The following is a 57,671-nucleotide window of genomic DNA, read 5'->3' on the forward strand; positions in this document are numbered from 1 at the left end:
CACTGCCGTTGTATCGTGTTGATCCTCGCTATCCAAGTAAGGCGCTAAAACGTAGAGTTGAAGGCTATGTCATTATGCGTTTCACCATTGACGCAACCGGACGACCAAAAGATATTGAAGTGATCGAGGCGAAGCCAAAGCGTATGTTCGAGAGAGAAGCGATTCGTGCGCTTAAAAAATGGAAGTATCAACCAAAAGTTGAGGATGGGGTGTCCATTGAGCAGTTCGGACAAACCGTAAAACTGGAGTTCAAGTTAGCCAAATGATGAAAAAATTATTAATTGGTACGGTACTGAGCCTGAGTGCATTTTCCACTATTGCCAGCGAGCTAAGCCAATACACCGCCGCGAGAGTTCAGCGAGCACATAACTTGGCTCAAGAGGAGAAGCTAAAAGAAGCGATTTCATCTCTTGAAACTATGGATCTTTCGCATGGGTATGACCAAGCTTATGTGGATCGAATGTTGGGTATTTTTTACTGGCAGAATGAGCAAACTCAAGCGGCCATTAAGCAACTTGAGTTGGCAGTCAATAGTGGTTTGCTGCAAGATGAGCAAGCATGGCAAACTCGAAAGATGCTGGCCGATATCTTGCTGAATGAGCAACGTTTTTCTAACGCTTTACCTCATTACTACGCCCTAAGCCAAAACGTGCCTAAGGACCAAAAAGCGCATCAACTTTGGCTACGTATTTCTCAGTCGCACTATCAGCTGAGCCAGTGGCAAAAAGTGCTGTCAGCAATCGCTCGCTATGAGAAATTTGGTCAGCCTGACAAACTTGGCGCATTGTCGATAAAGCTTTCTGCTGAGTTAGAGCTGAAAAAGTGGAAGCCCGCCATCTCAACGATCAAACGCTTGATCGTGATTGACCCCGAGCGGATTGAATGGTGGCGTCAGTTAGTGAGTCTTTACCTACGAGTTGAGGATAACAAACCTGCGTTAGACGCTTTGGCTTTGGCAAAACTGAAAGGGCTAAAGCTCAGTCAAGATGATTTAAAACTGCTGGCACAACTGTATGCGAAACGAGGCATCCCAGAGAGAGCCGCGTTGGTGATGAACGAGCTAGAGGATGTAAACTCGAATAGTAAGCTAAAAGCTCAGCAAGCGACGTATTGGCAAATGGCAAAAGAGTGGGAAGAGTCTATTGATAGCTGGCGTATTGCTGCTCAGTTAGATAGAAAGTATTACTGGAACTATTCTCAACTGCTGGTTCAAGAAGGCCACTACAAGCAAGCACTTGCGGCGCTGGATAAGGTCAGCGGTCGTAAAGCGGATGTCGCACTTATCAAAACACGCGCTTACTACAAGCTGCAACGTTTTGACGATGCATTGGCGAACGCGAAACGAGCCGATGAAATTAAGCCGTCGAATCAAGCGAAAAGTTGGGTGAAGTACTTATCTCAGCGGCGCAAAGTGGAGTTGACCCAAAACTCGTAAACCTACAGTTATTGATAAAAAGACCCGAGCTTAGCCTCGGGTTTTCAAGTTTAGTGGAACAAGATAAGCCACACACATTATGGCGAGTGGCAGAAAAGACTTTGAAAAACGTTAACAACCGTTTATTGAACGAGATCGCATACTACACATTATATTATTGACCGTAGGGGCAGTAAGAATGCCAAAAGTGAGAAGCCACTCGCGCGCAGGGAATGTAACACGTAAAAAGTCCGTAGAATTTATGTTGGAAAATGAAAAGTTCCCTGCTTTTTCGTGACTTAGTTCAAAAAATGACCGCGAATACCATTGATTGCATAATAAAGTGTTTGTTTTATTTCGATTTCGTCATTACTTTGTTACGTGTTCGTTGTGATTAATTCAAGTTTAATCTGATTCTGAGCGAACTGGTACAAACAACTATACGGATGTTAACAATGAAAATGAAAACTCTAGCCGTTGCAGTGGCGGCACTAGCATGTGGTACACAAGCCTTCGCAGCAGAAGTTTATAACAGCGATGGCACATCTCTTTCTATCGGCGGTCACGTTTCTGTTGGCGTCGGTGAGTATTTCGAAGACGAAGTGAAAGTTCACCAAGTGTCTCCACGTATTAACGTGGCGGGTAAGAAAGACATTGGCAACGGCATCACTATCGACGCTAAAGGCGAATGGGCACTTAACTACCTAAATGGTGGTGAACAGTCATTCTCAACGCGTCTAGGCTACATCGGAGCGACTCATGATCAGTTTGGTCGTCTAGTCGCAGGTACACAGTGGTCACCGTACTACGACATCGCGGGCGTAGCGGACTTACCAATCCCGTTTGCGAACGATTTCTTGTACGACAACCACAACAACCTAGGGACTGGTCGCGCAGAAAAAATGCTCAGTTACCGCAAAGGGTATGATTTTGGCAACGGCTTTGCTTTCAACCTAGGCCTAGGTTGGCAGGGCGAGAATGATGATACAAGTGTATCAATCGTGAAATCCGAAGCTACAGGTCTGCCTGTATATGCAACTTCTGGTAACAAATATGATCAACGCGGTCAAATCGCACTTAGCGGCTCTGTAGCTGGCTTTGGTATTGGTTACGTATACAGCGGTGGTGACGTTAAAAACGGGAATAATACAGAAAATGCTGAATCACACCTAGTCTCTGTAAACTATGGTGAGTATGCTTCAGGCTTATACGCAGCAGTAGTATACGGCATGAACGAATACTTCTACGATATGCGTGAAGACACATCTCAGCTTGAAGCTTTGTTGGCGTACGGCGTAAACGATTGGACATTCAGTGTTAACTACGAAGGTGTAGAAGACGACAAAGACAATAAGACAATTACAAGTGAAACAGCATTACAAGCTGAGTATGCTGTAACACCAGCGTTCTATACTTTTGCAGGTTACCAGTTTGACTTAGGTAACGACTATAATAATGAAGAGAACGATTACTGGACTTTAGGTGCTCGTTACTACTTCTAATCAATAGGCCTGTTTCTACTGCCTAAACACATCTATTGTGTTAGCGCCTACTCAGTGTGAGTAGGCGTTTTTCTTAGTTGGCCAGTTAAATGCGTATATTGCTAATTGATCGTACTGATGGTTTGTAATGAGTACGCATACAGCCTTCACAAGAGGCGAGGAAATATCGTGGCTAGGAGCGATAGGAAAGTAATAGGGGCATCTCTTCCCTTTGTGTTAGCCTCAGCTTTTCAAGCTCAGATGAAAAAGGTGAGTAATATAATGAAAGTATTCAGCAACTTCGATAGCGGCAGCATTCACGTAGTGAAAGCAGACGACAAAAACGACATTCAACTCAAAATTCCTAATGACAACCTGTCAGAATTCTACCAATGGTTTCACTTTCGTCTAGAAACAGAAGCAGAACAGTCACACATCATCAAACTGCTTGATTTGGCCAAGTCTGCATACCCAGAAGGTTGGCAGGGTTACGATGTTGTGGCGTCTTACGACCGCGAAGAATGGTTCCGTATTCCTGCTGAATTCGATGGCGATACGCTGACCTTTAAAGTCATTCCAGAACGCAGTTCTATCTACTTCGCTTACTTTGCGCCTTACACGTACGATCGCCATTTAGACTTATTACACATGGCACAGAGTGCGCATCATTGTCAGTTGGAAATTTTAGGTCAGACGCTGGACGGCAATGACATGAGCCTACTGACGTTTGGTGAACCAGAAGCAGGTAAAAAGAGAATTTGGATGATTGCCCGTCAGCATCCAGGTGAAACCATGGCGGAATGGTTCATGGAAGGCATGATCCAACGTTTGTTGGATGAAAACGACACGGTTGCACGTGCGTTACTAGAAAAGGCCGTGCTTTACGTAGTGCCAAACATGAACCCTGATGGTGGTATTCGTGGTCATTTACGCACCAACGCGGTAGGCGTGAACTTAAACCGCGAATGGCAAACGCCGTCAATGGAAAAAAGCCCAGAAGTTAGCCTCGTGCGTCAACGAATGTTGGAAACTGGAGTCGACATGTTTTTAGACATTCATGGTGATGAGGCGATTCCATACAACTTCGTTGCAGGATCAGAAGGAATTCCTTCCTATGATGAAAACCTTGCTGCTTTAGAAGCGTCATTTAAGCAAGCATTACTTACTATTACGCCTGAGTTCCAAGATGCGATGGGTTACGACAAAGATGAACCAGGGAAGGCGAACTTAACGGTGGGTTCAAATTGGGTTGCAGAACAATTTAAATGCTTGTCTTATACCATTGAGATGCCATTTAAAGATAACAACAACCATCCAGACCCACTTTACGGTTGGTCGCCAGAGCGCAGCGTATTATTTGGACAAGATGTGCTAGCTGCGACGCTAACGGTAACAGATAAAATTTAGGGCAATGAAGGCATTACCCTGAAAACAGCTCATTTTTGATGAGCTGTTTTTTCTCTCAATCATTTTACACTCTATAAAACGTTGTTAGCGGCATTACTCGCACGGTGGTGCCATGTGGATCACGGCTAAACCGCCTAAAGATGTTTCACGGTATTTTTTGTTCATGTCTTTACCTGTCTGGTACATGGTTTCGATAACTTTATCTAGTGAGATAAGACACTTACTATTGCGCTTTAACGCCATACGTGACGCATTAATCGCTTTCATTGCACCCATCGCATTTCTTTCGATACACGGCACTTGAACCAAGCCCCCAATTGGGTCGCAGGTCATACCCAGGGAATGCTCCATCGCGATTTCTGCCGCAATACAGATCTGCTCGTTACTGCCGCCTCTTAGCGCCGTCAGGCCCGCTGCTGCCATGGATGAAGAAACGCCGACTTCTCCCTGGCAACCCACCTCTGCACCTGAAATTGATGCGTTAGTTTTATATAAAATGCCGATCGCCCCAGCGACGGCAAGAAAGTCCTTTAACTGCTTGATATCGAGTTCTTTAATGAATCGATGGTAATACATCAACACCGCAGGTATGACTCCCGCCGCGCCGTTCGTTGGAGAGGTGACGACTTGTCCACCAGCTGCGTTTTCTTCACTGACTGCAAAAGCAAATAAGTTAATCCAATCCATGATCTCCATGGGATCATTTTCAATCGCAGCATTGGCCTCCAGCTTTTTCAACAGGTTTGGCGCGCGGCGAGTGACGTTTAAACCGCCTTCTAAAATACCTTCAGTATTAAACCCACGATCCATGCAGAGTGACATCACTTTCCAGATCTGCTCTGCTTTTTGGTCGATCTCTGCCTCAGGGCGGAATGAAAGCTCATTCTGCAAAATCATGCCACCTAAGCTAAAACCGTTCGCTTCGGCCTTTGCAAGCATCTCATCAGCGGAAGTGAATGGGAATGGCACTTCTACTTGAGCTTGTTGTGTGCCGTACTCTAGTTCATCTGCTGTTGCGATAAAACCGCCACCAATAGAGTAATAAGTCTCGAATGCGACCTGATCGCCAGCGGCATCAAGTGCAGTGATCATCATGCCGTTCTCATGCAAAGGAAGGTAATCGCTATGGAAGACGATATCATGGTCATAACTAAACTCAATGTGGTGAGTTCCCGCTAACGGTAAGGTTTTGTTTTCTATGGTATGTTGTAATGCACTTTTAGCACTGGTCATTTTTATGTTATCTGGGCGGTTACCCATCAAACCGAGGACGGTGGCGCGATCCGTATGGTGTCCTCTGCCAGTAAGTGATAATGAGCCGTAGAGGTCTACTTGCACACGATGCACTTTCGCCATAGAGTCTTTAAGGCGTTGAGTGAAATGAAATCCGGCGAGCATAGGGCCATTAGTGTGGGAACTTGAAGGTCCGACACCAATCTTAAATATATCGAAAATCGACAGCATAATTGACTTCCTTTAACAGTGAACCTTTATAAAGGTCTCTAGAACAGTGTTGTTAACTAGATGTTAGAGTTTGTAAGCTAATTGGGAAAGAAGAATTTTGTAACTCTGCTAAATAACCTCGAGATTTTGATATGAAGTTAGACAATGTAGTCATCATTCTAGGTAAACGCCTAGTCAATAGTCGATTAACGGCTGAAGGTATTTCGAGAGTCGCTGCGTTATCTGACTCTCTCTCTTCTTTACCAATTGATAATACGCTGCTAATTTTTTGTGGCGGAAGAGTTTCAGATCAAACCGTCTCTGAGGCGAACGCGATGTACGCTTATTTTAAAAGACTGAGTGCGTCATCATTGGTCTCGTTTCCTCAACATCAGGTTCTGATTGAAAACCGTTCGTTGAACACATTTCAAAATATGCGTAATGCCGCACAAGTGTTATGTGATAGTGGTCTGGTTCCGTTGCCGTCACAGCACCTGATTAATGTGACATTATTGTCCAATGATTACCATCTTGAACGAATCATAGAAATCCAAACGCTGATGGATGAGCAGGGGTTGCTGAGAGTTCTTAAGACAAATTGTGCCTCAAAGGGCGTTCAGCTCAATATTCCATTAGACATCACCCAACATATTAGTGTGCCATATCCGCACAAAGGAATTTTGGCAGAGGCATTTTTACACCTTGATAAACTGACAACTTACCGAGTTTATTTAGAAGGCGTAAAGAAGGGGTCGTTTCAACGAGATTTGTCGGTTGTGAGAGCTCAGCCGCTATCCATTGCAAGAAAAGCGATTGAGCAACTGCAAGTATTACCGCTAGACCAAGACACGTTACAGTTGGTTGAAGTAATTAAAAAGGCCGTCGAGATGACAGCCTTAAATGAATCTTTCGATGCGACGGAGCAAGCCTTGAGCGTACTTCATCCGACCCTTACCAGATTAAACCGCCGCTTAGATCCCGAATCTATTCAGTAAGTTCGCGTCGCGTACGTACTGCGCTTAATGCAATTAGACAGTAGCAAAGTAGCTCTATGCCTTCTTCTGAAATATTTTTAACATCGCGAATGTAGCTCTCATCCATAACTTGTTGCCAAAAGTTACCCATACCGTACAAACGTGAGAACACCAGCAATAGCATGACAGCGCCAATCAATAACTTCATATCTGGCACTTTTAAGATGTTTGCCATTTCATTCACCGTACCTTTACCCCCTCGGTAAGCTTTTGCACAGGCAAGTGCCGTTATCGTTAGTGCAGGGAAAATCCAAGAGCCATGATGAATCATGTCCGTCCAATAGTCCGTCTCACGGATAATTAGAACGGCGAAAAAGCCTGAGATCAGAATGGCCGCGTGTTTAAGCTGAGTCTGCTGCTTTGAAAGGCTAAAAAACGACCACGAAGCAATAGCGAGCATCACAAGCTGAAGTGTTTCAGTGATCGAGACTTCTCCAAGGCTTGAACCCAATACGACATAATCAAGACGAATGCTTAGGTTAACGAGAATACTGATAGCCACAATCATTAACGCGCTCAAACTTAATTTGTAGATAATCCGCTTAGCTTCTTCAGTAACAACGTTGTTTTGTGCCGACTCGGCTTTTTTCATTATTTGCGTTTTCATCTGGCCCACCTGCTCCACATAGTGTGGAAGAAACGTGAATTTATGTGATCTGTGTGCGAGATTTTATTGTCCGAGTGGAAAGTTTTGTCAGGGAAATGTCAAGAATAGAACACTGTTCGATATTATTGTGCGCACTAAGCTGAGTATATTGGGCGTTTTGGTCGGAAGATATAAGTCAATGAAAAAAGGAGCCATTTGGCTCCTTAATTGCTGATTGGGTAATTAGTATGCATCATTCTCTTTATGATGGTCGCGGTAATACTCCCATTGCTCAACACGATTGTCTTCAGAAAGAACGCAGTAAGTCACTCGTTCACCGTTTTCTGATATGGTCTCAAGCTCACCACCTTGTTGAACGCAGTAAACCGCGGCAGGATTCGCCGCTGATGTGTATTCGGTAGATCGAGTCGCACCGTCGTAGGTTGCACAGCCAGCCAGCATCATTGTCGCAGCCATAGCCATTATTAAACTTGTCTTTTTCATTCTTTATCTCCGCATGGGATGGGCGAGTATTGTGCTGATTATAGGAAAATTTTAGTGGTTATTGTGTTATACCTGTAAAAAGTATGAGGGGCGTAGCGATATTTGTATTCAAGTATATTCCTAGCTCTTGAGTGGACCATCTTCCATGCGCTTTTATCAAAGTGGTTAGAGGGTGTGTGCGGTTAAGATGAAACGATGCGCTTTCCTAGATAAATAGCAACTTGGGAAAGACGAGGAATTTCGGTAGTATGCGCGTAAAACCTTCACAGCGGAACGCTTAATGAGACATTTAAAATCGATAATCCACCCAGACATTGATCATTTGGACGACAAGATCATCTTTCAACGTAATGCTGCGCGTGCCATTGTGCTTGATGGCGAAGATGTTCTGTTGCTCTATACTGAGCGCTACCATGATTATACTTTACCTGGTGGGGGCATTGACGATGGTGAAGATGTGATTGCCGGACTGGTTCGTGAGTTAGAAGAAGAAACAGGTGCACAAAATATTCATGGCATTAAACCCTACGGTATTTTTGAAGAGTTTCGACCTTGGCACAAAGATGATGCGGATGTGATGCACATGGTCTCGTATTGTTACATATGCCGAATCGATCGTGAGCTTGGTGAGACGGCCTATGAGGATTACGAAGTGAAGAATGGCATGCGGCCTGTATGGATAAATATCCACGATGCGATTGCGCACAATGAAGAAACGATAGCGGATAGCCCGAAGAAAGGGATGAGTATTGAGCGAGAAACTTTCTTATTACAGCTCATTGCTAAGGAGTTAGTTTGATTTTCCCGCCTTATTTTTGGGTGGCAAGTTGAAAGTAATAAAAAAGTCCGAGATCCCCCCGGAACCCGGACTTATTCCAGACGCGCAAGCGAAGCGTCATCTCAATATTTTAAATCTGTTTTAAATTATAGAAACAATAGCCGCTTTTCATTGAGTGTGTAAATAAATAACAGGTCCAACCTTTAGTTTTCATGCGTTTCGCAAACGCAATGTGACGCATATCTATCAATCAAAGAGTGCAACTGAGTGTCTATGAGCAAACCACTGCTCTTTCTTATCTTTGAGATACCCTAGCTTAACGTTTTTACACACGTTGGTAGCAAGATCACGAGTTTTCAAATCAGTCGAATAGGAGGGCGCAGTTTTACGTTCCTCTGACATTGATGGCTTTGGCGTTTTTTTTTACAAACTGACCAGCGGGGGGAGTCGACTAAAGTCGATGAGTGGTTGAGAAAGCGGAATGGGTTCGGTGACAAATAAGAGTAACGGTTGGAAAGATGATGATTGTAACTGCTCTATATCTATTAACTGTTCCAGTGCGAAAAAGCGACTGACATATTGGTGAGTTTCTTGAGGTAACTTGAGTTGTTGGAAATGGCTGCTACCCGCTCGTTTAATCGCACGTGCGACTCGTCCTTCTCCTGCGTTATACGCGGCCAAAGTAAGTGCGATGTCTTGGTTGAACTTGTTGTATAAGAATGTCAGATATTTAAGCGCCGCGATTGTGCTCGCTTGGGTATCAAAACGCTCGTCCTGTTTTGAGTCCACGTTTAATCCGAATCGTTGCGCTGTCGCAGGGATGAGCTGCCAAAGCCCTGCTGCATTTGCGTGAGAAACGGCTTTTGGGTTGTAAGAGGATTCCAGCATCGGGATCAAGGCTAGCTTCGTTGGTAACGAATGGTTCTGTAATTGCTTGAAAATATGATCCAACACTGGGCTCACTGAATTGAGACGTTTGGTGATTTGTGGTTTATATGGGGCTAAAACTTGATATTGCTGCTGAATATCAGCGGAACGTGGCTGTGCTTGACAGATTGCTGACAGGCAAGAAAATAAGGTGATAAAAATATAAAGACCTACAGTATTCAATCGGGATGGCGACGGAATCTGTAGGTTAGACGAATATCGTTTAGAACGATTTATCTTCATAAGTGTGTTGCACTGGTTGTTTGAGTTGACTGATCAACTCATGGAACGCCGCAGAGCTTTGACCATTGCTCTGATTGTATTGTTGGCACTGACTGACCAACGTTTCTAACAGCGCCCATTGTTCTCTAGCTTGCTTGGCTATTTGGGCAGGCAAAGCGTTGAAAATTCGTTTCACGCTAGTGTCATTAGGTGTTAACCCCAACTCTCGCATACACTGGCTTCTCTCAGTGGCTGAGCGACTGAGTTTATTGAGTATCGGCGTTTGTTGCTGAATATTATTATTCAGTGTTTCACCATCAAACATTAGGTACAAAGACTTCTGCTGTTGAAGTAAAGGGAGCAGTTGTCGATAGAGTTTAATATCTTCTGGTATTGAGCGAACAAAATGTTGGATTCGCTGCGATACTGCGCTTGCCATGATGCCTTCCTAGTGTATTTTTACTCGTGACCGGTGTGGAATTGCATGATCGCCTTTGATAGTACTTGGGTATCTAGGCTCAGTTCGCCACGTGCTAATGCATTGCGTACCTGTTCTACTTTTTCCATGTCAACATCGGGTAGTGATGCCATTTCAGCTTGAGCGCGATCAATCGCAGCCGTATTCGCCTGAAATGCGGGCTCGCTTACTTTGTTTTGTTCGACGGTGTCGACCAGTTGTTTGCTCGCTTGCTGTAATTTTGTTTGTGGGACATGACCGCCCGCGACTTTGTCTATTTTCATGCTGTGGTCCTCATCATCATGTTCTAATTAAAGTAGGCGGCTAGGGTGTAAAAAACATTAAATATTTATTTTGTACTCGAAGTTCACTATGGCTGACGAGCGCCAAAATCAAAAAATGTTACTCTCAGTCCAAAATCAGAATTGAGTGTGGACTTGATTGAGCCCTGTCACCACGGCCCGTATGACCTTTCCTGAGCTTAGGTTTTCCACTTCAATCTGTTGGCCTTTCGCACCATCTTCAAAGGCGACACCTTTCGTACTGGCACTAAATCCATTTTTTGTGGCAATCACGATGACTTCGTTGCCCTTTTCTATCAACGGTGGGGCAGATAAGTTCGATGGATCTACCACTTGACCTGCACGCAGCCGGCGGGAGGTTTCTAACCCAATCGCTTGCTTCGGATGAGTATAAAAATCGTCCTGACGAGTGATGGTGCGTATTTCCAGTTTGACGTGTTTCGCTGTCACGACTTCATCTCGGCCCACGGTGGTGGTGGCAACCAAGACGGGCAATGTCAGTTTTGATTTTATCGTCACGTTAATTCGCCAAGATGAAGACATATCATCGCAACTTACCGATCGTTTAAGGTTTCCGACTGGTAGAGGTTGGTTATCTCGACCAGTGATGATCAGAGGCGAATCACATTCTGGTAAGTGGTTGGCCGACCCCGGCACCCACATGTCGAAATTCAACTGGTAGTTCTCCCACCGGTTGGAAAGTGCAAAGCGTTTTACTTCTTGCTCGAAGTGCTCTGTCACGGCGCTTTTTAGCTTCTCGACACTGAGGGTGTTGTTGTCAGTGCTGGCAAAACTTTGGCCTGATGTGAGAGCGAGTAGCATGAGCATCAGTAGTGAGGAAGAGCGCAGCTTCCCCTTATTTTTAATGCCTTCCGCGACCCGGAAGTTTGATTTCCATGATTGTTTGTAAGTCATTGATATGAATTGCTATTTTTTATGGCACGTATTTTGTTTATATATTGGCGTATTCGAGCCGACTGTAAGGAAGATGCATGGCGATCACATTTGAAAATGCTTTAGGTGTACATCCAGAGGCACTCAATTTTCGTGTTCAGCGTACCAAAGTCCTCGCCAGTAACCTAGCAAATGTTGACACTCCTGGGTATTTGGCGAAAGACCTAAGTTTCACCACTGTTATGAAGAAAATGTCGACAAACGGTGTGAGTAATTCTGTACCTAAACTTCAGGTTGAGGCCCAGTACTCGGTGCCTTACCAGAATAGTAAAGATGGCAACACTGTAGAACTTGGTGTTGAACAAGCAAAATTCACCCAAAATAACATGGACTTTCAAACCAGCCTGACGTTTCTCAATATGAAACTTAGTGGTTTAGCGAAAGCGATTGAGGGACGTTAATTATGTCATTCACTGATATTTACTCGATCACTGGCTCAGCGATGACGGCACAAACCGTACGTCTTAATACGGTAGCCAGTAACTTGGCAAACGCAGACGCGGTATCGGCAAATCCCAATGATGCCTATAAAGCTTTAAAGCCAGTGTTCGCCACGGTGTATCAAAAAACGCAAATGACAACGGAAAATGGTGTGTATCCCAATGCTGAAGTTCGCATTGCTGACGTTGTGAAAAGTGCAGGAGAAGCTGAAAAACGCTTTGAGCCAAATAACCCATTGGCGAATGGTGAAGGCTATGTGTATTACCCCGATATTGATGTCGTCGCTGAAATGGCAGACATGATGTCGGCAACACGTAGCTTCGAAACCAATGTTGAGGTGTTGTCAAATGTGAAAAGCATGCAACAAGGTTTGTTGCGTTTAGGGCAGGGTAGCTAATGAGTCTCGCACAATACAACGCACTATCGTCTGATGCACCCGTTCAAGCATCGGCTAGCAATGGCAGCGGTATTTCTGCAAACCCAAATGATATGAACAGTGCCTCTTCGTTAGAGAACGAGTTTATTTCTTTAATGGTGGCACAAATTCAAAACCAAGATCCGCTTAACCCCTTGGATGGTACGGAATATGTCAGCCAGTTAGCACAGTTTTCTCAAGTTCAAAGTACAGAGAATATGTCGACGATCATGCAAAACAGCATGGTTCTGCTCGATAACATGCAAGTACTTTCTACCGCTGGCTTAGTGGGTCAAACCGTTTACGTTAATTCAAATGAATTTGAACTCGGCGAAGGCGTTCAAAGCGGAAAAATCGAGCTAGATCATGGCTCAAACCAAGTGACGCTAGAGGTGAAAGATGAATTCGGCCAGTCAACCAAAGTGCCTTTAGGTGCTCATGGGGCTGGGGATGTCGATTTTTCAATTGATCCTGAAGCGCTGGGTCTTAAACCTGGTAAATATACGGTGTCGGTTGAGGTACAAGACGGACAAGCAAGTCCGAACATCCTCATGGCTGGTACTGTCGAGCAAGTGCGTATTCCGAATACCGGTGGCGCTGCATTAGTCAACGTACAAGGCGTTGGTAATGTTCCTTTTTATCAAATCACTCAGTTTGGTGCTTAACCAAATAAGAAAATCAGAGGTCTTTTTATGAGTTTTAACATCGCACTAAGTGGTCTGGACGCGACCAATACGGAACTAAACACGATCAGTAACAACATTGCCAACGCTTCTACATATGGTTTTAAAGGGGCGCGTGCTGAGTTTTCTGCGGTATATAACGGCATGCAACCTGGCGGCGTAGAAGTTGCTTCTATCTCACAGAACTTCGATAAAGACGGCTCTATAACAGGAACCGGTCGTGCAATGGATTTGGCTATCAACGGTGGTGGTTTTTTTGTCACTCAAGATAGTGCGGGTCAAATGCTTTACACTCGTTCTGGCGTGTTTGGCACAGACAAAAACAATTTTGTCGTTTCAAACAATGGCGCAAAATTGCAAGGTTATGGCGTTGATGGTGACAATAATCTGATGGAAGGCGCGGTGGGCAACATCCAAATTGCTACCTCTTCACTGAAGGCTGAAGCAACAGACAAACTGGATTTTGTGGCCAACTTTGATGCAAGTGCGTCGAAAATTGATCAAGCAGTGACACCATTTGACCCAACGGACCCAGATTCATTCAACTCCTCTTACACTACCAAAGTGTATGACTCGCTGGGTAATGCACATACAGTCACTCAATACTTTACTAAGACGGATGCGAATGAGTGGGAAGCGAATGTTCACGTTGACGGTAGTCCAACCACTCCTGAAACAAAGCAAACCGTCACATTCAACAATGACGGTACGTTAGCTTCTCCAACAACCGCGTTTCCAGTAAATTTCCCTGCGGCTGGTGCTGAAGCAATGAGTGTTGATATTAGCTTAGCTGGCAGTACCCAGTTCGGCGCCGCATTTGGTGTGAGCACTAATAACCCGAACGGTCATACCTCTGGTGAACTGGCTGGTGTGCGTGTCGAAGACAACGGTATGGTTTACGCCACCTACACTAACGGTCAGTCTCAGCTGCAAGGTCAAGTTGTACTGGCCGATTTTGCTAATACTCAAGGTCTTGCTAAAGCAAACGGTACCTCATGGACGCAAAGCTTTAGCTCAGGCGCGCCAATTATTGGTGCACCGGGGTCAGGCACGCTAGGTGATTTAACCCCAGGTGCACTAGAAGGCTCTAACGTTGACTTAACCAGTGAGCTTGTGGCGCTGATGACGGCACAACGTAACTATCAAGCGAACGCAAAAACCATTTCGACCAACGATAAGCTCACTCAAGCTTTATTTAACGCGGTGTAATGGGAGAGTTGCATGGATAACTTGTTATTTACCGCAACCTCGGGTGCGAGCCGTGTTCTTAAAGCTCAACACGTGCGTTCAAATAACTTATCAAACGCGGATACTGCCGGCTTTCGAGCTGATATGGAGCGGGTAAGTAGTCTTGAAATGCAAGGCCCAGGCTTTGATGGCCGCACTATGGTCGTAACGAATTCAGCGTCAACACGTTTTGATTCGGGCGACATCATGAAAACGGGACGCCCACTAGACATCGCCATTATGGGCGAAGGTTATCTAGCGGTTGAAACGCCTGCTGGTAACGAAGCTTACACCCGTGCGGGCAATATTCAGGTAGATACCTTTGGCGCAATGACCATTAATGGTTTCGCGGTACTGGGTGAAAATGGACCTTTGGTCGTGCCTGATTATCAAAAGATTGAAATTAGCGAACGCGGACAAGTGTCGGTTATCCCACCGGGTGGCGGCGCGGAAATCGCTGTAGGCACGTTAAAGTTGGTTAAACCAGAAATGAATCAACTACAAAAAGAGAGTGACAGCCTACTGCACAGTGTTGATGGCGTGCCATTCGCAGCGGATGAGACCGTGCAGGTGTCGGCAGAGCACCTTGAAGGCAGTAACGTGTCTGCCATTGATGAATTGATTAACGTGATGTCGCTAACGCGCAACTTCGAGATGCAAGTTCGCATGATGAAAACGGCTGAAACCTTAGCACAAGCTGGTAATAAATTAATGGCGGCGAGATAGTCGGTCTCGCACCACAAGGAGTAACCAATGCATTCAGCATTATGGGTAAGTAAAACGGGCATGGCAGCGCAGGACACTAAGATGACTGCCATTTCCAACAACCTAGCAAACGTAAACACGGTTGGTTTTAAGCGCGACCGAGTGGTCTTTGAAGACTTGTTCTACAACATTCAGCGTCAACCCGGCGCTCAAGTGGATCAGGTGAATGAGCTGCCAAGTGGTGTTCAGCTGGGCAGTGGTGTTCGCGTGGTGGGCACACAAAAAGTGTTCACCCAAGGCAACACGCAAAACACGAGACAAGATCTAGATTTAGCGGTCATGGGGAAAGGTTTTTTCCAAATTGAAAACTCAGATGGCCAGATCATGTACTCGCGTAATGGTCAGTTCCACATCAACTCTGAGGGCTTGATGGTCAACAGCCAAGGTCTACCGTTAGAACCACAAATCCAAATCCCGGACAATGCGAATTCGTTTTCTGTTGGTGTTGATGGCACGGTAACCACGACCACGGCAGACGATCCAACGCCTCAGCAGCTGGGTCAAATCACGCTGGCAAAATTCATTAACCCAGCCGGTTTAGAAGCCGTGGGCGGCAACATGTTCCGTGAAACCGAAGCAAGTGGCCCAGCAGATGAGCTTATTGCGGGTGAAGATGGCGCAGGTAGCATCAAGCAAGGCGCACTGGAAGGATCAAACGTACAGGTAGTGGAAGAGATGGTCGATATGATCACCACTCAACGTGCGTACGAGATGAACGCGAAAGTCGTCTCTGCTGCAGATGACATGTTGAAGTTTGTTTCACAATCAATGTAAGTATGAAATTGGTGATGATGAAGGAAAAAGCAATGAAATGGCTTTCTAAGAGTTGGGCTGTAGCCGCCGTGTTGCTGGTGGGGTGTGCTGGCCGTCAGGAATTTATTCCGCCTGAGCCAAATGCCGAGGAATATGCGCCACCAACACTTGATTACACGTTACCGGAAACGCAGTCTGGTAGCCTTTATCGTCACCAATACACGATGACCCTCTTTCAGGATCGTCGTGCTTACCGAGTCGGTGATGTGTTAACGGTTGAACTTTCAGAAGAAACGTCATCAAGTAAAAAGGCGGGTACTCAGTTTGGTAAAAGTTCTGCGGTGAACTTCGCAGCACCGACCATTGGCACAAGAACATTTGATGAGTTTGGTGTGGGTATCGATGGCAACCGTAGCTTTGATGGCAGTTCTTCCAGCTCTCAAGGTAACAAGCTGCAAGGTGCAATCACGGTAACCGTGCATGAAGTTTTGCCTAATGGTGTACTGCGAATCAGCGGCGAAAAATGGCTTCGTTTGAACCAAGGTGACGAGTTTATCCGTTTAACGGGCATCGTTCGTGTCGATGATATTAATCGCGGTAACCAAGTTTCTTCTCAACGAATTGCGGATGCGCGTATTACCTACGCAGGACGCGGTGCATTGGCAGATAGCAATGCAGCCGGGTGGCTGACTCAGTTCTTCAACAGCCCATGGATACCTTTCTAATGAAGTCAATGCAGTCTTTTTTTACGTCTTTCCTATTGGCGTTGATCTTAGGATTCCCAGCCACTTCACAAGCTAAAGGGGAAATTCCGCTCATGGACTTGGTGGATGTGCGAGGCATCCGAGAAAACCAACTAGTCGGTTATGGCTTGGTGGTGGGTTTAGCCGGACAAGGTGACCGAAACCAAGTGAAATTCACCGCACAATCGATCACTAATATGTTGCGTCAGTTTGGGGTTCAAATTGATGACAGCATGAACCCAAAATTGCGTAACGTGGCCTCCGTCAGTGTCACGGCCTCTGTCGACCCAATGGCCGGGGCAGGACAAAACTTGGACGTAGTCGTGTCTTCGATTGGTGATGCGAAAAGTCTTCGTGGCGGTACGCTATTACTGACGCCTTTGCGTGGTGTTGATGGCGAAGTGTACGCCATTGCACAAGGTAATGTCGTGGTTGGCGGTTTGTCAGCAGAAGGACGCAGCGGCTCAAAAATTGAAATAAACACACCGACAGTGGGTCGTGTCCCTAATGGCGGAACGCTAGAGCGCGAGATTAAAACAGACTTTAATCAGCGAGATGAAGTGACTTTGAATTTGCGTAAACCAAGTTTTACGACCGCAAAAAATGTTGCCCGTGAAATCAACAATACTTTCGGTCCCAATGTGGCGGTGGCAATCAATAAAGCGCGAGTGGATATGCGTGCGCCAAAAGACACACAGCAACGTGTTGTGATGATGTCGATGCTCGAAGAGATGAGTGTTAAGGAAGGGCGTAAACCTGCACGTATTGTCTTTAACTCTCGCACCGGAACCGTCGTGATAGGGAAGAGCGTTAAAGTGAGTGAAGCCGCTGTGAGTCACGGCAACTTGACCGTGCGGATTTCTGAATCGCAGCAAGTGAGTCAGCCGAATGCATTTGCAAATGGCGACACGACAGCGGTTAACCAAACTGACCTTGATGTTAATGAGGATTTGGCTCAAATGGTGATTTGGCCACCAGGAACCGAACTTAACACTATTGTGAGTGCCGTAAACAGTTTAGGTGCAACACCCACCGACTTAATGTCGATTTTACAAGCATTGAACGAAGCTGGTGCGCTGAATGCTGAACTGGTAGTGATTTAAGGAGTTAAGGATGAAACTAGACAGTACCCATGATCAAACTCAGCTCAACTCGATGCTGTATCACGACCAGAGCACCCTTGCCAATATCAAACAAAGTCGTGATCAGGAAGGGGCTCTTGAAGTCGTTGCTGGTCAATTTGAGGCGATGTTTCTACAAATGGTACTGCGTCAAATGCGCAGCAGCAGTGATGTGTTAGCAGATAAGGACAGCCCGTTCTCAAGTCAACAACAAGGCGTTTTTCGTGATATGCACGATGGCCAATTGGCGATGGAATTGGCTAAAAAGCAGGGCTCTGGAATCGCGAACATGCTCATCCAGCAACTCAGTCCATCAATGCAAGAAGTCGCGTTTGATACCTCGCGTAATGTATCGCCAGCCAACGACGGTAAGCAAGATGATTCCGAATCGCTTTCTCTGAAGGTACAAGAGGAAAATACGGGCCTATTTAACGCTAAGCCTGAAACCGTCGCCTCTGTTAAACAAGTCCTGGGTGAGGCCGGTTTAAGCACCGCGTTTTCTCAGCCGCTGATCAGGAAAATGGAGCTGTAAATGAACCTTGTAAATATCGCCCTTTCAGGTTTAAACGCGAATCGTGTTGCACTTGACGTAACGGCGCAGAATGTGGCCAATGTCAATACACCTGGATACAGTCGTCAGCAAGCGTTGATGGCATCGGTTGGCGATGGAAAAGCCAACAGACTCAGCCCGGGTATGGGGGTGGAAGTAACCAGTATTCGCCGTGTTACCGATCAGTTTCTTGTTAAGCAAACGTGGTCGACGAATAGTCTAGCGGCATATGCGTCTGCTTATAACAGCAATATGGGCCAGTTAGAAAATACGTTAGGCGCGGATGGGTTTAATATCTCATCAGGCTTAGACTCGCTGAACGCGGCGCTTAACGACGCTACGGTTAAGCCGGAGTCGATCCCTTACCGTCAGCAAATTATCAATGAATCTGAAGCTTTGGCGCGCCGTTTTAATACATTGACAGAATCGCTGCATAATCAGCAGAAGGACATGAGTGATCAGCGTAATGCGGCGGTTGAACAGGGCAATAGTCTGATGGCTAATATTGCTCAGGTGAATAAGCAGATCGTCGAAATGCAAGGCACGGGTGGTAATCCAGCGCAATTGATGGACACGCGCGACTCGCTTATTGGCGAACTTTCGCAAATCGTAGAAATTAAAACAAACGATCAACCAGACGGTAGTACCCAAGTAACGCTTACCTCTGGTCAACCGCTTGTGATGGGATCGGATTACGGTCAATTGAAAGCGAAACCAGATCCTAATGACCCTTACCTTGCGGATTTAAGTGTTGATTTTGCCACACAAAGCTTTGCGATCAACAAGTCAGTTGGCGGTAAGCTTGGCGCTGTTTCTGATTACCAAACGAACGTTCTTAAGCCGAACCAAGTGGCTCTGGACGATATGGCAAAAGCACTGGCAGATGAATATAACGCCGTGCTAGCGACCGGAACCGACTTAAACGGAAATCCGGGTAAGCCGCTGTTTAGCTATGATCCAGCCAACCCGGCTGCCAGCCTTACAATCACCGATATCGAGGCGAGAGACTTAGCGTTTTCAAGTGATGGCACTCCAGGCAATGCAGATATGCTAAATGAGCTGATTCAGCTTAGTAATAAACCCATTGCAGTGACTGGCTACGGCTCGTTGAGTTTGAACGATGCCTACACCGCGATGGTCGGTGAAACGGCGATCAAGGCACGTCAAGCTGGTGCGGATTTTGAAGCAAAATTAGCGATGAATACGCAAGCGCATGCCGCGCGCGACAATGTAAGCGCGGTAAACAGTGATGAAGAAGCAGCGAATCTGATGACATTCGCCAACGCGCACAATGCCAACATGAAAGTGATCAGTACAGCGAATCAATTGTTTGACTCGGTACTGCAGTTATTCTAAAGGAAACCCGACATGCGAATCAGTGACAGTCAATTTAGTCAAATGATGCTGCAAAGCTTGCAAACCAACAATGCAGGCTTAGGGCAGGTACTTCAACAGATGGCAACGGGTGATCGGCTCACCAAGCTGTCCGATGATCCAATGGCGTCCATCAAGCTACTTAATCTTGACCGTGAAAACAGTGCAATCAGTCAGTATCAAAGTAACATCGCCAACCTTAAAACCACGCTTTCTTCTCAAGAAACGCATTTGGATACGGTTAATGAAAGCCTGAAAAGTATGCGTGATCTCGTGCTTTGGGGCGCGAATGGCTCACTCAACGATCAAGACCGCGCAGGTATGATTACTGAGCTTAAGAGTTACCGAGACTCGATAGAGTCGTCGTTCAATGCTCAGGATGAAGAAGGGCATTATTTGTTTTCTGGCACCAAGACAGACACTGCTGCGGTAAATAATACAGCTGGCGGTTATGTGGTGGATGGCAATAATGACAAACGTGTTGTAACCGTGGCGAAAGGCGTGACCATGGAAGCGAATATGACGGCAAAAGATCTGCTTGAGCTTGGTGGCGGTGATAACGTTCTTAACCAAATGGATGCTTTAATTGCAGAGTTTGAGAACCCAAGTGCAAATTTTCAAGCAGAGGTAGACGCGAGCCTGACCGCAATTGATGATACGTTAGCCAATGTTTTAGGTGCGATGACCGAAATTGGTGGTCGGCATAACAACCTTGATCAAATGGATGGCGCACACGGCGAAAACAAGCTGTTTGTTGACAAGGTCACGAGTGACTTATCAGCGCTCGATTACGGCGAAGCATCGGTACGCTTGAGCAATTACATGGCCGCGTTACAGGCAACGCAAGCAAGCTATGTTAAGATCAACGATCTGTCGTTGTTTGATCGCATTTAAGGTTAGGAAATTCATTTATGGTAATGAGCACAGTAGAGGTTAGGCCACACAGCATACGACTGGGTGGACAAGAACAAGCCTCTATCATGCCGACGCGCTCCGCTGACTCAAGCGCAGCCATTAAACCGCGTCCGACTCAGGTTCAAGCTGACACAGCGTCGGCTTATTCCGTTTCTGGCATTCAATTGACGCAAGGTCAGCAGCAAGCAACGGCTGTACAAATTGCCTCTAAATCGTTACAAGTTATTGGTAAAGAGCTTACACAAATAAAACGTGGCTTGACGCAAGCAGTGACCCAAGGGGCGCAAAATGTGCCTGGCTTGCAAGAGACGCTAGTGGGCTCGAAAGCGACGATTCAGCAGGTTGTGGATCAGGCGCGGTTTGATGGGCAGAAGGTGTTAAATAACGAACTGCATCTAGAGCTAGATAAAGCAGACATTCGCCGTTTTTCTATTCCAGGCTTGAACGTACATCGTTTAAGCGACAAAGCTGAGCAAATTCGTTTGGACTTTCCTCAAGGTCAAGCGGTGATGATTCAGTTTGATGGGCAGGCGGATGGTGCACGTACGGTCAAAATGCTTGATCGTAGTTTGATTGCTTTAGGAATGCGCGCGTCATTAGCAGAAGATGGCAGCATTTTTTTTGAAGCACGAGATCATGCTTATCAGCAAATGCAACAGAAAGTAATGGTGACTGGCGAAGGACACCGCTTCCCTGCTGGTCAACCCAATGTGCTTAATTTGAAGTCAGAGCCTGATGGTATTGCAGAGCTGAGTTTTAACTTAGGATCGCGTGATGGCATTAAACAAACTATTGCCAAAGTGAACCAGCATCTAAGGCAAGTGCAAACCAGTTTACAAGAAGCCAAAGCATTTCATGGTGAACTGAATACTCAAATGCGTTCGGTTCAAAATAAAACGACCCCACTTTCTATTGATGATGTGAATAAAAAACTCGATGGTTTTATGCATGCGTCAGGAGAGTTTACGTCGACTTTCCAAGCGTTGAATGCACAAGCAAACGTGCGTCGCCACACCGTGGTTGCGTTGCTGAAATAACCAGTCCCTCAAAGATTTCCGACGTTGCATTGTTGCCGCCCCCCAATAACGACAACAACGCATCCTCGGGAATCTTCCTTTCCATTTTATTTATGGTTCTAAAGCTCTTGCTACGGAGCGGTGTAATTTTTGGAACAACCAACCGAGTGCAATTAAAGACGCCCCCAACCCTAAGAAACTGATCGCGCGCCAGAAACCATCGAGAGAACTGACATCCCATAAAAATACCTTTAGTGCCACACACGCGAGTACAATTAAGCCGATGCGCTGCATCATTAACCCTTTATGGGTAACGCCTCGCCAAGTCAGTAGCCCGCCCACGAGTAAACCTGCAACCGAATAGCTAAATAGCTCGGCCATACTCGTTGGCTGAAACAGCATCATTGATGTCGTTTGCCAGAACTGGCGAATCGACATGCCTAACCAGATAGCTACCAGTGTGAACCCAAGGCTAGCAACCGCAAAGCGATGAATTTGTAATGTATTCCAGCCTTTGAACACTGCTGTAAGCAAGACACATGCAGGAAGTAACCAGCCAACACTCAACATATTAAATATCGGTATTGCCTGCGCTGAGACATTGTCAGCCGCGAGTGGAGACTCTACCGTATTGAGTAAAATGAGCAACAATGCGAACACACACCACAGTAAGTAGCTGTAGGCCTCATAGACACGACTTAACTGCTGAGCAAATTGACTTCGGTAGCTATAGATTAAGCCCATCACCAAGGCTTGGTTCGCAAAAACGATGGCGCTAGTGAAATCAATCTGTCCCAAGTAGCCATATTGCCCCGTTAACCAGTAGTTGGTTTGGGTGAACAATGCCATTAAGAAAACGTGTAAAAATGCACCTTCAAACCAGTTAGCGAGTTCGAAATCCATTCGAATTAACACCGCGCGAGCGTACAGTAAGATAACCAGAGACGGCACATAACTTAAAATCACCCAGGCCCAATGTTCTGTTTCAATCGGTTGCCATTCGGGGATAAATGGCAAAAGCGTGAGGCGAATGGTCAGTATGCTCATGACCACTTTCACCGCCCAATTGGCCGGAGGAAATCGCTGTGATTGAGCTTGTAACGCCATCATGGCCACTTGCACTGAAATCGCCGTGGTTAACCACGTGTCACTTAACCAAACAAAAGCGACGCCCGCAATCAAGGCATGAACGATTGCAGAGCACTCAGACATCAGCACGGTCAGGCGTTGACCTAAAAGAACGTAATAAAGGGCGATGAGGGCACAAAAGAGGGTCCAGTGCCATGCGTAGTTTGGGATAAACTTGTCGATATAAAACAAGCTGATTAAGCTCATCACCGGAGCGAGCACCAATAAAAGCACACCACTTAATTGAGAGCGGTCACAGAGTGACTGGGCGTACGTTCTGCCGCAAATGAGCGCAATACTGACCGCGAGAGCGAACAAGATGCTCGCTTTATGCTCAGGCAGATAGAGTGTGTCAAAAGCGATAGAGAGAACCATTATCGCCGTAGCGAATACCACGATAGACGGCAAGAAGACTCGTAATGACCAGCCTTTACGTAGCGCGGGCAGCCATACCGCGGCAACGAGTAAAGTAAAGCAATACGTCATTTGCAAAATATTTATCGCTGGCATTCTGGTCACGGCAGAAAACGTCAATAACGCAATCGCAATAGACGTTACGGTTGGTGGGTTTGTCCATTTTTTTTGGTGATGGTGATAACGAGGGTTAAGTGCCCAACCCATTCTGGGTACGGCGAAAATAAGATACAGTGTCAGTGAGAGGTAGATGGCTAACCAAGAGAACAAAATCTCGGTCGGAATGCTCTCAATTAACAGCAGCATCCACAACACATGAGCAAGCGCAATGCTAGGGGAAATCCAGCTCTGGCGGACGATTTGCATCAGTAATGTGGCGGCGATTGAGATGGCGCTGATGTAACCTGCCAGTACGTAATAGTTTGGCTCTGCACTGCCAATCCACAGTGGCGCAGTGTATCCGCCAATCAAACCGAGCACGGCCATTAGTGGTCCTTGTCGCAGTGACAGCGCCAAGCTGAACAAAGCGGTTACTGCCAAAATGATCAGCGAGACACTCGGTGTCAGCATTTGATAGATAACAAAGGCAAAAATGACCGTACAATAAATGCCTGTTAATCCAGTCCCCGTCACGGCGGCAGGGACATAAGTGAAGCCTTGAGCGCGTTTGGCTCGATCGGGACTGTGTTGTTCTTTACGGTGAAATACCTCGCCGGCAAGCACCATCGCTAAAGACAGAGTCAATGCAAAGGAGACACGCATCAGTGGTGAAAACTCAATATGGCTACCAATCACTTGCACGAGATACCCGCCACCAATCAGCATGGCAAGTGCGCCGACCCAAACCAACCAGTTTTCTTGGATATTAGCTAGCAGATCCTGGAGTTTGTTGAGGAAGAATGGTTCGTTTTTTTGCTCAAATACGTCTAAGACTATGCGGCTTGGTTGGTGTTGCGCTTGAGGTGTGACATCAGGTGATGGCACTGAATCGACAAGCGTGTTATCGATAGTTGAATCGGGTGAGTTTATGTGTTCAGTCTTTGCCGCGACATGGGAAGGCATCTGGCGGGACTCTGCCGCCATGTGTGATTGCTGAGCGGGCTTCTCGTTTGCATCACGGCGTAGATGGTTCTGCAGTGAGTTGAGCTCCTGCCGAAGCTTGTCTAATTCTTTTTCCTGACGTGATACTCGACCAGTCGCTTTCACTCCGATAAGGAGAGCAAGCAGCGCCATGATCAGTGCTAATGTTGTGTACAATCCATTTCTCCTTGCCCTCTACCGATTTTATCTCACGGTACAGGATGATTAACCTGAAGCACTTATGCTAAAGCTTAGCGCATGCCTTATGCTTGAAAAGCATTATATAGCCTGAGGCTGATGCCCTTCTTAAGGTAGTCTTGTTTTCTATATTAACCCAGCAATAAAGCCACCAATGCGTGTTGATTCAGGTTTCTATTTCTTCAAAATACTAAAACATTAATCATGCAGATAAAAATACTATACAATGAGCCGTTTACTGATACAGAAGTTTAATATTTGTACAGTTGACCACTAGCAAAGTGGTTTATCAGTCGCTGAGTTATTGAATGAACGATTTAAAAGACGTATTAGCAGGCATTAGAAGTGTGCGAGGGAGCTTGACAGCTTCTCTTCAAAGAATTGCCGATTTTGTGCTAGAGCATCCGGAAAACATTGCAACTCTGTCGACTTCTGAGTTGGCAAATGCTTGTGGTGTGGGAGAAGCGAGCCTGATTCGATTCTGTAAGAAGCTTGGATATAGCGGCTACCACGAATTCAAGATGTTGCTGGCCGTTTCTTTGGCCAAGAACCACGCCCATGAGCCTGGCCTGCTTTCGAGTGAAATCGACCTCAATGATGAAATGCCATTAGTGGCAGACAAGCTTCAGATGATCATCCAGCAGGTCTTGTCCGAGACTCGCGCTTTACTTGACTTCCGTACTTTGCGTACGGTGTCTGAACGTATATCCAATGCTGAGTCAATCATCTTTGTTGGCGTAGGCTCTTCTGGGATCACAGCAGAAGAAGCCAAAAATAAACTTATGCGCATTGGCTTAAATGTGGATGCGATATCCAATAATCATTTTATGTACATGAAAGCTTCGCTACTCAGCGAACAAGATGTCGTAGTCGCCATTTCCCATTCTGGTGAGTCTCCAGAAACGATCAAAACTTTAGCTATCGCCAAAGAATCTGGTGCGTTTACTGTTGCGCTTACCCACAATTCGCAGTCTGGCATCTGTGGTTATGCAGATGAAGTTTTGCTCAATGGCAATCGTGAAAACTGGTTGCAAGGAGATTCTTTGGGAACAAAAATTGCGCAAATGTTTGTTTTGGATCTTCTTTACACCGAATTAGTGCGTTCTGACATGGATCAAGCGAAGCGTAATAAACTGAAAACAACTCAATCCATAATGTAAAACGTCATTCATACCCCATACTTTTTGTGTGATTGTTCTCACAGATGTTGTGTCGGTGAGTAGTATGTCGCGCCAATATGTGGAGTAATACTCCGCAACAACAAATGTTATGGAGTTTTGTTTTATGCCTAGTTCTTCATTTTTTGAAACGGCACAAAAATTTGGTAAGTCGTTCATGCTGCCAATAGCCGTGCTTCCAGCCGCCGGCTTACTGTTGGGGATCGGTGGTGCCTTGTCGAACCCGAACACGCTGATAGCCTACCCCTTTCTTGATATTCCTTTTCTGCAAGCGATTTTTACAATCATGACAGCGGCTGGTGCGGTCGTATTCGGCAATTTACCCGTTTTGTTTGCTGTGGGCGTTGCTGTCGGATTAGCAAAGAGTGACAAGGGAACCGCTGGCTTGGCGGCTTTGCTCGCTTATCTTGTCATGAATGCGACGATAGGCTCAATGCTCTCTTTGCAAGGTGCTCTAGCCACTGACAATCTCGGTGCGGTTGGACAAGGATTAATCCTAGGCATTCAAACTCTTGATACAGGCGTGTTTGGTGGCGTAGTCGTGGGGATTATGGCGAGCATTCTCCATACTCGTTATAGCAATATAGAGCTACCAAAATTCTTAGGTTTCTTTGGTGGTTCTCGATTCGTGCCCATCGTTTCGGCGTTTTCCGCAATCGTATTGGGTGCGTTGATGTACCTAGTTTGGCCAAAAATCCAATCGGGTATTTTTGGTATGGGCGGACTGATTGAAAGCACGGGTTATGTTGGAACTCTGCTATACGGGTTTATTCTTCGTATGCTTGGGTTATTTGGCCTGCACCATATCTTCTATTTACCATTCTGGACGACCGCATTAGGTGGCGCAGAGACGGTGAATGGGGTGATGGTCGAAGGTACACAACGAATTTTCTTTGCACAATTGGCCGACCCTTCGGTTCAGCAATACTTTATCGGAACGTCACGCTTTATGTCCGGTCGTTTTATCACCATGATGTTTGGTCTCATGGGGGCGGCATTGGCTATCTATCACTGTGCTAAGCCAGAGCATAAAGCACGTGTTAGTGGATTATTGCTTTCAGCTGCGCTGACTTCTTTCTTGACCGGTATCACAGAACCATTAGAATTCTCGTTCTTGTTTGTTGCTCCAGTACTTTATTTTATTCACGCAGTATTTGATGGCTTTGCGTTCATGCTCGCGCACATGTTTGAAATCACCATCGGTCAAACCTTCTCTGGTGGTTTCATTGACTTTATCTTATTTGGTGTGCTGCAAGGGCAAGCAAAAACGAACTGGATGATGGTGCCAGTGATTGGTTCAGCTTGGTTCTTCCTTTACTACTTCACATTCCGTTTTGTTATTTCTAAATTTGATTTGAAAACGATGGGGCGTGAAGACGAGGCTCAGGAAGCGGCATCCAACGCGACAGGAACGGAGCGAGCAAGTGCGATTGTGAAGCATCTGGGTGAGGCAGGCAATATTAAAGAAGTAGATTGCTGTGCGACTCGACTAAGGTTGACTCTGCAAGATGCGTCAAAAATCAGTGAGCAAGGATTGAAGGCGACAGGGGCGGTTGCCGTCGTGGCCAAAGGGAATGGCGTTCAAGTGATCTATGGTCCACACGTTACGATCGTTAAAAACGAACTAGAAGAGTACTTAAATCTATGAATCCATTTTTCCAAACCATTCAGCATCGTCTCATCGTCTCTTGTCAGGCCTTGGAAAATGAGCCGCTTCACAGTGATTTCATTATGTCCAGAATGGCGCTGGCAGCCAAACAAGGTGGTGCTGCTGGGATCCGAGCGAACTCTGTCGCGGACATAAAAGCCATCAAGTCGACGGTTGATCTTCCGGTGATTGGGATTATCAAGCGTGATTTTGATGACTCTGACGTGTTTATTACCGCGACAATGGCCGAAGTTGACGAGCTGATGCAAGCCGAGCCTGAAATGATCGCCTTAGACGCGACTTTTCGTAAGCGACCGAATGATTTGAAGTTGGATACTTTAGTGAACACGATTCGTGAGAAGTACCCACTGGTTTTGTTGATGGCAGACATCTCGAGTGTTGATGAGGCCGTGAATGCCGAGAAATTGGGCTTTGACTGTGTTTCTACAACATTATTTGGTTATACCAGCGAAACAAACGGCAGCAAATTGTTTAACGATGACTTCCAATTTTTAAAAGAAGTTTTGCAGCAAGTGGCTTTGCCTGTGATAGCGGAAGGGAACGTGGCGACACCAGAAATGGCGAAGCGCTGTTTAGAGTTAGGTTGCCATGCTGTTGTGGTGGGAGGCGCCATTACAAGACCTCAACAAATTACTGAGCGATTTGTCACCGCTCTCAAGTAATCCATCCTTAAAAAATACCTTAGTTCCCCCAAGGTATGGATGGTAAACAAATTAGGGAGGCTATTTTTATAGCCTCCCTAATTTTTATCCTCGAACGACAGGCTTCCTCGCGACGCTTCGTTATACCTTGAAATCACTATCGTGGTACTTCAGCGTCACTTTGCGACAAAGGGCATTATTGTATCGTTGATCTTCCCCGAAGGGACGCAATAGGATATTACCGCCAATTGGAGTAAGCGATTAGGTTGGCATCTGAACCGTTTATTATCCAAGCTTAGATACTAAGGTCGGCCAAGAAGGATTTAAACCTTGGACGAATCATGCTACTTAAGCCTCGGGTTTGGCTTAATACATCGTTACCAGTAACCGATTTCGGAAAAGTAATAGATGGCATTCAGAAATTTCGCATTGACGTTACTAGTAAGGATCGCAATACTGCGCGACTGTTTTAATTTAGGGTGACATTATGGCTCCGCACACGAACCGAAAAGATTTACATCTAGACGCTGTTTTACATCATGATATGAACATGAAACAGAAAACAGCGGGCTTTGAGTCTATCGAGTTTGAGCACTGCGCGCTGCCAGAGTGTGACTTTAACGCTATCGATCTGTCGACAGAATTTCTTGGTCATCGGCTGGCCCTGCCATTTTTGATCAGCTCAATGACGGGCGGTGCGAAAGACGCAGAAGCGATCAACTGCCGTTTAGCGGAAGCGGCGAGTGAGTTGGGTATTGCAATGGGGGTTGGCTCACAACGCATCAGTTTAGAGGAAAATCAACATTCCGGTTTAGGCAGAACCATACGTGCTTTAGCCCAAGGTGTGCCTTTGTATTCCAACCTTGGCGCGGCGCAGCTGCGTGACAAAAACAAGTTGGAGAATGCACAACGAGTGGTTGAATTTATCCAAGCGGATGCTCTGTTTGTGCATGTGAACCCAATGCAGGAAGCGTTGCAGAAAAACGGCGATCATAATTGGATTGGCGTGTTGCATGCGATTGAAAAGCTTAAATCGCGTGTGAGTGTTCCTATTATTATCAAAGAAGTCGGTTTTGGTATGAGCGGCGCAGTAGCGAAGCGATTGGTCGATGCAGGTGTTGATGCCATCGATGTGGCTGGAGCTGGTGGCACCAGTTGGAGCGCAGTTGAAGGATATTGCCAAGATAACCCAAAGATGCGGCGTGCTGCCGAGTTGTTTCGTGATTGGGGCGTCCCAACTGCGACATGTTTACAACAAATTCGTTCTCAGTCGCCAAGGTTGCCTCTAATTGCATCTGGGGGCATAGGTCACGGATTAGACGCCGCGAAAGCGATTCACCTAGGCGCAAACCTAGTCGGGCAAGCTGGAGGCGTATTGAACGCTGCAACCATTAGTACCCAATCGGTGGTGGATCACTTTGAGCAAATGGCGCTAGAGTTGCGTTTAGCGTGCTTTGGTACGGGCGCGACTAACCTTGGGGCTTTAACGAAAGCTCGCCGCTTGTAGCCTAAGCTCTGTGCATAAACTGAATCATGAACGAGATATTGTCGAAGCCTTAACACCTAGACGAATAATTTCGTTATAGTTGATACAGTTATAGTTGATACAAAAGTCACCTCAACAAGCTCATACCCAAGAATATTGTTTAAAATTGGAACCTTATACTTATGAAAAAACGAGTCATGCTACTGTTGGCGACGGCAGCTTTAACTGCTTGTAGTGATGAAATTGGCACCGAGGCTTGGTGTAACGATATGCGCGATAAGCCCAAAACAGAGTGGACAGCCGATAATGCCGTGGATTTTGCAAAGTATTGTGTGCTGCAAGATGGTGTGGGCAGCGAGCAATGGTGTCAAAACCTAAAAGACAAACCAAAAGGTGACTGGACCGCAAATGAAGCGACCAGTTTTACTAAGCACTGCATTTTCTGATCAGGTGTGAAACCGTCTTGGCTAAGACGACATTCAGCGGGAAAAACACCAAGCAAAACGCTTGGTGTTTTTGTCTCTAGGGTTGCCGAATTTAGAGTGTTTATATTCAAAGGCTGATGCCTATGTGGCAACACCGCGTTGCACATTGAGAGATGAAATACCTGAGGGAGCCGCAACCAGTATGGTTTGTTACAGAGCGCATGCCGCTAACAAGCCACAATGCATTCTATTAGTTCATTGACTCGCAACGTTATTTCGCACTTTGCAGTTCTTCCAAGCCGCCAGCGTTATGTAGATTTGTGAATCCGTGCGATTGCAGGTATTGATACGCTTTATCAGAACGGTTGCCTGTGCGGCAATACAGCACAATCGATTGATCTTTTTTGATGCCTTTAACATGCTGGTCGAGCTCGGAGAGAGGGAAGTTAACGGCATTATCTAAGTGCCCAGCAGAGAACTCTTGCGGCGTGCGAACATCAACAATCATTGCGCCTTGTTCAATTAATTGCCAACCTTGTTCCGCGCGCTCTGAAGCAAATCCATTGAACGATACCAAACTCATGCTAAGGGTGGCGAGAAGTAGAGAAATTGCCTTTTTCATTATTCCATCTCCTTTCAATTCATGTAACCACAGTAGGCTTTGTCCGAAAACCTTGCCATCATAGAAGCATCACCGTCTAGATTTATTAAAATTTCAGATAGAAGATTTTGTTCGGAATCACAAAAAAATTTTATCGATTTTTCCCTTGAACTCGTTTTTTTCGACCTTATTATTCTCACCGAAGGCGAGCCGTCGACTCACAACCCTCTCTTTATGTTCAATATGGCTTTTATTTTGATTCTCAGTAGGAGGCACTTCAAACATGAAAATCCGTCCTTTAAATGACAAGCTTATTGTTGAAAGACAAGCGGTAGAAAATAAATCTGAAGGGGGAATCGTTCTAACTTCTCAGTCGGTGAAGAAATCAAACCGCGGGAAAGTGATTGCGGTTGGTTTAGGTCAGCGTTTAGACAATGGTGAGCGCGCTGCGATGGAAGTCAAAGTAGGCGATGAGATTATTTTTAATGACGGCTACGGCGTAAAAACTGAAAAAATTGACGGCGTAGAATACTTGATTCTGTCCGAATCGGATGTGTTAGCAATTGTTGAGTAATTTTTTTGTAGTAGTTTTTTGAGGAGATAATCATGGCTGCAAAAGACGTATTATTTGCTAGTGACGCACGTCAAAAAATGCTTAAAGGTGTGAACTTACTGGCAGACGCAGTAAAAGTCACGCTAGGTCCAAAAGGCCGCAATGTTGTATTAGACAAATCTTACGGTGCGCCAACCATCACCAAAGATGGTGTGTCTGTGGCGAAAGAAATCGAACTAAAAGATAAGTTCGAAAACATGGGCGCACAAATGGTGAAACAAGTGGCGTCCAAAGCGAATGATGAAGCGGGGGACGGCACCACCACTGCAACTGTGCTGGCGCAATCTTTCATCAATGAAGGTCTTAAAGCCGTTGCTTCCGGCATGAACCCAATGGACCTAAAGCGTGGTATCGATAAAGCAACCGAAGCCGCGGTTGAGAAGCTACGTGAACTGTCTAAACCATGCAGCGATAAAGAATCCATCATCCAAGTCGGCAGCATTTCAGCGAATAGCGACCGCGAGATTGGTGAAATCATTGCTGAAGCGATGGAAAAAGTTGGTCGCAATGGCGTGATTACGGTTGAAGAAGGCCAAGGTTTAGACAACGAATTGTCTGTGGTTGAAGGCATGCAATTTGACCGTGGCTACTTGTCGCCATACTTTATCACTAACCAAGAAAACGGCTGCGTAGAACTAGACAACCCATACATTCTGTTGGTGGATAAAAAAGTCAGCAGTATCCGTGAGCTGTTGCCAGTGCTAGAAGCGGTGGCGCAATCTTCTCGCTCACTATTGATCATTGCTGAAGACATCGAAGGCGAAGCGCTAGCGACATTGGTTGTAAACAACATGCGCGGTATTGTGCGAGCTACGGCGGTGAAAGCGCCAGGCTTTGGTGACAACCGTAAAGCGATGCTGGAAGACATTGCGGTCCTAACCGCAGGTACAGTCATTGCTGAAGAAATCGGGCTAGAGTTGGAAAAAACAACCCTAGAGCAACTAGGTAGCGCGAAGAAAGTCACCATCACCAAAGATACGACCACCATTGTAGGTGGTGCGGCGGAAGCCAATGCGATTGCTAACCGTGTGGCATCGATTGAAAAACAAATCGAAACCACGACATCTCAATACGATAAAGACAAGCTACAGCAACGTATTGCGAAGCTTTCTGGTGGTGTAGCGGTGATCAAGATCGGCGCTGCAACTGAAGTGGAAATGAAAGAGAAGAAAGACCGCGTAGACGATGCTCTACATGCAACTCGCGCCGCGGTTGAAGAAGGTATCGTTGCTGGTGGTGGTGTTGCCTTGACTAAGATCGCGAAAGAATTGGCGGATCTAAAAGGTGACAATGATGACCAAAATGTAGGTATTCGCGTAGCACTACGTGCAATGGAAGAGCCTCTTCGTCAGATCGCAACCAACGCCGGTGATGAAGCCTCCGTGGTCGCGAACGCTGTAAAAGCGGGTGATGCAGATTACGGTTACAACGCTGCAACAGGTGAATACGGCAATATGATCGAAATGGGTATCTTGGACCCTGCGAAAGTAACGCGTTCTGCGCTTCAATTCGCGGCGTCTGTGGCTGGTTTAATGATCACCACAGAGGCGATGATCACCAACCACGTAGAAGACAAAGAGCTTAATTTCTAGTTAGGAGGTTCGCTAGTGATTAAGTAAGCGTTAAGTAACGATAGCCTTGAACAAGCTAAGCGGGCTCACCCGAGCCCGCTCATCGGTCATTGAGGTAAGTGTTATGATCCGTTTACCCGCGTTTTCTTTTTCGATATCCGAGTCTGGTGGTCGTGAGTCATCGACAAAGTGGCCTGCTGCTATTCGCTTTCCTCTCGTGCCAGCTGGGCCAGAGTTTTCAATCGAAAATGCTCTGCCTAAATGGCCGACAGTGACGATATTTACGATCGACCTGTCTCAATTATTAAAAACGCGTGCACGAGTGATTCATTAACAACAAAAACAGCCAACGTAATGTTGGCTGTTTTTTGTTTATGAGTGTCATGCCATCCGCTTTTAAATTCTCTGCCAGCGCTTTATTTATATAACGTAGTCCTTTGGATAGTTCAGGTACAGGAACTCGGTCATCGATGTTGGCTGGATAAGCTTGGCCGCTACAACATCACCAAGATGATTGGTGATGATATGAAATTTAAACCCATAGAACCAACCCTCTGTTCCTTTGCCCCATGAAACCATCTTCTTGAAGACGTTATGCTTAAGGATGCGCAGATTGTGACAGACTTTAATACTCGTAGAATCAATAAACTTAATGGTTGTCGGTTCTCTTTTGACATGAGTAAATAAAAAGCTGATCACAGAACCAGCTTTTAGTTCCTGTCTATTCTTATCCCGAATTCAGGATAACTTAGCTTGAAGAGGACTTCTCAAATGCAAGTTATTTCGGCGCTTTCATCGCTTCGGATTGATTACCTGTCATCACGAAGTGCAACTCACCACCCGGTTTTAATTCGGAATGCTCGAAGAAGAAAGCATTATCCAGTTCTTTGCCGTTGATGGTGACAGATTTAATATACATGTTGTCATCCGCGTTGTTTTCTGTGGTGATGGTGAACGCGCCACCTTTGACTGGAATTATCGCTTTGTCGAACAGTGGGCGACCCACAGTGTAAATAGGCTCTGCCGCGTTCACTTGGTAGAAGCCAAGTGCAGACATCACATACCACGCTGACATTGCGCCCACGTCTTCGTTACCAACTACGCCTTCTGGTGCAGCGAAATACATGTCATCAAGGATGTGGTCGACGACTTGTTGTGTCTTCCATGGTTCTGCTGTCCAGTTGAATAGATAAGGAATGTGGTGTGAAGGCTCGTTACCAAACGCAACTTGACCAATCAAACCAGACATATCCGGTGTTTCTGTCCCTTGGCTTTCTGCGGTGAAGGTTGCTTTTAGGTTTTTCTGGAATTCAGCATCGCCACCCATGATGGTTTTTAAGCCCGCGATGTCATGCGGTACAAACCAAGTCCACTGCCACGCGTTACCTTCGGTGTAGTTGCCTGTCTCATGTTCTGTACCGTATGGGTCGAATGGTGTCATGAAGGTTTCATCAATCATCACTGGACGCATAAAGCCCGTTACGCCATGTTCTGCGTATTCTGTTGGGTTGTAATCGAAGTACTTTTTGTAGCCTTTCGAACGTTCAAGGTATTGCTCTTCCGCTTGAGTATCACCCGCTGCTTTGGCGATTTGCGCGATAGCCCAATCGTAGAACGCGTTTTCCAGACCGTAAGAAACAGACTCGACCGTGTAGTCTTGAAACACTGGTTCACCATCGACACGTTGGATGGCTGGCGTGAAGCCGTTTTTCTCAATGTAATCGATATGCTTGGTTAAGGTGCGATCCAATACGCCTTGATCCCAATCTGCTTGTAGTGCTGGGTAGTTCTCGTAAGTCGAAGAGTCGATCGCTGCTTTCAGCGCCAGCTCTTTCTCTTGCTGAGTAAACTCTTCTGGGAACTTGGTGATCGCATCCGCAATCACTGCTACCGCTGGGTAGCCAACCATGGTGCCTGTCTCGTCGCCTAGGTGCTCCCATTTCGGCAGCAAGCCGCTTTCAGTGTACTTCTGAACTAGATTCTTCGCGTATTGAACCGCGCGGGTTGGTTCAGTGATGGTTTTCAGTGGGTGTAATGCACGTTGGGTATCCCACAAGGAGTAAACCGAGAAGTTTGGCTGCTCTTCTGTCGCTTGACCGTAAGCGATGGAGTATTCCCTTTCGCCTTCACGAATCGAGCCTTTGCCCATGCCACGGAATCGACCGTCCACGTCTTGATGCACCATAGGGGCAATCTTGGTGTGGTAAAGCGCAGTGTAAAAGATCTCTTTTTGATCTTCTGTGCCCCCTTCGATGGAGAAGTTGAGTGCTTTTGCCCATTTCTCTCGGGCGTTGTTGCGTGCAGTATTAAAAGATACGTTGGCTTCAGCATCGTAGTTGTTTTCTGCACCTTGTGGGTCAACCGCAGACAACGCCACTTGCGCGTTCAACTCTTGTGAGGCTTCACCTTCAAATTCGATGTAGGCAGTTACGTCCGCTTTGACATGTTTAATTGGATTACCTCGGTCATCGTAAATCAATTCAGAAACATGCTCTGCCGTTAGGCCATCAACAGGCTTACCATTGGCAAGGATGTAGACGTCTTTGATCTTCTTATCGAAAGTCGCATAGAAGTAGATTTTTTGGTTTTTCGCCCAACCAGAGAAGTGCGCCGCATCGCGCTCGCCCGTGATGGTATGTCCGTCTTCACTCACCGTCAGTTTGTTACGCAGAGAGGTCGCACCCCAGTCACTGTTAAGGATGGAGTTAAGATCAATCTTCAAACGTTGTGGTTGACCTTGCGGGTAAGTGTAACGGTGGAAGCCGACACGTTCAGAAGCCGTAAGCTCAGCTTTGATGCCGCTCTCTGCAATTTTTACCGAGTAGTAACCTGCTTCTGCTACTTCTGAGGTTTTGTCCATCTTGACTGAAATCGCTTCGCGGTAGTCGTTGCTGTCTTCAATGTACTTAGCTTTATCTTCGGTAAACGGCAGGAACAGAATGTCACCTAAGCCGCCCATACCCGTGCCGGATAGGTGAGTGTGGGAGAAGCCAAATAGGGTCTTTTTATCGAAGTGGTAACCTGAAGAAGAGTGCCAGCCGATCAGCTCGGTATCTGGAGAAAGTTGCACCATGCCTTCTGGCACAACAGGACCTGGGAAGGTGTGTCCGTTAAAGCCTGTCCCAATGAATGGGTCGACGTATTTTAGGTTGGAAGTATCGACGCTTAGTGAGGTGTTATCGTCGCCTTCATTGCAGCCAGCCAAGCCAATAACACTTGCCATCACAGCGGTTGTGATAGCGGTTTTCTTAAAGTTCATCATCTTGATTCCTTAGGCAGGAAGCGCATCACTTCCTGCCAATGAGTTGATTTATCTGCTTATTCTCTAAACACGAATTACATAAAACGTTACTGAGCTTGAAGCGCTTCTTGCTTGTCCCCCGTCATGACGAAGTGAAGCTCGCCGCCTGCTTTGATTTCGCTGTGTTTGAAGGTGAAGTTTGCATCCAGCGGTTTGCCGTTGATGGTTACGGACTTCACGTATTTGTTGTGTGGGCTATTGTTGTCTGCGATGACGTTGAACTCGCCGCCTTCCACTGGAATGGTGATTTCATCAAACATAGGGCGACCGATGGTGTACACCGGATCCGCAGGCGTCACTTGGTAGAAGCCCATTGCCGACATCAAGTACCAAGAGCTCATCTGACCTACGTCTTCGTTACCAATCAAACCGGTTGGCTCGCTGGTGTACATCTCTGACATGATGCGGTCTAGGTACTCTTGCGCTTTCCATGGCTCATCCGTTAGCGCGTATAGGTAAGGAATGTGGTGAGATGGCTCGTTACCGTGCATGTACTGACCGATGTAACCCGTTAGGTCTGGCAGCTCTTCACCTGTGTTTGAAGAACGTGCATTGAATAGCTCGTCCAAGTCTTCACGGAAGGCTTTTTCTGGCGTGGTGTCTTTACCTTGCGCCAAGTCTGCTTGGTAGATTTCTTGTTTCAGACGGCTGAAATCGTGCATTGGTTGGAACTTCCATTGCCACGCATTACCCTCTGTGTAGGCAAACTCGTCCACGTAGTAAGGGTCGAATGGTAGCAGTGGGCATTTCTCTTTCATCACGCCTGAGCCTTCTGGCCACTCAACCATTTCACACTCGTCCAAACGATCTTCATCAGCGGGTTGGTTGAACTCCAATGGCGGTTTGTTTGGTGATGAGCTGAGTGGGTGGTTTTTCGGACGTAAGAAGCCAGTCTCTGCATCCCAATGGTTAAGCCAGTTATCGGCACGAGTCATAAACTCTTCTTGCAGTTTTACATCGCCAGCCATGCGCGCGATTTCTGCCATTGCCCAGTCGCCGTATGCAAACTCAAGCGTGTAAGACGCACTGTTCCAGTAGCCATGATGAACAAAACCGTTTTCTTCGTACACCTTCACTTGCACAACGTTTGCTGCGCCGATGTTGTTGTCTTCAGTCCAATCTGGGAATTCAGAAGCCTCGTGGTAACGCACGGTAAACTCAGCCGCTTCTTTGGCAAGTTGTGGGTCGATGTCTAACCCTTTTGCCATCGCGTCAGCAATGATAGAAACCGCAGGGAAGCCGATCATAGTGCCCGTGTAATGGCTGTGCAGTTCCCATTTCGGCAGAATGCCACCGTCTTCGTATTTACGAACCAGATCGTTGGCAAACTCTTCGGCACGTTGTGGGTCGATGATGGTTTTCAGTGGATGCGCTGCGCGGAAGGTATCCCACATGGAGTACACAGAGTAGTTTGGTGTGTCACCTGCGTCTTTTTGAATGCGAGTACGCATCGCAGGGTATTGACCGTCGACATCTTGGAAAATCATTGGCGCGATAGATGCATGGTAAAGCGCAGTGTAGAAGATCTCTTTCTGATCTTCCGTGCCGCCAGATACCATCATGCGACTAAGTTCTTGGTGCCATGCGTCGTTGGCTTGAGCGCGCGCGGTATCAAATGACACGTCTTTCGCTTCTGCTTCTCGGTTTTTCTCAGCGCCTTCTGTCCCTGTCGGTGAAAGACCAACTTGGATTTCCAGCGGTGTTGATGACGGTGCGAACTCTAGGTAAGCAATGGTTTTCAGCGCATCGATGTTGTCGTTGTTTACATCGATTTCGGTTTCTGCGCCGTCAACCAAAGCAATGGCTTTGACGATAGGTTGGTTGAAGGTGGCGTAGAAGTACACGTGTTGGTTGTTCGCCCAGCCGTTCGAGCTACGTAAACCGCGGATGGTGTAAGCGTCGATGAATTCTAAATCCCCCTTCATGGTGCGATTGTTGAAGTGACCTTTGTTGAGGGTGTGGTCTAGGTCGAATTTGATGTGTGGCGAGGTGCCTTCTTTGAAGGTGTAACGGTGGAAGCCAACACGTTGGGTCGTGGTTAGTTCGGCTTTGATTTCGCCTTTGTTCAGTTCAACCGCGTAGTAGCCCGCTTCTGCGGTTTCGTTGTCTTTATCGAACGTGTTGAAAACGGCGTTTTCTTTTTTGGTAAATGGCAGAACTAAGATGTCACCAAGGTCGGTAATGCCTGTACCAGAAAGGTGAGTGTGGGAGAAGCCATATACTGGGATTTCAGTCAGCTTACCGTGGTCGAAGTAACCTGCGGCAGAGCCCCAGCCTTCCATTTCGGTATCAGGAGAAAGTTGTACCAAACCGTAAGGTACAACCGCGCCCGGGTAGGTGTGACCGTCTGCGCCCGTACCAATCAATGGATTGACGTGTTGGGTCAAAGTCGTGTCGAGGAATGGATTGCCAGAGTTGCTGTTGTCGTCATCGCTGTTACACCCATTAAGACCAAGCATGGCAGCGAGAATAGCGGTAGAGATAAGGGTTCTTTTTAGTTTCATTTTATGGTTCCACTGAAGTGAAGTTTTTGAGGAGGCTAGATGCCCCCTTTCGTTATTTGGATAGGTATCGGCTACTGCGCTTTCATTGCTTCTGACTGTTCAGGAGTCATCACGAAGTGCAATTCACCGCCGTTTTTAAAATCGTTGTGCGCAAAGCTGAAGTTGTCACCCAGTTGCTTGCCGTTGATAGTGACCGACTTAACGTAAAGGCTTGCTTTACTGTTGTTTTCCGCAGTGATGGTGAACTTGCCGCCGTCGACTGGAATCACGGCTTTGTCGAACAGAGGGCGACCGATGGTGTAAGTCGCTTCGGCTGGTGTGACTTGATAGAAGCCCAGCGCCGACATCACATACCACGCCGACATTTGGCCTACGTCTTCGTTACCAATCAGACCTTCAAGCGTTGGGTGGTAGAACTCGTTCATCGCTTGGTCGACGATTTCTTGTGTCTTCCAAGGTTCTGCCGTCCAGTTGTATAGGTAAGGCACGTGGTGATCAGGCTCGTTACCCATCACGAACTGACCAATGTAGCCAGACATATCGTGTGATTGACTGGTATCAGCGTTGGGGTCGGCATTAAACAGAGCGTTCAGGTTGGCTAGGAATGCCGTTTTTCCTTGTTCGGTAACGTCTTCAGGAAGTGAGAAGTCAGTACGGTCGATGTGCTCGCCGCCCATCACGTTAGCCAGACCGTTCAAGTTGTGCGGTGCAAACCATGTCCATTGCCATGTGTTGCCTTCGGTGAAGTCTTCACCTCGGTGCTCGGCGCGGTAAGGCCAGAACACGTCACTTTCGTTGAGTGCTTTGCGGTCTTTACATGCGTTGTAATCCATACCATCTGGGATAGACAACGCCATGTTCTCGTCCAAACAGTCTGCTTTCAGGTTGTTTGCCCAAACCTTTCTGCCACTGTTCATGTAAGCCGGACGCATAAAGCCCGTTGCACCCAATGCGTTGCCTTTGGTGTCTTGTAACTTGCCGTATTGTTCTGGGTTGTAATCGAAGTAGTTTTTGAACGATTCAGAACGTGCCATGTAGCGGTCGTACTGCTGGTCGTTGCCCGCAAGTTTGGCAATTTGGGCGATACACCAGTCGTAGTAAGCATTCTCAAGACCGTAAGAAACCGACTCGTTGACTAACTCGTCGTATTTGTCGATTTTCAAACCTTCTACGTAGCCCGGTTTGTCAACTGAACCTGGTGCCCATTTGATGTTGGCTGGGATGAAACCAACATCTTCTTGGTAGTTGTTGTGACGCGTCATGACCGTGAAGCGCTTGTCGCCGCTCCAAGCGTTTTGGTAAGGTACCCAGCTTTCGATTTTATTTAGATTGAAATTCACTGTGTCATCGGCGGCTTTTAATGCCAAATCAAATTCCGCTATCGTGAACGCTTCTGGATGTTTAACCATGATGTCAGCAATCACCGAAACTGCTGGGTGACCGACCATTTCGCCGGTGTAATCCGAGTGCAGTTCCCATTTTGGCAGCACGCCGCCCGTTTGGTATTTGTTCAATAGATCGCGTGTGTGTTCAATCGCACGGTCTTTATCGATGATAGTTTTCAGCGGGTGTGCGGCGCGGAAGGTATCCCACATTGAGTACACCGAGTAATTCACTAAGCCATCTTCCGCTTGGTGCACTTTGCCATCCATTCCGCGGTATTTGCCATCCACATCTTGGTATAGGAATGGGGCAACAAACGTACGGTAGAGCGAGGTATAGAACATGGTTTTGTCGGCTTTGTTGCCACCTTCCAGTTCAAACTCGCCAAGGATGTTTTCCCAAGCCACTCGGTTTTGTTGTACGACGTTATCGAAACCCCAGCCGTTGGTGTCCGCTTCTAGGTTTTTCAGTGCGCCGTCAACGCCAGTACCAGAAACCGCCACTTTGACCACCAATGGCTCGCCGCTCTTACCAAAGTTCAGATGGGTCAGGACATCGTTTGCGCGCTTTGCCAAACGTTCTGGGTCAGGCTCTGGTTCGTCCGGCATTGGCTTATGCTCAGCGTAGCCGCGGTAATCTTTCAAGCCGACTTCGGTGGCATCGGTTGGAGTCAGTTTGCTTTCAGAAGCCAGCTTGGTGTACAGGGTCTCTTCAATGATTGGTTCAGAGAATTCTGCCGCGAAGAAGACGGTTTGCCATTGACCCCATTCGTTTGAGGTGCGCGCGCCTACGACAGTGGTGTCGTTAACGCGTTTGTAGTAAATGCTGCGAGAGTGGTTGCCGTATTGCTCCAACAGTTCGTGTTGAAGATCGATGCGCACTTTGCGGTCTTCACCCGGTTTGAAGGTGTAACGTTGGAAAGCCACGCGGTCGGTTGCCGACAGTTCAGCTTTTACGCCGGTTTCTACAAGGTCAACCGAGTAGTAACCAACTTCTGCCACTTCCGAGCTTTTATCCATGGTCACGGCGTCAGTATTAAAGCCTGTGTATGGCAAGAAGGCGAAGTCGTTTAGGTCGCCTTTACCTGCGCCAGAAATGTGGGTCATTGAGAAGCCAGAAAGCAGGCTGTGCACTGGATCGTATTCAACAGGCGAGCCTTTGCCATTCCAACCGTTTGGATCGAAGTTATCTGGTGAAGGTTGAATCATACCTTCTGGCATGACTGGAGATGGGTTAACGTTGCCAAGACCTTTAGTACCGATCAAGGTATCAACGAACTCCAAAGTTGGGGTAGAGATAACCGGAGTTTCTGGATCAGAGTCGCTGCCACAACCAGCAAGACCAAGGATGGCGGTTAACACTGTGGTAGAGAGTAGGGTTCTTTTTAGTTTCATTGTTTTTATTCCACGAGAAAAGGGGACACGAGGTCCCCTCAAAATCATTATTCGCCTAGGTTGGCTTGCATTGCTTCAGACTTATCAGCCGTCATCACGAAGTGCAGTTCGCCGCCTGCTTTGAATTCGCGGTGCTGGAAGGTGTTGTACACATCCAGAGGCTTACCGTTGATGGTCACTTCTTTGATGTAGATGTTGTCTGGACCGTTGTTCTCAGCCGTTACCGTGAAGGCGCCAGATCCAATGTCTACCGTCGCTTTGTCGAAGATTGGACGACCGATGCTGTAGGTTGGATCGGTTGGTGAGATTTGGTAGAAGCCCAGTGCCGACATCAAGTACCACGCCGACATTTGACCGACGTCTTCGTTGCCGATGATGCCGTCTGGCGTCGGTTTGTAGAACTTATCGTAAACTTGGTCTAGGTATTCCTGCGCCTTGTAAGACTCTTCAGTACGGTTATACAAGTAGATTACGTGGTGCGAAGGCTCGTTACCGTGAATGTACTGACCGATGTAGCCTGTCATGTCTTGATGCACTTCGCCGCCGTTTGGATCGGCGGTAAATAGGTTGTTCAGCTTGTCATTCAGACCTTGAGTGCCGCCCATGATTTCAGTCAGCTTGTCCAGGTCTTGCATGAATGCCCATTGCCACTGCCACGCGTTACCTTCGGTGTAGTAGAAAGCGTCAGACTTGTATGGGTCGAAGTCAGTTGAAGCGTATTTCAGCGCACATGGGTCGCCTTCTTTGAGTTCCGTCGGTACGAAGAAGCCTGTGCCGTCTGCGTTACCTGCTTCTGCATCCCAGTGTTTTAGAGAGTTGTAAGAACGTGCTTTGAACTCTTCATACGCGTCCATATCACCAGCGGCTTTCGCCATTTCAGCAATTGTCCAATCGTAGAATGAGAATTCCAACGAGTACGACACTGAGTTCCAGTTCGGGTAACGAACACACTGTTCCTTCTCGTGGTAGTTCAACTGACCTGCCATGAGTGAGCTTAGGATGTCGTCATGAATTTGTGGGTACTCATACGGTGTGTAACGCGCTGATTTCACCGATGCGGTGTACGCTTGTTCGGCGTCAATCAAGCCTTTACTTACCGCATCGCCAAGAATTGCCGCCGAAGGGTAGCCGATCATAGTCCCCGTTTCTGAGCCGTGACCTTCCCATTTTGGTAATAGACCAAACTCGTCGTTAGATTTACGAATCAGGTCTTTGACGTAAAGCGTGGCTTGATCTGGGTCGATGATAGTCCACATTGGGTGAACCGCGCGGAACGTATCCCACGTTGAGTAGATAGAGTAGTTTGGTGTGTCACCGTCTTTCAGTGTATGTATAGTGCCAAGCATATCCACGTATTGACCATCCACATCGTAGAACTCGATTGGCGCGATCATCATGTGGTACATGCCAGTGTAGAAATTGGTTTTCTCTGCGTCTGTGCCGCCTTCTACTTTGATTTTCGCTAGCTTCTCAGCCCACGCGTATTCTGCGTCTTCTTTTACTTTTGCCAGGTCAAAACTTGGCGCTTCCGCTTCTAAGTTTTTCTGTGCGCCTTGCCAGTTAACAGGAGAGATACCCACACGGATTTCAATTGGCTCTTCACCTGCGCCGAAGTTTAGGTAAGCGGTCAGGTCATCGCCTGAGTAAACTGCACCATTACGCATTTCGCGCGTTGGCTCTAGGTCTTGTTCACCCAAAAGTGCTTTCGCGATGGGTTGGTTGAGTTTCGCGTAGAAGAAGATGTCTTGACCTTGGTGATCTTGCCCTTGGAACCAACCTGTTGATGTTTTACGACCGCGAATGGTGTATTCATCCACCACTTCTACTTTGTTCTTCAAAGATTTGCCGTTGTTGTTCATTAGGGTATGACCCAAATCGAACTTCACGTTGCGGTCCGCGCCGTCAGCAAAGGTGTATTTGTGCAAACCAACGCGTTTGGTTGCGCTCAGTTCCACTTCAATTTGACCTTGGTTAAGCTTGGTTTTGTAGTAGCCCGCGCTTGCTTCTTCATTGGCTTTATCGAAGGAGTTCAGTTGTGTGTTCGCCATGTCTGCGTATGGCAGAACCAAGACGTCGCCTAAGTCCGTTGCGCCTGTACCAGAAAGGTGAGTATGAGAGAAACCATACAACGGGACGTCTGTATGCATCACTTCGCCTGTTTCGTAGTTAGACGGATCCCAGTAGCCAGAAGCCGAGTGCCAAGGGTTAAGACCGGATTCGTGGTCTGTGCTCGATCCGATGAAGGTATCTGGAGAAAGTTGAACCATACCTGCTGGTATCGTCGCGCCCGGAAAAGTGTGACCAGAAGTTGCTGTGCCGATCATAGGATCGACGTATTTCAACACCGCGAGATCAACAATTGGATCGCCCGGCAGTGAAGAGGAAGAATCGTTGTCGTTGTTACAACCAGCAAGGCCACCAGTCAAACCAACCAAGATAGCCAAAGAGATAAGATTACGTTTAAACATGTGCATACCGATTTTTGTTATTGCTTGTAGGGATGCCGGGGGTGTGCTTCCCCCCGACTGAGAGGTAAATATTGGGATTAACGAGAACCTGTTGGCATTTCGTTTTCGTGCAAGAACTCACCGATACCTTGTGCTGGTGGAAGGTCTTGATCTAGAGAGCCCCAACGTTGATTTGGTTTGTCGCCCATCACGAACTCCAACTCACCGCCGTACATGATTTCATCATGAGTCAAGTAAGTGCGGTTGAAGTCTTTACCGTTGTAGCGAGCTGATTGAATGAAGATGTTTTCTCGGCTAACGTTCTTCGCGGTAACCATGAACTTCTGGTTGTTGCCGACATCGATAGATGCGCTTTCAAACAGCGGAGTACCGATTTCGTAGATGCCAGAAGAGGCGTTTACTGGGTAGAAGCCAAGCGCACGGAACACGAACCACGCAGAGAGCGTACCGAAGTCGTCGTTACCACAAATGCCGTCAGCGGTGTTCTTGTAGCAAATATTGGTTGCTGCTGCGATTGCCGACTGACCTTTCCATGGTTGACCAACGTAATTGTATAAGTACGGAACGTGAATATCTGGTTCATTACCTTGAACGTGCTGACCAACGTTACCGGTGTTGAACACTGGGAATTGGTTGTCGCCGGCATTGCGGTCTGGGTAGGTTGACCAGTATTCATCTAAGCGTGCTACGAATAAGTCACCGCGCTCTGCTTCTGGGTTTTGTGTCTTGTTGAAGCGCGTCATCAAGTCAATTAAACCGTGAATATCGTGCTGAACACTGAACGAGTATTGCCAGCCGTTTGATTCTGAGAACGACCAATTAAACATGTCTGGTCGCCAGTCTTTGCCTACTGTACGACCAGTGATTGGATCTACCCAATCAGCATCAATGAACCTGCCATCGTAGTCACGCGCTTTGAACCAACCTTGGTATTGTTTGCCGCCAAAGTCGAATTGCGCTTGCCAGTTCTTAGAGCGGTTAGCGAACTCGGTGTAGCGTGGGTCTTGCTCACCAAATACTTCTTTAATCGATTGTGCGATTGCCCAGTCATTCATTGAGTATTCAAGTGAGTAAGATGCCGTCCAAGCATCTTTGAATGGTGAGTGACTGCCGTAAGAATCTGGCGGAGTGTCGTGCAATTGCGCTGGCACGTAACCTTGTTCTTCGTATTCTTTAATCCACGCAACGCCTTGACTGGTTGCCGCGCGTGCGTCAGTGATCATGGCTTCAACCAGACGCTCTTTCACGTCTTTGCGTTCAGCTTTGGTAAAGCCGAGGTCGGTCATGCGTTTTTCTAGCGATCCTTTCGACAACACATCGTGAATCACAGGCGTTGAGTGCATGCCCATCATCATGCCCGTTTCGTTGCCTTTGAATGTCCACTCAGGTAGGCGACCTTTGCGCACGTTGTCTTTGTCATCCACCCATTCTTCTTCTGCGTAAGACAGCATAGACAGCACCACGTCTGCGAGACGATCAGGCTCAAGAATCGAAGACAGCGGTTGAACCGAACGGTAGGTATCCCACAGTGAGAAGGTGTCGTAGCGCGTGAAGTCTGCTTTGCCATCTTTGTTGGCATCGGCGGTGCGGATCGACTCTTTCAGCGTATCGACCTTATCGCCCCAAGGCGTGTTGCCATCTGGGTAAGCGTTGCGACCTTGGTGAACTTGGCGGTAGCGACCATCTAAGTCAGAGTGGATTGTTTGACCTAGGTACGAGTGATACATTGCAGTGTAGAACGTCTGCTTGTACTCTTCGTCGCCCGAGACTTGGATCTTGCCGAGTTCGTCTTCCCACTGTTTGGTTGCGTCTTCGCGTACTTGGTCGAAGTTCATACCCGCAACTTCCGTCATGTTGAGAGAAGCACCTGATTTGCCATTCTCGCCGATCTCAACGTTTGATAGCGCCAATTTCGCTTCAACTGTTAAGCCGTCTTTTGAGGTGTCGAACTCAACGTAAGCACGCGCGTATTGGTACTTGCCGCGTGTTTCGTTACCGATTTCCGTAATGCTTTCTGGCACGTTTATGTAACGACCTTGCTCTTTATCGTAGTAAGCAAAGCGAACGTTTTTGATTGGTTGGTCGAATTCCATCACGAAGAATTCTTTTTGGCTTGGTGCCCAACCATCTGAGAAACGGTGACCTTCTAAACGATTGCTTTCTTTGTCCCATTTTAAGTAAGAATCTGAGGTGTAATCCCAGTTAATTTTGAAGCCAGTGTTAACAATGATTTCTGACTTCTTATCACGAGGAAAGGTGTAACGATGCACGCCAACGCGATCTGAAGCGGTTAGCTCAGCTTTGATGTCGTAATCCAATAAGTCAACTTTGTAATAGCCCGCCGTGGCTTGCTCATCACGATGTTGGAAGCGAGAGGCTTCTAGGTTTAGCGTCGCAGAACCTTCGTCGACCATGTAATCAGAGCGTGAGTTGATTGGCATGACAAGAATGTCGTTCAAGTCGCCCGCACCAGCTCCGGAAAGGTGAGTATGAGAGAAACCAGAGGTACGTGTATCATGGTAGTAGTAGCCTGAAATGTATTCCCAGCCGTTAGAACCGTTGTTTGGCGAAAGCTGCACCATGCCGTGTGGTGTGGTTGCACCAGGGTAAGTATTACCTAGGTTACCTGTGCCGATGAAAGGGTTCACATAGCGCGTTACGTCCATATCTGAGAAATCGAGAGGAATGTGGACGCCCATGTTGATTTCGGGGTTTTCTGGATTTGGCTTGTCATTACAGTCGCCATCGCCAATGGGAGGACATACTGGTTTGTCGCCTTCTGGAATTTCAGGAAGGGCTGGGTTGTTCTCGTCATCCGCTTCATAAATATTGGTGGTTTCATCGTTACAGCCAGTCAGACTAACTAGGCTGCTTAGGACTGCGCAAGCAAATAAGGAAGGTTTGAGTTTCATTTTTATAGCCTTGTAAGTTGTAGGTTTAGGTAGTTGCCAAAATAGAGGTATTACTAAAACTTAAAAAACTGGAAACAGAGCCCTCCGGGGGAAGGGCTCTTAGGGGGAGGAGCTTAAGGTTTAAGCTTGGATAAGTTCAGAGGCTTTCTTCATTGCCTCTTTAGTCGAACATTCGATCACTTGAGCGTTGGCAAAACGGTGGGCATCTTTTACCTGGATGTCGTGAGCTAGTATAACCAGCTTGGCATTTGCTACGTCTAGGGCACTAATGCGGTTCTGGATGCCGTTTTGACCTTGGGTCTCTACTTTGATTTTGATACCAGCCGCGGCGCCAGCTTTCTCTAGTGCTTTTGCTGCCATAAAGGTGTGTGCTACGCCTGATGGGCAACAGGTTACTGCAACGATGTCATACTCGCCTTCGCCTGCCGTTGGCACCGCTTGAACTTGTGCAGAGGCTGCTTCTACCATTTCATCTTCAGTTTCTTCAGCAATTGGTTTCCAGAGGCCAACGATAAGCGCGGTGGTTAAAGAGCCGAGCGCGATGCCCACAACGTACATTGGAATGTTGCTTGATACTGGTGCAGTGATTAGACCGCCCCATGGTGCGTGCAGTAGAACGTCGGTTAGAAAACCAAACACACAGCCCACGATACCACCGGCAACGATTGAAGGAAGCACGCGCATTGGGTCGTTTGCTGCGAATGGAATTGCACCTTCAGAGATACCGATAGAGCCCATAATGGCTGCTGCTTTTCCCGCTTCCTGCTCTTGTTGAGTGAACTTCTTCTTAAAGAGGAAAGTGGCGAGCGCCATACCTAGAGGAGGTGTACAGATTGCGATACCAACACCACCCATTAACCATGGTTGAGTATCCACTTGAGTTTGAGCAAATAGCGTTGCTACTTTGTTGATTGGGCCACCCATATCGAAGGCCGTCATACCACCTAGAATTGTACCTAACACCATTTTAGATGCGCCCGCCATCGAGGCGAGGAACTCGTTCATTGATGCCATAAAGAGCTTGATTGGCTCGCCGATCCCCCACAAAACGATACCCGCAGAGACGATAGTACCCACAAGAGGATAGATAAAGTACGCCCCCAGTGCGGTCATATTGGCAGAAAGAGGAATCTTTTTAAGTTGTAGAACCACACCACCCGCGATGAAGCCCGCAACGATACAGCCTAGGAAGCCGCCGCCCATATCCGCCATAATGGCAGAAGAGATCATCGCTGGCGCTAAAGCAGGTTTGTCTGCAATGGAATAACCGATGAAGCCACCAAGAATAATTGGGAAGAGTACTAAACCTTTAATCCCGATGGTTGAAATGTCGGCGAGTAAGCCGTCAGCAGGTACTGCACCTTTCCCTGAAGCCATTACCGCCAGTGCGAGTAGAACGCCACCAGCAACGATAAATGGCAGCATGTGAGAAGTACCATATAAAAGATGGCCTTTTATGGTGCTGAGTGTTTTTTTATAGTCGCTATTATTAGCTTGAGCTGTGATTGTACTCATAATTTCACGCCTTATGAATTAATTAAAATATTTAGTATTTGATGTTCATCTTTTGCATTTTTTATATCTTCAATAAATTCTTCGCTAAATTTTCCGAATAATTCTTGAAGAACGTAAATATGGTGATCAGCACCATTGTCTGGTGAAGCAATCATGAAGAATACGGTTGGCTTGATGCCTTCTTCGTCGTCATAATCGATACCTTCGTGTTTTACGCCAACAGCGATGGCTGGCTTTATCACTGCTTTGCTTTTTGAGTGAGGGTATGCGATGCCGTCCATTGAGGTGATGCTCAATGCTTCACGCGCTTCGATGTCGGTTAAGAAAACCTCTTTGCTATTGATTCGATAACTTTCGAATAGCATCTGTGCCAGTTCTTCAAATACCGCTTTTTTATTATTTGCTTGAAGGCAACCTTTAATTAAATTGACGTTGGTTAGCTCTGTAATCATTGTTGACTCTGATAACTGAAGTAATGCTTTAAATTTAATTAATGTTATTGTTTTCGGAAATAGTAAAAAAAATACAATAGCTATATTTTTGTATCACCCAAGATTAAATGTGATAGCCGTCATTAATAATGCTTAATATTATTAACTTTGTTGTGTGACGTATATTCCAGTTATTTTGTAATGAGTAGTGAAGATAAAATATAAATGAGAGAAGAAACCTATGATGTACATAACGCATCACACTCGATATATGACCACCCACTCGGGTGCTAGATTTCGTATCACACAGCTTCGGCCACCATTTTAATGAACTCAGGCGAACATTCAGGGCCCATTTACCGTGAGTTCTGGGTTGATTTTAGAGTTGGCATTACGACGAAATGAAAACTTTTGTTCCCCTTGATGCACGGACTTGAGTCAGGTTTGAAATAAATGCCAAGGGGAGGTTGAGAGGAAGGGTCGCATAGGGAGAGAGATTATGATTTATTTTTATACTTATGCAATAAATCCAATGGGATATGACAATAGTCATTTGGGAAGCGTGTCAGTCTGTCTTGATGTTCGTGAGCGCTTGGAACATAATTTCTCAGCGGCAAGACTTCCACCACGATTTTATCGGCGTCTTCTCTTGCGGCAATAAAAGCTGTCGTGATGCTCAGGTGCTGATCATTTTGGCTGTAGATACCAGTGCGGTATTTCTCGCCAACGTCGTTGCCTTGTTGGTTGAGGCTGTATGGATCGATGATCTCAAAGAAATAGCCCATTAAAGTTTCAATCGAGACTTGCTCTGAGTCAAATTGAACTCGGACGCATTCTGCGTAGCCATCGTATTCGGTTTGAGTCGAATTGGTTGTGCCATTCGCCCGTCCCGCTTCAGTGCTGAGTACGCCAGGGAGGTGACGCATAAACTCTTGCACTCCCCATAGGCAACCGCCAGCAAAGTATATTTGTTCCATCATTTTCATCTCATTTAAAGTTTGACGCATTATCTACTGGCTGTACTAGCTAGCACGTTAGCTAAGCGTGGTGGCGTCACCATTATCACTGAAAAACGACGTAATATTGTCCTAACGCATTCCAGAAAATTTGGCCAAATTTACCCATCTTCTATTGGCAACACCAACGAAATGTCGGTGTGATTAACCGATAAGGCCGCTCCAAAATCGACCTAGAATCGCTTAAAAAGCTGGGCGTGACGTAGTGTTAGGGGAGTACTCGTTTTTTAACTCAACGGCTTTCAGACCATACTGCGAATTCATTCCCACTTGGCTCGGCGAAGTGGAATCGACAGCCGCCCGGAAATTCAAAAATCGGACGGATAATTTGTCCGCCAAACTGCTCCACTTTCGCCAATGTGGCCTGAATATCGGCACTATAAAAGGCGAGCAAAGCACCACCATTGGCGGTTTGATTAACAAATTCCGATTGAAAGAATCCGCCATCCAACCCTTGTCCAGAAAATGCGGTGTACCCTGGGCCGTAATCGATAAACTCCCAAGCAAACGCACGCTCAAAAAATTGTTTGGTTGCGAGTATGTTTGTGGAACCAAATTCAACGTAATTTAATTTTTCATGTTGATGCATGGTGAAATCCTTATCCGTTCATTTCATGTCATTAAGCAAACTTTTCAACGATGATGTCATCGGCTTTATCGACAAAAACTGCGCCTTTTTCTTTTAAATCAGCAAGCACACTATCAACACCATCTGCTAACACCGCACGAGTTGCCGCGAGATTGACCACGACGTTATACCCCAACGCTAACGCTTGTAGAACGGATGTCTTGACACAAAAATCGAGCGCGAGTCCGCCGACGACTAAGGTATCGATGCCGTTGCATGTTAGGAATTCATGCGCACCAGTGGTTTTGGTATCGGCAATGTCATGAAAGAAAATACCATAAGGGTGCGCATCGGGATCCATGCCTTTGTTAACTTGAAAATCATAGTCCAATACTGGTGGTAAACCATCTAACAGTTCTGAACCTGTCGTGCCAAGCACACAATGGCGGTTCCATTTTATGTCCACATTCGGTAGGTCGACGGGCTCAAGCATGTTGGCTGGCGTTTCTGCATCCCACTTGGCTTTCGGAGGATGTAGATCACGGCTGACGAGCTTAAGACGGCCCTTCGTATGATTATTTAAAAGCTCAGGAACAATCTCTAATGCACCTGCCACAGGTAATTCATTTGGGCAGAGTTCACTAAAGCCTTTCTCAGGATCAACGTCGATCACGGCCGTCGTTTGAAAGTTAACTCGAACAGTCATGGCAGACTCCTTGTCTGTCTGGTTATCTGCGTTTAGCCACGCAAACAGTTTTGAAAGAAGGTGACTTCGTCGCTGGTGAGTGTATACACCATGGCGGGCTTACCACCTTTTCCCTTGTTGGTTGAAGCGACTTTGTTGGTCGGTTGCAACACCCCTGAATCAATCAAGCGCCGCTTAATGGTCATACGGCTGATATCGATACCAAACTCCTGATATGCAGAGATGATGTCTGCGACCAAAAACTCTTTGTCTAATGCAAATAAAAGCACCGATGTGTATTCAATTGATGCTCGAAGTTTCTGCCATGCTCTTTCAATGGTTTTTTGATGGTCAAACGCTAAGGTTTCTTGACCATTGAGAATCGCTTGCAGAGGGAACCACTTTAGCTGACATTCTGGCACACCCGCGTTATTGATTTGCTCGACGTTGTTGCGATCAACCAAAGCGTAGTGAGTAATGTTTAAGCTCCAATCTTCTGGATCTCGCTTAGGATCACCGTCAATAAATGCTTCACTGAAGTGGCGAGGATAGGTGTGGATTTTTTCGCGGCAAATTCGGCGACGGGCCGCTTCAAAATTTTCATCGGCTGGGCGTCCGCCTTCACGGGTTAGGTCTTTATCAAAGACAAATCCTCCCGGTAGTGCCCAGACACCATGGTATGGCCGATTTGGATTTGAACGTTTAATCAACAACACTTCCAATCCCTTATTGGCACAGCCAGATAACCTGAATGGAATAATGTCGACAGTTACGATCATGGTTGGGTCCTAATATTGATTTGTAAGTAATCTAGCGCATAACTAGTAGCCAATCAATGGTAAGTAACGAGCTGTTATATACATTATCATTAATTATGCGATCTAGTGATGGGTATAAAAGTTCCGCCAGTGATGACTTATGCACAAGGCATGATGAATATTTGAACGGAAAAACCGTATATAAATGAATGGTTAGTAACAAAGTTTGACAAACGTAAGTTGGGTGTTTATTGTTTACGCAATTTAGTTAGTAACAAAAAGTTATATACCCAAGGGCGTGTAGAAGGGCACCTAATGACCACCAAACTATTTTCCTCTCGCATCATTCAAAGCGCTTTGGACTTTGATGTCTACAAAGTCAATATGATGAGTGCCGCCGCCGCGCTGTATCCTGATGCGATGGTGTCATATAAATTTATTGTACGTAGTGCCGAAGACTTGTCTGAATTGCTACCAGAGGTAAAAGCAGAAGTACTCAAACTCGCAGATGTTCGCTTTACCCAAGAAGAGATTGAGTACATCAAGCGTGTCGCGCCTTATCTCAATCCAAGTTTTGTCGACGCCTTACGCCATTTCCGTTTTAATCCTCAAAGTGATGTTTCTTTCCATAATAAAATCATGCCCGATGGCACCAGCCAATTGCGTATCACCATTCATGGTTTGTGGAGAGAGACAATTTTGTACGAAACCATCATCATGAGCATTGTGTCTGAAGTTCGCAGCCGTCAACGTTGGTCTGCGATCCCGTTCGAGCAATTTCAAACCGTGCTGGAAGACAAAGTTCGTTACCTGAAATCAGAGCTTAAACGGCGTAATATTACCAACTTTCGGTTTTCTGATATGTCGACACGGCGTCGTTTCTCTTTTCTAGCTCAGCGAACGATGTTGGAGTATTTATGCCAAGAAGTGCCGGAATGCTTAACGGGAACGAGTAACTATCACTTAGCACGCAAGTTGGATCTGACCCCAATTGGTACCGTGGCGCATGAATGGTTTATGGGACATCAAGCCCTCGTCAATGTGCGAGATTCGCAAAAAGTGGCATTGCAACGCTGGCAACAGATGTTTAATGGCGCGCTGGGTATTGCGCTTACCGACACGATTGGTATTGATGCGTTTCTCAAAGATTTTGATGAAGAGCTCAGTAACGCTTATCTTGGCGTGCGTCATGATAGCGGATGCCCTTACCGCTGGGGCGAGAAAATGATCGCACATTACCAGTCACTCAATATCGAACCATTGACGAAAACACTCGTATTTACTGACGGACTCAACTTTGAAGAAGCGTTAGATATTTGTGAGTACTTTCAGGGACGTATTCAAGTCAGTTTTGGTATTGGTACTTTTCTTGCCAACGACATGGGAGATTATGTCAACGACAAGGGGGAAGCTTATCAGCCGCTCTCTATTGTGATCAAAATGGTGACGTGCAATGGTTCACCGGTCGCTAAAATCAGTGATGAGCCTGAGAAAGCAATGTGTGAAGATATCTTCTTTTTGATGAATTTAAAGCGCCGTTTTGAACAACCACTTGATTTAAATGAGTGCCGCAAACTGATTGATCGCCTAGAAACGGAAGGCCAAGACTACCTCATCGACGCATAAGCGTACATTCCCACGCCTTGATAACCACCCTCTATCGTTACGATAAATTTATATAGCTAAACGTAGAGGGTGATTTGGTTATAGTAACACTAGGGTCTGTTTATCTATGTCTATCTGTTTTTTATGACTTTGGGCTTCGCGTAGCAGTTTGAATCAGGAGTCAGAAATGAATTTAGTTGTGCATTTGCAAAAGCAAACGGTCAGAAAATACGGATATGAGATGGCGACGCGCCAAGCATGGAAATGCGGGATTAAGGCAAACCTTGTCAAGCGAGTGGTGGGGTTGTTTAAAGGGCAAATCGTCTGTGTTGTCGAAGGTTGTCGAGCGGAGCTGTCTTCGCCGTTGAATAACCCACTTCATGACGATGAAAAGCAAGGACGATATGTGTTTGTCGGTGGCGTATGCTGGGAACCAAACCACATCATTGCCCCTGGCTTTCCAGACTTTATGTTTATGCATTTGCGTAACGTAACCCATCGGCATAAGTATTTAACAGATGATGAGTTATTTTTGAGCTTGGCTTAATGAACTCGACGTTAGAGTAATCCATGTTATGGCTCACATGCACTAACTCGTTTTATTGGAGTGATGATCAAAGTGAGTTAGGCGCCATACTTTGATATATCGACTTTCAATAATAAACCCCAATGATGTGATTGTGGTTCAGTTGACATTCAACTGGGTTTCTTTTGACGGACTTCTTATAAAACACCGTTTCTTTACTCGCTAATGACAGAGGGTTGGTTTTCACCTGATGTGAATTTTGGTTCGCGATTTACTATAGCGCCAACGAAAGAGAATCATACTGGAACGTAAACATGAAGATAAAATCTATTGCTATTGCAGCGGCCGTTGTTGCGGTACTTGCTGGTTGTAAAGACAAGACACCGCCGCCGCCAACACATGCGAATATAACGTTGGTTGAAGCGGTAACAGAAACCGTCCAACAACCTCATCAAGTATGTAAAGATGTGGTTGTAACCCAACAAGCTGCGCCTAAGGATGACAACAAAATTATTGGTACTGTAGGTGGCGCAGCGGCAGGTGCAGCATTGGGTAATCAAATTGGTGGTGGTTCGGGTAAAGTGATTGCGACGGCTGCAGGCACAATTGCAGGTGCGCTAACGGGGCGGACGATCCAAGAAAACGTTCAAAAAGGTAATGTTGTTACCACGACGAAGAAACAGTGCCATACAGAATACACAGCATCGGACAAAGTCGTTGGTTACGATGTCACGTATGAGGTGGCTGGCGCGCCGACAACGGTTCGTTTAACGAGCAAACCAGCGACAAAAACATTCCCAATTCAAGAGGGTGAGGTCGTTTTACCACAATAATGGGATACTGAGTTGAGAAAAGCCCTTTTATGAAGTGACCCCGTAAAGTTGGACATTTCTGTTAAGCGGCTTTCAAGACCTGAGTTCGATATTCTATCGGAGTCAGGCCTTTTAGTTTCACTTTTATACGCTTGGTATTGTAGTACTCGATGTATTCTTTAATTTGTTCTATCAGAGCATCTGCATCTTCAAAGCTTTGGTTGTGATACATCTCTGTTTTGAGTAAAGCAAAAAAGTTTTCAGCAACAGCATTATCCAAGCAGTTACCTTTTCTCGACATGCTTTGCGTTAACCCATTCTCCGCTACCTTTTTCTGATACTGTCGATGGCGATATTGCCAACCTTGATCGCTATGTATAATTGGTTTTGAGTTGGGTTTAAGCGTTGATATAGCTTCCGTCAGCATATCCGTGACAAGCGGCAAGCAGGCATTTTTGGCCACTCTATAAGCAACCACTTCCTGAGTAAACAAGTCGACAACGGGAGACAAGTATACTTTCTGCTCTTTGATTTTGAACTCCGTGACATCTGTTACCCATTTTTCATCGGGTTGAGTCGCACTAAAATCTCTTTCAAGCACGTTAGGAGCTGCTGTTCCAGATTCTCCTCGGTATGAACGATACTTTTTAACCCTGACCGTCGATTTAAGGTTGAGCTGAGCCATAAGTCTTTGAACCGTTTTGTGATTAAGCATAACCCCCTGATTTTTTAGTTCCAAGTGAATACGGCGGTAGCCGTATCGACCCTTATGTTCATGATAAATTGACTTTATCAAACGCAGCTCACGTTCGTAGCTATTTGGGCGCTTACTCGTTTGAGCCTGATAATAGAAGACACTTTTTGCCAACTGTAGAGTGTGCAGTAAGTGCTTCAACGGGTACTTGCCTTTAAGAGTTAGAGCTATGACCGCTTTTTCTTTGTTCGACGGTTTTTTTCCTGCTCCAACTCTTCCAACTTTTTTAGAACGGCATTCTCAGTTCGTAAGTAGACCAACTCCTCTTTTAGCTCCTCAAGTGTCATTTCATTATCAGGTTTAGTGGTACGTTGAGGTTGCTGTTTCATTGAGGGTCTTCCTTTCTGGCGCATTTTGAGCCCTTTGATACCGAGCTCATTAAATCTTTTGAGCCAGACAGAGAGTATCCCCGGGGGATGAGAGGTTTAATACTGCGCTAGTGTGCGTGAGAGACCAATCATTCGTCCACATTAAATTCAATGCTTTTCGTTTTTCCTGAGCAGTAGCATGCTTAGTTGGTAAAAATGAATCAGCACCATGGATGACAAAGACTTGAACCCAATACCGTATCTGTCTTGAAGACATTGAATATTGTTTTGCTAAATAGCGAGATGACGCACCATCTAAGCATTGTTTAGCAATGATACATTTTAGCTCGCGGCTATATTTGGACATAAAAAGACCCCCAATAATTGGTGTCCAACTATTGGGGGTCAGTTCATTATCCTTTGGATAAAAGGGCTTTTTTGTTTGCCAATATTAGGTCGCGTGCGCCTTCTGCTGTTCGCTTGCTTGTTGAGCTTGCAACTTTTTCTTGCGGCGTTCGCGTTTCGATAACCAAACCAATGGCACAACAATCATTATGGTACCGATCGCCATGAAAATATCGGGTACTTCTCCAAACCAAATTAACCCGACAAATACCGCCCCAATTAGGCCACTGTATTCTGCACTGGCGATTTTATTGCTGTCGATAGAGCGATAAGCCATTACACACGTTGCGGCATAAATCATGATGAACAAACTTGAACCAGCTGCGACAGGGAAGGCGCTCCAGTCCCATGGTTTGGCTTCGATCATGACAAGCAAGAAAGCCACCGGAATGCCGGTCAGGTTGGTCATGAGCAGTGTTTGTACCACTGACTGGTTTCTTGGCAGCTTACGGATCAATAAATTATTGATTGCCAAAGTAACTGCCACTACCAACGCATAAATCGCAGCCCAATCGATTTGATCTGGGCGAATAATGACTAAGACACCCGCGAAGCCCATGATTGCAGCAGCAACGGATTGCTTTGACAGTTTCTCCCCGAGAAAAATAGCGGCTAAAGGGAGCATAATCAGTGGCGCAGCATAAAAAATGGCGTTCGCGGTTGCGAGCGGCAAAGATGAGATCGCTAAGACCATAAATATTGCGCCAAGCAGCCATACGTGAGCACGGACGGCATGCCATTTAAACCCTTCAAGAAAGTTGGCTTGCTTGGTAAGCAAATACACAGGAAGTAAGAAAAGCACCGCTGAGACTTGTCGGAAAAAGACAAATTGAAAAATAGGCACTTCGTTACCGACACTTTTGATCAAAGAGTCTGACAGTACCGCAATGAGATTCCCAACAATTAATAGCAGCATAGCTGCGCCAACAGATGTCACTTTCACGTATTTTCTCTCCTCTCTCTTTGCCAAAGAATAGGTGATGTCATAGGATGAAGTGAAGTGATATTTATTAGTTTAGGTATGAGATTTTTAGATAATGAAATTACCACCACTAAGAGCAGTCCACTGCTTTGAATCTGTTGCTCGAAATGCAAGCTTTTCACTTGCGGCGGAAGAACTCAATGTGACGCAAAGTGCGGTCAGTCATCAAATACGATTATTGGAAGATTACTTAGGTGAGTCGCTATTTATTCGTCAAGGAAGAAAATTGTCATTGTCGGATACCGGCGCGCGTTATTTAGAAGATATTAGCCCCGCAATTAGCTCAATTGCGATAGCAAGCCAAAAGGTGCGAGAGGGAGATAAAGGCAGTATACGCTTAGCTATTTATAGCTCATTAGCCGTGAAATGGCTGATCCCACGTTTATCAGATTTTAAGCGTTTACATCCAGAAATCGACCTCACATTAAATATGGTTGTGGGGGATCCTGAGCAGACGGATAGTGTCGGAGATTGCTTTATTACGGTGCAAAAGCCCAAGCGCAACTATATGGCAGTGGATTTGTATGCCGAAACGCTGTACCCAGTATGTAGCCATAAGGTTTGGAAAGAGTTACAAGATCAGCCTATTCCTGAGGCGTTTTGGCGATACCCAATCTTGTCGACCGACTCTGTTTACCGTGACAGAGGGAAAGACTGGGCAGAGTGGTGCAAAGCAGGAGGGTACACTTTACCTAAGGATGTTGATGTCCAGCATTTCAGCCATATGTTATTAGCGATTGAGGCTGCACGCTACGATCAGGGGATCGCGTTTGCGAATGATTTTATGCTCAATGAGCGCGATAAGGCGCACGATTTAGTCTATATCCC

The 57,671-nt window shown here is 46.4% G+C and carries 53 protein-coding genes and 2 pseudogenes (2 of these 55 only partly in view); 31 read left to right on the forward strand and 24 right to left on the reverse strand.

Annotation, left to right across the window (positions count from 1 at the left end; all coding sequences use genetic code 11):
* The 4 genes from AC3D28_RS17855 to AC3D28_RS17870 form a co-directional block, all read left to right on the forward strand.
* Positions 1-266 carry the end of an energy transducer TonB gene (locus AC3D28_RS17855; RefSeq protein WP_098413546.1) on the forward strand. Its footprint begins 355 nt before the window's first position, so only the last 266 of its 621 coding nucleotides appear in the window; its start codon lies beyond the left edge, outside the window; it ends in the stop codon at positions 264-266.
* Positions 263-1,435, forward strand: coding sequence for a tetratricopeptide repeat protein (locus AC3D28_RS17860; RefSeq protein WP_488536195.1), 1,173 nt, complete (start codon positions 263-265; stop codon positions 1,433-1,435). The genes AC3D28_RS17855 and AC3D28_RS17860 overlap by 4 nt, the downstream gene beginning before the upstream one ends.
* Before the next feature lie 434 nt (positions 1,436-1,869).
* A complete protein-coding gene (locus AC3D28_RS17865) occupies positions 1,870-2,916 on the forward strand; it encodes a porin (RefSeq protein WP_488536196.1) in 1,047 nt (348 codons plus the stop codon).
* A gap of 261 nt (positions 2,917-3,177) precedes the next feature.
* Positions 3,178-4,302, forward strand: a complete 1,125-nt coding sequence (locus AC3D28_RS17870; protein WP_488536197.1) for a M14 family metallopeptidase — start codon at positions 3,178-3,180, stop codon at positions 4,300-4,302.
* A 93-nt stretch (positions 4,303-4,395) separates the two neighbouring features.
* Here the strand turns inward: AC3D28_RS17870 and AC3D28_RS17875 are convergent, their stop codons facing one another.
* Positions 4,396-5,766: an L-serine ammonia-lyase gene (locus AC3D28_RS17875; RefSeq protein WP_098413549.1), complete on the reverse strand. Its 1,371-nt coding sequence runs from the start codon at positions 5,764-5,766 to the stop codon at positions 4,396-4,398.
* A 131-nt stretch (positions 5,767-5,897) separates the two neighbouring features.
* On the opposite strand from AC3D28_RS17875, the gene AC3D28_RS17880 reads away from it, so the two are divergent.
* Positions 5,898-6,740: a YdcF family protein gene (locus AC3D28_RS17880; protein WP_488536198.1), complete on the forward strand. Its 843-nt coding sequence runs from the start codon at positions 5,898-5,900 to the stop codon at positions 6,738-6,740.
* Here AC3D28_RS17880 and AC3D28_RS17885 read toward each other — a convergent pair.
* The gene (locus AC3D28_RS17885) at positions 6,730-7,386 is read right to left on the reverse strand and encodes a hypothetical protein (protein WP_488536199.1); all 657 of its coding nucleotides are present in this window, start codon (positions 7,384-7,386) and stop codon (positions 6,730-6,732) included. The two genes, AC3D28_RS17880 and AC3D28_RS17885, sit on opposite strands and share 11 nt — an antisense overlap.
* 222 nt (positions 7,387-7,608) lie before the next feature.
* A complete protein-coding gene (locus AC3D28_RS17890) occupies positions 7,609-7,869 on the reverse strand; it encodes a putative hemolysin (RefSeq protein WP_488536200.1) in 261 nt (86 codons plus the stop codon).
* 280 nt (positions 7,870-8,149) lie between these two features.
* Here AC3D28_RS17890 and AC3D28_RS17895 point away from each other — a divergent pair, with 280 nt between their 5' ends.
* Positions 8,150-8,668 carry an NUDIX hydrolase gene (locus tag AC3D28_RS17895; protein ID WP_098413553.1) on the forward strand — a complete coding sequence of 173 codons (519 nt, stop codon included), beginning with the start codon at positions 8,150-8,152 and terminating at the stop codon, positions 8,666-8,668.
* 402 nt (positions 8,669-9,070) lie between these two features.
* Here the strand turns inward: AC3D28_RS17895 and AC3D28_RS17900 are convergent, their stop codons facing one another.
* The 4 genes from AC3D28_RS17900 to flgA form a co-directional block, all read right to left on the reverse strand.
* Positions 9,071-9,817, reverse strand: a complete 747-nt coding sequence (locus tag AC3D28_RS17900) for a lytic transglycosylase domain-containing protein (RefSeq protein ID WP_488536201.1) — start codon at positions 9,815-9,817, stop codon at positions 9,071-9,073.
* On the reverse strand, positions 9,798-10,235 hold the full coding sequence (flgN, locus tag AC3D28_RS17905) for a flagellar export chaperone FlgN (protein ID WP_098413555.1): 438 nt from the start codon (positions 10,233-10,235) through the stop codon (positions 9,798-9,800). The genes AC3D28_RS17900 and flgN overlap by 20 nt, the downstream gene beginning before the upstream one ends.
* A gap of 20 nt (positions 10,236-10,255) precedes the next feature.
* Positions 10,256-10,537 carry a flagellar biosynthesis anti-sigma factor FlgM gene (gene flgM / locus AC3D28_RS17910; RefSeq protein WP_098413556.1) on the reverse strand — a complete coding sequence of 94 codons (282 nt, stop codon included), beginning with the start codon at positions 10,535-10,537 and terminating at the stop codon, positions 10,256-10,258.
* A gap of 135 nt (positions 10,538-10,672) precedes the next feature.
* Positions 10,673-11,470, reverse strand: coding sequence for a flagellar basal body P-ring formation chaperone FlgA (gene flgA, locus AC3D28_RS17915; protein WP_488536202.1), 798 nt, complete (start codon positions 11,468-11,470; stop codon positions 10,673-10,675).
* A gap of 77 nt (positions 11,471-11,547) precedes the next feature.
* Between flgA and flgB the strand changes: the two genes are divergently transcribed.
* Genes flgB through AC3D28_RS17975 form a run of 12 tightly spaced genes read left to right on the forward strand, consistent with a single transcriptional unit; the run spans position 11,548 to position 21,533 of the window.
* Positions 11,548-11,910, forward strand: a complete 363-nt coding sequence (gene flgB / locus AC3D28_RS17920; protein ID WP_098413558.1) for a flagellar basal body rod protein FlgB — start codon at positions 11,548-11,550, stop codon at positions 11,908-11,910.
* A gap of 2 nt (positions 11,911-11,912) precedes the next feature.
* Positions 11,913-12,347: a flagellar basal body rod protein FlgC gene (gene flgC / locus AC3D28_RS17925; protein WP_098413559.1), complete on the forward strand. Its 435-nt coding sequence runs from the start codon at positions 11,913-11,915 to the stop codon at positions 12,345-12,347.
* Positions 12,347-13,030, forward strand: coding sequence for a flagellar hook assembly protein FlgD (flgD, locus tag AC3D28_RS17930; protein ID WP_488536203.1), 684 nt, complete (start codon positions 12,347-12,349; stop codon positions 13,028-13,030). The genes flgC and flgD overlap by 1 nt, the downstream gene beginning before the upstream one ends.
* A gap of 27 nt (positions 13,031-13,057) precedes the next feature.
* Positions 13,058-14,257 (forward strand): flagellar hook protein FlgE, encoded by a 1,200-nt coding sequence (gene flgE / locus AC3D28_RS17935; protein WP_488536204.1) that lies wholly within the window; start codon positions 13,058-13,060, stop codon positions 14,255-14,257.
* A gap of 12 nt (positions 14,258-14,269) precedes the next feature.
* The gene (flgF, locus tag AC3D28_RS17940; RefSeq protein WP_488536205.1) at positions 14,270-15,001 is read left to right on the forward strand and encodes a flagellar basal-body rod protein FlgF; all 732 of its coding nucleotides are present in this window, start codon (positions 14,270-14,272) and stop codon (positions 14,999-15,001) included.
* A 27-nt stretch (positions 15,002-15,028) separates the two neighbouring features.
* Positions 15,029-15,814: a flagellar basal-body rod protein FlgG gene (gene flgG, locus AC3D28_RS17945; RefSeq protein WP_098413563.1), complete on the forward strand. Its 786-nt coding sequence runs from the start codon at positions 15,029-15,031 to the stop codon at positions 15,812-15,814.
* Between the two features lie 32 nt (positions 15,815-15,846).
* Positions 15,847-16,518 carry a flagellar basal body L-ring protein FlgH gene (flgH, locus tag AC3D28_RS17950; RefSeq protein ID WP_488536206.1) on the forward strand — a complete coding sequence of 224 codons (672 nt, stop codon included), beginning with the start codon at positions 15,847-15,849 and terminating at the stop codon, positions 16,516-16,518.
* Positions 16,518-17,639: a flagellar basal body P-ring protein FlgI gene (locus tag AC3D28_RS17955; protein WP_179885558.1), complete on the forward strand. Its 1,122-nt coding sequence runs from the start codon at positions 16,518-16,520 to the stop codon at positions 17,637-17,639. The genes flgH and AC3D28_RS17955 overlap by 1 nt, the downstream gene beginning before the upstream one ends.
* Positions 17,640-17,649: 10 nt before the next feature.
* Entirely contained in the window at positions 17,650-18,189 is a 540-nt protein-coding gene (locus tag AC3D28_RS17960; protein WP_098413565.1) for a rod-binding protein, read from the forward strand.
* Positions 18,190-19,563, forward strand: coding sequence for a flagellar hook-associated protein FlgK (gene flgK / locus AC3D28_RS17965; protein ID WP_488536207.1), 1,374 nt, complete (start codon positions 18,190-18,192; stop codon positions 19,561-19,563).
* Between the two features lie 12 nt (positions 19,564-19,575).
* Positions 19,576-20,475, forward strand: coding sequence for a flagellar hook-associated protein FlgL (gene flgL, locus AC3D28_RS17970; protein WP_098413567.1), 900 nt, complete (start codon positions 19,576-19,578; stop codon positions 20,473-20,475).
* Between the two features lie 17 nt (positions 20,476-20,492).
* Positions 20,493-21,533, forward strand: a complete 1,041-nt coding sequence (locus AC3D28_RS17975) for a flagellin (RefSeq protein WP_488536208.1) — start codon at positions 20,493-20,495, stop codon at positions 21,531-21,533.
* Positions 21,534-21,623: 90 nt separating this feature from the next.
* Here AC3D28_RS17975 and AC3D28_RS17980 read toward each other — a convergent pair whose 3' ends face one another.
* On the reverse strand, positions 21,624-24,287 hold the full coding sequence (locus tag AC3D28_RS17980; protein ID WP_488536803.1) for a DUF2339 domain-containing protein: 2,664 nt from the start codon (positions 24,285-24,287) through the stop codon (positions 21,624-21,626).
* A 353-nt stretch (positions 24,288-24,640) separates the two neighbouring features.
* Between AC3D28_RS17980 and AC3D28_RS17985 the strand changes: the two genes are divergently transcribed.
* The 5 genes from AC3D28_RS17985 (at position 24,641) to AC3D28_RS18005 (ending at position 29,752) form a co-directional block, all read left to right on the forward strand.
* Positions 24,641-25,492, forward strand: a complete 852-nt coding sequence (locus tag AC3D28_RS17985) for a MurR/RpiR family transcriptional regulator (protein ID WP_488536209.1) — start codon at positions 24,641-24,643, stop codon at positions 25,490-25,492.
* A 124-nt stretch (positions 25,493-25,616) separates the two neighbouring features.
* Entirely contained in the window at positions 25,617-27,158 is a 1,542-nt protein-coding gene (locus tag AC3D28_RS17990; protein ID WP_218925165.1) for a PTS transporter subunit EIIC, read from the forward strand.
* Positions 27,155-27,841, forward strand: coding sequence for an N-acetylmannosamine-6-phosphate 2-epimerase (locus tag AC3D28_RS17995; protein ID WP_488536210.1), 687 nt, complete (start codon positions 27,155-27,157; stop codon positions 27,839-27,841). The genes AC3D28_RS17990 and AC3D28_RS17995 overlap by 4 nt, the downstream gene beginning before the upstream one ends.
* A 466-nt stretch (positions 27,842-28,307) precedes the next feature.
* Entirely contained in the window at positions 28,308-29,327 is a 1,020-nt protein-coding gene (gene fni / locus AC3D28_RS18000) for a type 2 isopentenyl-diphosphate Delta-isomerase (RefSeq protein ID WP_488536211.1), read from the forward strand.
* Positions 29,328-29,488: 161 nt separating this feature from the next.
* Positions 29,489-29,752 (forward strand): DUF3012 domain-containing protein, encoded by a 264-nt coding sequence (locus tag AC3D28_RS18005; RefSeq protein ID WP_098413574.1) that lies wholly within the window; start codon positions 29,489-29,491, stop codon positions 29,750-29,752.
* Positions 29,753-30,002: 250 nt separating this feature from the next.
* On the opposite strand, the gene AC3D28_RS18010 is transcribed toward AC3D28_RS18005, so the two are convergent.
* The gene (locus tag AC3D28_RS18010) at positions 30,003-30,353 is read right to left on the reverse strand and encodes a rhodanese-like domain-containing protein (RefSeq protein WP_488536212.1); all 351 of its coding nucleotides are present in this window, start codon (positions 30,351-30,353) and stop codon (positions 30,003-30,005) included.
* Positions 30,354-30,615: 262 nt separating this feature from the next.
* Between AC3D28_RS18010 and AC3D28_RS18015 the strand changes: the two genes are divergently transcribed.
* The 3 genes from AC3D28_RS18015 to AC3D28_RS18025 all read left to right on the forward strand — a co-directional run bounded on the left by AC3D28_RS18015 (position 30,616) and on the right by AC3D28_RS18025 (position 32,850).
* Entirely contained in the window at positions 30,616-30,906 is a 291-nt protein-coding gene (locus tag AC3D28_RS18015; RefSeq protein WP_098413576.1) for a co-chaperone GroES, read from the forward strand.
* A 32-nt stretch (positions 30,907-30,938) separates the two neighbouring features.
* Complete coding sequence (gene groL, locus AC3D28_RS18020; RefSeq protein ID WP_098413577.1) at positions 30,939-32,537, forward strand: chaperonin GroEL; 1,599 nt, start codon at positions 30,939-30,941, stop codon at positions 32,535-32,537.
* Positions 32,538-32,640: 103 nt separating this feature from the next.
* Positions 32,641-32,850: a hypothetical protein gene (locus AC3D28_RS18025; RefSeq protein WP_098413578.1), complete on the forward strand. Its 210-nt coding sequence runs from the start codon at positions 32,641-32,643 to the stop codon at positions 32,848-32,850.
* A gap of 86 nt (positions 32,851-32,936) precedes the next feature.
* Here the strand turns inward: AC3D28_RS18025 and AC3D28_RS18030 are convergent, their stop codons facing one another.
* The 9 genes from AC3D28_RS18030 to AC3D28_RS18070 form a co-directional block, all read right to left on the reverse strand.
* Complete coding sequence (locus AC3D28_RS18030; RefSeq protein ID WP_488536213.1) at positions 32,937-33,215, reverse strand: transposase; 279 nt, start codon at positions 33,213-33,215, stop codon at positions 32,937-32,939.
* A gap of 79 nt (positions 33,216-33,294) precedes the next feature.
* On the reverse strand, positions 33,295-35,775 hold the full coding sequence (locus AC3D28_RS18035) for a GH92 family glycosyl hydrolase (RefSeq protein WP_488536804.1): 2,481 nt from the start codon (positions 35,773-35,775) through the stop codon (positions 33,295-33,297).
* 89 nt (positions 35,776-35,864) lie between these two features.
* Positions 35,865-38,321, reverse strand: coding sequence for a GH92 family glycosyl hydrolase (locus AC3D28_RS18040; RefSeq protein ID WP_488536214.1), 2,457 nt, complete (start codon positions 38,319-38,321; stop codon positions 35,865-35,867).
* Positions 38,322-38,392: 71 nt separating this feature from the next.
* Positions 38,393-41,098 (reverse strand): GH92 family glycosyl hydrolase, encoded by a 2,706-nt coding sequence (locus tag AC3D28_RS18045; RefSeq protein ID WP_488536215.1) that lies wholly within the window; start codon positions 41,096-41,098, stop codon positions 38,393-38,395.
* Positions 41,099-41,145: 47 nt separating this feature from the next.
* Positions 41,146-43,566: a GH92 family glycosyl hydrolase gene (locus AC3D28_RS18050; protein WP_488536216.1), complete on the reverse strand. Its 2,421-nt coding sequence runs from the start codon at positions 43,564-43,566 to the stop codon at positions 41,146-41,148.
* A 77-nt stretch (positions 43,567-43,643) separates the two neighbouring features.
* A complete protein-coding gene (locus AC3D28_RS18055; protein ID WP_488536217.1) occupies positions 43,644-46,478 on the reverse strand; it encodes a GH92 family glycosyl hydrolase in 2,835 nt (944 codons plus the stop codon).
* Between the two features lie 120 nt (positions 46,479-46,598).
* Entirely contained in the window at positions 46,599-47,993 is a 1,395-nt protein-coding gene (locus tag AC3D28_RS18060; protein ID WP_098413584.1) for a PTS fructose transporter subunit IIBC, read from the reverse strand.
* Positions 47,994-48,004: 11 nt separating this feature from the next.
* Positions 48,005-48,445 carry a PTS sugar transporter subunit IIA gene (locus AC3D28_RS18065; RefSeq protein ID WP_098413585.1) on the reverse strand — a complete coding sequence of 147 codons (441 nt, stop codon included), beginning with the start codon at positions 48,443-48,445 and terminating at the stop codon, positions 48,005-48,007.
* Between the two features lie 476 nt (positions 48,446-48,921).
* A complete protein-coding gene (locus AC3D28_RS18070; protein WP_488536805.1) occupies positions 48,922-49,401 on the reverse strand; it encodes a peptide-methionine (S)-S-oxide reductase in 480 nt (159 codons plus the stop codon).
* Between the two features lie 78 nt (positions 49,402-49,479).
* Between AC3D28_RS18070 and AC3D28_RS18075 the strand changes: the two are divergent.
* Positions 49,480-49,581: pseudogene (locus tag AC3D28_RS18075) on the forward strand (DNA-binding transcriptional regulator YciT); the annotation flags it as partial.
* A 91-nt stretch (positions 49,582-49,672) separates the two neighbouring features.
* Here AC3D28_RS18075 and AC3D28_RS18080 read toward each other — a convergent pair.
* From AC3D28_RS18080 to AC3D28_RS18090, 3 genes are read right to left on the reverse strand one after another with little or no spacing between them, the layout of a single operon-like run.
* Positions 49,673-50,029: a VOC family protein gene (locus AC3D28_RS18080; protein ID WP_098413587.1), complete on the reverse strand. Its 357-nt coding sequence runs from the start codon at positions 50,027-50,029 to the stop codon at positions 49,673-49,675.
* Between the two features lie 31 nt (positions 50,030-50,060).
* Positions 50,061-50,714, reverse strand: coding sequence for an isochorismatase family protein (locus AC3D28_RS18085; RefSeq protein WP_488536218.1), 654 nt, complete (start codon positions 50,712-50,714; stop codon positions 50,061-50,063).
* Between the two features lie 32 nt (positions 50,715-50,746).
* Positions 50,747-51,472: an NUDIX domain-containing protein gene (locus AC3D28_RS18090; RefSeq protein WP_098413589.1), complete on the reverse strand. Its 726-nt coding sequence runs from the start codon at positions 51,470-51,472 to the stop codon at positions 50,747-50,749.
* 294 nt (positions 51,473-51,766) lie between these two features.
* Here AC3D28_RS18090 and pncB point away from each other — a divergent pair, with 294 nt between their 5' ends.
* From pncB to AC3D28_RS18105, 3 genes are all read left to right on the forward strand, one after another.
* Complete coding sequence (pncB, locus tag AC3D28_RS18095; protein ID WP_488536219.1) at positions 51,767-53,077, forward strand: nicotinate phosphoribosyltransferase; 1,311 nt, start codon at positions 51,767-51,769, stop codon at positions 53,075-53,077.
* Between the two features lie 166 nt (positions 53,078-53,243).
* Positions 53,244-53,603: an acyl-CoA synthetase gene (locus AC3D28_RS18100; RefSeq protein ID WP_098413591.1), complete on the forward strand. Its 360-nt coding sequence runs from the start codon at positions 53,244-53,246 to the stop codon at positions 53,601-53,603.
* A gap of 293 nt (positions 53,604-53,896) precedes the next feature.
* The gene (locus AC3D28_RS18105; protein WP_098413592.1) at positions 53,897-54,415 is read left to right on the forward strand and encodes a glycine zipper 2TM domain-containing protein; all 519 of its coding nucleotides are present in this window, start codon (positions 53,897-53,899) and stop codon (positions 54,413-54,415) included.
* 61 nt (positions 54,416-54,476) lie between these two features.
* Here the strand turns inward: AC3D28_RS18105 and AC3D28_RS18110 are convergent, their stop codons facing one another.
* The 3 genes and pseudogenes from AC3D28_RS18110 to AC3D28_RS18120 form a co-directional block, all read right to left on the reverse strand.
* Positions 54,477-55,319: an IS3 family transposase gene (locus tag AC3D28_RS18110; RefSeq protein WP_488536032.1), complete on the reverse strand. Its 843-nt coding sequence runs from the start codon at positions 55,317-55,319 to the stop codon at positions 54,477-54,479.
* Positions 55,316-55,823: pseudogene (locus AC3D28_RS18115) on the reverse strand (helix-turn-helix domain-containing protein). The gene AC3D28_RS18110 and the pseudogene AC3D28_RS18115 overlap by 4 nt, the downstream one beginning before the upstream one ends.
* Before the next feature lie 84 nt (positions 55,824-55,907).
* Positions 55,908-56,804 carry a DMT family transporter gene (locus AC3D28_RS18120; protein ID WP_488536220.1) on the reverse strand — a complete coding sequence of 299 codons (897 nt, stop codon included), beginning with the start codon at positions 56,802-56,804 and terminating at the stop codon, positions 55,908-55,910.
* A gap of 94 nt (positions 56,805-56,898) precedes the next feature.
* Here AC3D28_RS18120 and AC3D28_RS18125 point away from each other — a divergent pair, with 94 nt between their 5' ends.
* Positions 56,899-57,671, forward strand: the 5' portion of a protein-coding gene (locus AC3D28_RS18125) for a LysR family transcriptional regulator (RefSeq protein ID WP_098413594.1). 112 nt of this gene lie beyond the right edge of the window; only the first 773 of its 885 coding nucleotides appear in the window; its start codon is at positions 56,899-56,901; its stop codon lies off the right edge, out of view.

This window comes from Vibrio sp. TAP-3B, assembly GCF_057784735.1.

What these genes read in the sequence shown, in the direction of transcription:
- AC3D28_RS17990 (WP_218925165.1), top strand. Translation starts at nt 25,617, where the DNA reads ATGCCTAGTTCTTCATTTTTTGAAACGGCACAAAAATTTGGTAAGTCG.
- AC3D28_RS17860 (WP_488536195.1), top strand. Translation starts at nt 263, where the DNA reads ATGATGAAAAAATTATTAATTGGTACGGTACTGAGCCTGAGTGCATTT.
- AC3D28_RS17895 (WP_098413553.1), top strand. Translation starts at nt 8,150, where the DNA reads ATGAGACATTTAAAATCGATAATCCACCCAGACATTGATCATTTGGAC.
- flgD (WP_488536203.1), top strand. Translation starts at nt 12,347, where the DNA reads ATGAGTCTCGCACAATACAACGCACTATCGTCTGATGCACCCGTTCAA.
- AC3D28_RS18010 (WP_488536212.1), bottom strand. Translation starts at nt 30,353, where the DNA reads ATGAAAAAGGCAATTTCTCTACTTCTCGCCACCCTTAGCATGAGTTTG.
- flgM (WP_098413556.1), bottom strand. Translation starts at nt 10,537, where the DNA reads ATGAAAATAGACAAAGTCGCGGGCGGTCATGTCCCACAAACAAAATTA.
- flgB (WP_098413558.1), top strand. Translation starts at nt 11,548, where the DNA reads ATGGCGATCACATTTGAAAATGCTTTAGGTGTACATCCAGAGGCACTC.
- AC3D28_RS18070 (WP_488536805.1), bottom strand. Translation starts at nt 49,401, where the DNA reads ATGGAACAAATATACTTTGCTGGCGGTTGCCTATGGGGAGTGCAAGAG.
- AC3D28_RS18035 (WP_488536804.1), bottom strand. Translation starts at nt 35,775, where the DNA reads ATGAACTTTAAGAAAACCGCTATCACAACCGCTGTGATGGCAAGTGTT.
- AC3D28_RS17885 (WP_488536199.1), bottom strand. Translation starts at nt 7,386, where the DNA reads ATGAAAACGCAAATAATGAAAAAAGCCGAGTCGGCACAAAACAACGTT.
- flgN (WP_098413555.1), bottom strand. Translation starts at nt 10,235, where the DNA reads ATGGCAAGCGCAGTATCGCAGCGAATCCAACATTTTGTTCGCTCAATA.
- AC3D28_RS18040 (WP_488536214.1), bottom strand. Translation starts at nt 38,321, where the DNA reads ATGAAACTAAAAAGAACCCTTATCTCTACCGCTATTCTCGCTGCCATG.
- AC3D28_RS18005 (WP_098413574.1), top strand. Translation starts at nt 29,489, where the DNA reads ATGAAAAAACGAGTCATGCTACTGTTGGCGACGGCAGCTTTAACTGCT.
- AC3D28_RS17960 (WP_098413565.1), top strand. Translation starts at nt 17,650, where the DNA reads ATGAAACTAGACAGTACCCATGATCAAACTCAGCTCAACTCGATGCTG.
- flgK (WP_488536207.1), top strand. Translation starts at nt 18,190, where the DNA reads ATGAACCTTGTAAATATCGCCCTTTCAGGTTTAAACGCGAATCGTGTT.
- pncB (WP_488536219.1), top strand. Translation starts at nt 51,767, where the DNA reads ATGACCACCAAACTATTTTCCTCTCGCATCATTCAAAGCGCTTTGGAC.
- AC3D28_RS17985 (WP_488536209.1), top strand. Translation starts at nt 24,641, where the DNA reads ATGAACGATTTAAAAGACGTATTAGCAGGCATTAGAAGTGTGCGAGGG.
- AC3D28_RS17980 (WP_488536803.1), bottom strand. Translation starts at nt 24,287, where the DNA reads ATGGCGCTGCTTGCTCTCCTTATCGGAGTGAAAGCGACTGGTCGAGTA.
- AC3D28_RS17875 (WP_098413549.1), bottom strand. Translation starts at nt 5,766, where the DNA reads ATGCTGTCGATTTTCGATATATTTAAGATTGGTGTCGGACCTTCAAGT.
- AC3D28_RS17955 (WP_179885558.1), top strand. Translation starts at nt 16,518, where the DNA reads ATGAAGTCAATGCAGTCTTTTTTTACGTCTTTCCTATTGGCGTTGATC.
- AC3D28_RS17865 (WP_488536196.1), top strand. Translation starts at nt 1,870, where the DNA reads ATGAAAATGAAAACTCTAGCCGTTGCAGTGGCGGCACTAGCATGTGGT.
- fni (WP_488536211.1), top strand. Translation starts at nt 28,308, where the DNA reads ATGGCTCCGCACACGAACCGAAAAGATTTACATCTAGACGCTGTTTTA.
- flgA (WP_488536202.1), bottom strand. Translation starts at nt 11,470, where the DNA reads ATGACTTACAAACAATCATGGAAATCAAACTTCCGGGTCGCGGAAGGC.
- AC3D28_RS17975 (WP_488536208.1), top strand. Translation starts at nt 20,493, where the DNA reads ATGGTAATGAGCACAGTAGAGGTTAGGCCACACAGCATACGACTGGGT.
- AC3D28_RS18065 (WP_098413585.1), bottom strand. Translation starts at nt 48,445, where the DNA reads ATGATTACAGAGCTAACCAACGTCAATTTAATTAAAGGTTGCCTTCAA.
- AC3D28_RS18090 (WP_098413589.1), bottom strand. Translation starts at nt 51,472, where the DNA reads ATGATCGTAACTGTCGACATTATTCCATTCAGGTTATCTGGCTGTGCC.
- AC3D28_RS18080 (WP_098413587.1), bottom strand. Translation starts at nt 50,029, where the DNA reads ATGCATCAACATGAAAAATTAAATTACGTTGAATTTGGTTCCACAAAC.
- AC3D28_RS17870 (WP_488536197.1), top strand. Translation starts at nt 3,178, where the DNA reads ATGAAAGTATTCAGCAACTTCGATAGCGGCAGCATTCACGTAGTGAAA.
- AC3D28_RS18060 (WP_098413584.1), bottom strand. Translation starts at nt 47,993, where the DNA reads ATGAGTACAATCACAGCTCAAGCTAATAATAGCGACTATAAAAAAACA.
- AC3D28_RS17900 (WP_488536201.1), bottom strand. Translation starts at nt 9,817, where the DNA reads ATGAAGATAAATCGTTCTAAACGATATTCGTCTAACCTACAGATTCCG.
- AC3D28_RS18025 (WP_098413578.1), top strand. Translation starts at nt 32,641, where the DNA reads ATGATCCGTTTACCCGCGTTTTCTTTTTCGATATCCGAGTCTGGTGGT.
- AC3D28_RS18085 (WP_488536218.1), bottom strand. Translation starts at nt 50,714, where the DNA reads ATGACTGTTCGAGTTAACTTTCAAACGACGGCCGTGATCGACGTTGAT.
- flgF (WP_488536205.1), top strand. Translation starts at nt 14,270, where the DNA reads ATGGATAACTTGTTATTTACCGCAACCTCGGGTGCGAGCCGTGTTCTT.
- AC3D28_RS18105 (WP_098413592.1), top strand. Translation starts at nt 53,897, where the DNA reads ATGAAGATAAAATCTATTGCTATTGCAGCGGCCGTTGTTGCGGTACTT.
- groL (WP_098413577.1), top strand. Translation starts at nt 30,939, where the DNA reads ATGGCTGCAAAAGACGTATTATTTGCTAGTGACGCACGTCAAAAAATG.
- AC3D28_RS17995 (WP_488536210.1), top strand. Translation starts at nt 27,155, where the DNA reads ATGAATCCATTTTTCCAAACCATTCAGCATCGTCTCATCGTCTCTTGT.
- flgG (WP_098413563.1), top strand. Translation starts at nt 15,029, where the DNA reads ATGCATTCAGCATTATGGGTAAGTAAAACGGGCATGGCAGCGCAGGAC.
- AC3D28_RS18015 (WP_098413576.1), top strand. Translation starts at nt 30,616, where the DNA reads ATGAAAATCCGTCCTTTAAATGACAAGCTTATTGTTGAAAGACAAGCG.
- flgH (WP_488536206.1), top strand. Translation starts at nt 15,847, where the DNA reads ATGAAATGGCTTTCTAAGAGTTGGGCTGTAGCCGCCGTGTTGCTGGTG.
- AC3D28_RS17890 (WP_488536200.1), bottom strand. Translation starts at nt 7,869, where the DNA reads ATGAAAAAGACAAGTTTAATAATGGCTATGGCTGCGACAATGATGCTG.
- AC3D28_RS17880 (WP_488536198.1), top strand. Translation starts at nt 5,898, where the DNA reads ATGAAGTTAGACAATGTAGTCATCATTCTAGGTAAACGCCTAGTCAAT.
- AC3D28_RS18055 (WP_488536217.1), bottom strand. Translation starts at nt 46,478, where the DNA reads ATGAAACTCAAACCTTCCTTATTTGCTTGCGCAGTCCTAAGCAGCCTA.
- AC3D28_RS18045 (WP_488536215.1), bottom strand. Translation starts at nt 41,098, where the DNA reads ATGAAACTAAAAAGAACCCTACTCTCTACCACAGTGTTAACCGCCATC.
- AC3D28_RS18050 (WP_488536216.1), bottom strand. Translation starts at nt 43,566, where the DNA reads ATGTTTAAACGTAATCTTATCTCTTTGGCTATCTTGGTTGGTTTGACT.
- AC3D28_RS18100 (WP_098413591.1), top strand. Translation starts at nt 53,244, where the DNA reads ATGAATTTAGTTGTGCATTTGCAAAAGCAAACGGTCAGAAAATACGGA.
- flgC (WP_098413559.1), top strand. Translation starts at nt 11,913, where the DNA reads ATGTCATTCACTGATATTTACTCGATCACTGGCTCAGCGATGACGGCA.
- flgE (WP_488536204.1), top strand. Translation starts at nt 13,058, where the DNA reads ATGAGTTTTAACATCGCACTAAGTGGTCTGGACGCGACCAATACGGAA.
- flgL (WP_098413567.1), top strand. Translation starts at nt 19,576, where the DNA reads ATGCGAATCAGTGACAGTCAATTTAGTCAAATGATGCTGCAAAGCTTG.